General features: G+C 65.7%; 56 protein-coding genes, 1 tRNA gene and 1 pseudogene (2 of these 58 cut by a window edge). 29 read left to right on the top strand and 29 right to left on the bottom strand.

Annotated elements, in window-relative coordinates:
• The 7 genes from ABIC90_RS21270 to ABIC90_RS21240 form a co-directional block, all read right to left on the bottom strand.
• Positions 1–136, bottom strand: partial view of a cysteine hydrolase family protein gene (locus ABIC90_RS21270; RefSeq protein WP_354357588.1) — the 5' end (the start) only. Its footprint begins 539 nt before the window's first position; 136 of the gene's 675 nt are visible here — the first part of the coding sequence; it begins with the start codon at positions 134–136; its stop codon lies beyond the left edge, outside the window.
• The gene (locus ABIC90_RS21265; protein WP_354357586.1) at positions 133–1065 is read right to left on the bottom strand and encodes an ABC transporter permease; all 933 of its coding nucleotides are present in this window, start codon (positions 1063–1065) and stop codon (positions 133–135) included. The genes ABIC90_RS21270 and ABIC90_RS21265 overlap by 4 nt, the downstream gene beginning before the upstream one ends.
• A complete protein-coding gene (locus ABIC90_RS21260; protein ID WP_354357584.1) occupies positions 1065–2216 on the bottom strand; it encodes an ABC transporter permease in 1152 nt (383 codons plus the stop codon). Before ABIC90_RS21260 ends, ABIC90_RS21265 begins: the two co-directional genes overlap by 1 nt.
• Positions 2209–3741, bottom strand: coding sequence for an ABC transporter ATP-binding protein (locus tag ABIC90_RS21255; protein ID WP_354357582.1), 1533 nt, complete (start codon positions 3739–3741; stop codon positions 2209–2211). Before ABIC90_RS21255 ends, ABIC90_RS21260 begins: the two co-directional genes overlap by 8 nt.
• Positions 3742–3759: 18 nt before the next feature.
• Positions 3760–4866: a BMP family ABC transporter substrate-binding protein gene (locus ABIC90_RS21250; RefSeq protein ID WP_354357580.1), complete on the bottom strand. Its 1107-nt coding sequence runs from the start codon at positions 4864–4866 to the stop codon at positions 3760–3762.
• A gap of 64 nt (positions 4867–4930) precedes the next feature.
• Complete coding sequence (locus ABIC90_RS21245) at positions 4931–5317, bottom strand: VOC family protein (protein ID WP_354357578.1); 387 nt, start codon at positions 5315–5317, stop codon at positions 4931–4933.
• A 14-nt stretch (positions 5318–5331) separates the two neighbouring features.
• On the bottom strand, positions 5332–6333 hold the full coding sequence (locus tag ABIC90_RS21240; RefSeq protein ID WP_354357576.1) for an isopenicillin N synthase family dioxygenase: 1002 nt from the start codon (positions 6331–6333) through the stop codon (positions 5332–5334).
• 203 nt (positions 6334–6536) lie between these two features.
• Here ABIC90_RS21240 and rutR point away from each other — a divergent pair, with 203 nt between their 5' ends.
• The gene (rutR, locus tag ABIC90_RS21235) at positions 6537–7247 is read left to right on the top strand and encodes an HTH-type transcriptional regulator RutR (RefSeq protein WP_354357574.1); all 711 of its coding nucleotides are present in this window, start codon (positions 6537–6539) and stop codon (positions 7245–7247) included.
• A gap of 133 nt (positions 7248–7380) precedes the next feature.
• Here rutR and rutF read toward each other — a convergent pair whose 3' ends face one another.
• The 6 genes from rutF to rutA are packed head-to-tail and all read right to left on the bottom strand — an operon-like array spanning position 7381 to position 11695.
• A complete protein-coding gene (gene rutF / locus ABIC90_RS21230; RefSeq protein WP_354357572.1) occupies positions 7381–7920 on the bottom strand; it encodes an NADH-dependent FMN reductase RutF in 540 nt (179 codons plus the stop codon).
• Between the two features lie 18 nt (positions 7921–7938).
• The gene (locus ABIC90_RS21225) at positions 7939–8535 is read right to left on the bottom strand and encodes a malonic semialdehyde reductase (protein ID WP_354357570.1); all 597 of its coding nucleotides are present in this window, start codon (positions 8533–8535) and stop codon (positions 7939–7941) included.
• Positions 8532–9359: a pyrimidine utilization protein D gene (gene rutD / locus ABIC90_RS21220; protein ID WP_354357568.1), complete on the bottom strand. Its 828-nt coding sequence runs from the start codon at positions 9357–9359 to the stop codon at positions 8532–8534. The genes ABIC90_RS21225 and rutD overlap by 4 nt, the downstream gene beginning before the upstream one ends.
• Positions 9360–9364: 5 nt before the next feature.
• The gene (rutC, locus tag ABIC90_RS21215) at positions 9365–9757 is read right to left on the bottom strand and encodes a pyrimidine utilization protein C (protein ID WP_354357566.1); all 393 of its coding nucleotides are present in this window, start codon (positions 9755–9757) and stop codon (positions 9365–9367) included.
• 23 nt (positions 9758–9780) lie between these two features.
• Positions 9781–10569 (bottom strand): pyrimidine utilization protein B, encoded by a 789-nt coding sequence (gene rutB / locus ABIC90_RS21210; protein ID WP_354357564.1) that lies wholly within the window; start codon positions 10567–10569, stop codon positions 9781–9783.
• Between the two features lie 13 nt (positions 10570–10582).
• Complete coding sequence (gene rutA, locus ABIC90_RS21205) at positions 10583–11695, bottom strand: pyrimidine utilization protein A (RefSeq protein ID WP_354357562.1); 1113 nt, start codon at positions 11693–11695, stop codon at positions 10583–10585.
• A gap of 215 nt (positions 11696–11910) precedes the next feature.
• Between rutA and ABIC90_RS21200 the strand changes: the two genes are divergently transcribed.
• From ABIC90_RS21200 to ABIC90_RS21190, 3 genes are read left to right on the top strand one after another with little or no spacing between them, the layout of a single operon-like run.
• Positions 11911–12363, top strand: coding sequence for a YybH family protein (locus ABIC90_RS21200; protein WP_354357560.1), 453 nt, complete (start codon positions 11911–11913; stop codon positions 12361–12363).
• Between the two features lie 53 nt (positions 12364–12416).
• Entirely contained in the window at positions 12417–13448 is a 1032-nt protein-coding gene (locus ABIC90_RS21195) for a YheT family hydrolase (RefSeq protein ID WP_354357696.1), read from the top strand.
• Between the two features lie 4 nt (positions 13449–13452).
• Entirely contained in the window at positions 13453–14022 is a 570-nt protein-coding gene (locus ABIC90_RS21190) for a DUF2946 family protein (protein WP_354357558.1), read from the top strand.
• Between the two features lie 85 nt (positions 14023–14107).
• Here ABIC90_RS21190 and ABIC90_RS21185 read toward each other — a convergent pair whose 3' ends face one another.
• From ABIC90_RS21185 to ABIC90_RS21170, 4 genes are all read right to left on the bottom strand, one after another.
• On the bottom strand, positions 14108–14731 hold the full coding sequence (locus tag ABIC90_RS21185; RefSeq protein ID WP_354357556.1) for a c-type cytochrome: 624 nt from the start codon (positions 14729–14731) through the stop codon (positions 14108–14110).
• A 115-nt stretch (positions 14732–14846) separates the two neighbouring features.
• Positions 14847–16268, bottom strand: coding sequence for an efflux transporter outer membrane subunit (locus ABIC90_RS21180; protein WP_354357554.1), 1422 nt, complete (start codon positions 16266–16268; stop codon positions 14847–14849).
• Positions 16261–19425, bottom strand: coding sequence for an efflux RND transporter permease subunit (locus ABIC90_RS21175; RefSeq protein WP_354357552.1), 3165 nt, complete (start codon positions 19423–19425; stop codon positions 16261–16263). The genes ABIC90_RS21180 and ABIC90_RS21175 overlap by 8 nt, the downstream gene beginning before the upstream one ends.
• A gap of 16 nt (positions 19426–19441) precedes the next feature.
• Positions 19442–20728 carry an efflux RND transporter periplasmic adaptor subunit gene (locus ABIC90_RS21170; protein ID WP_354357550.1) on the bottom strand — a complete coding sequence of 429 codons (1287 nt, stop codon included), beginning with the start codon at positions 20726–20728 and terminating at the stop codon, positions 19442–19444.
• 180 nt (positions 20729–20908) lie between these two features.
• Here ABIC90_RS21170 and ABIC90_RS21165 point away from each other — a divergent pair, with 180 nt between their 5' ends.
• Positions 20909–21568: a TetR family transcriptional regulator gene (locus ABIC90_RS21165; protein ID WP_354357548.1), complete on the top strand. Its 660-nt coding sequence runs from the start codon at positions 20909–20911 to the stop codon at positions 21566–21568.
• A gap of 43 nt (positions 21569–21611) precedes the next feature.
• Positions 21612–21686, top strand: a tRNA-Arg gene (locus tag ABIC90_RS21160).
• A 116-nt stretch (positions 21687–21802) separates the two neighbouring features.
• Here the strand turns inward: ABIC90_RS21160 and ABIC90_RS21155 are convergent.
• The 5 genes and pseudogenes from ABIC90_RS21155 to ABIC90_RS21135 form a co-directional block, all read right to left on the bottom strand.
• Entirely contained in the window at positions 21803–23665 is a 1863-nt protein-coding gene (locus ABIC90_RS21155) for a tannase/feruloyl esterase family alpha/beta hydrolase (protein WP_354357546.1), read from the bottom strand.
• A gap of 393 nt (positions 23666–24058) precedes the next feature.
• Entirely contained in the window at positions 24059–24184 is a 126-nt protein-coding gene (locus ABIC90_RS21150; protein WP_354357544.1) for a hypothetical protein, read from the bottom strand.
• An 82-nt stretch (positions 24185–24266) separates the two neighbouring features.
• Positions 24267–26201: an alginate lyase family protein gene (locus tag ABIC90_RS21145; protein WP_354357542.1), complete on the bottom strand. Its 1935-nt coding sequence runs from the start codon at positions 26199–26201 to the stop codon at positions 24267–24269.
• 729 nt (positions 26202–26930) lie between these two features.
• Positions 26931–27194 (bottom strand): annotated as a pseudogene (locus ABIC90_RS21140) (FAD-dependent oxidoreductase); the annotation flags it as partial.
• A gap of 209 nt (positions 27195–27403) precedes the next feature.
• The gene (locus tag ABIC90_RS21135; protein WP_354357540.1) at positions 27404–28339 is read right to left on the bottom strand and encodes a LysR family transcriptional regulator; all 936 of its coding nucleotides are present in this window, start codon (positions 28337–28339) and stop codon (positions 27404–27406) included.
• 296 nt (positions 28340–28635) lie between these two features.
• On the opposite strand from ABIC90_RS21135, the gene ABIC90_RS21130 reads away from it, so the two are divergent.
• The 8 genes from ABIC90_RS21130 (at position 28636) to ABIC90_RS21095 (ending at position 36228) form a co-directional block, all read left to right on the top strand.
• Positions 28636–29541, top strand: a complete 906-nt coding sequence (locus tag ABIC90_RS21130) for a SphA family protein (protein WP_354357694.1) — start codon at positions 28636–28638, stop codon at positions 29539–29541.
• Between the two features lie 31 nt (positions 29542–29572).
• Positions 29573–30730, top strand: coding sequence for an alpha/beta hydrolase family protein (locus ABIC90_RS21125; RefSeq protein ID WP_354357538.1), 1158 nt, complete (start codon positions 29573–29575; stop codon positions 30728–30730).
• A 14-nt stretch (positions 30731–30744) separates the two neighbouring features.
• Positions 30745–31674 carry a VOC family protein gene (locus ABIC90_RS21120; protein ID WP_354357536.1) on the top strand — a complete coding sequence of 310 codons (930 nt, stop codon included), beginning with the start codon at positions 30745–30747 and terminating at the stop codon, positions 31672–31674.
• A 15-nt stretch (positions 31675–31689) separates the two neighbouring features.
• Positions 31690–32043 carry a Rieske (2Fe-2S) protein gene (locus ABIC90_RS21115; RefSeq protein WP_354357534.1) on the top strand — a complete coding sequence of 118 codons (354 nt, stop codon included), beginning with the start codon at positions 31690–31692 and terminating at the stop codon, positions 32041–32043.
• The gene (locus ABIC90_RS21110) at positions 32040–33173 is read left to right on the top strand and encodes an FAD-dependent oxidoreductase (RefSeq protein ID WP_354357532.1); all 1134 of its coding nucleotides are present in this window, start codon (positions 32040–32042) and stop codon (positions 33171–33173) included. Before ABIC90_RS21115 ends, ABIC90_RS21110 begins: the two co-directional genes overlap by 4 nt.
• A 30-nt stretch (positions 33174–33203) precedes the next feature.
• Positions 33204–34358, top strand: a complete 1155-nt coding sequence (locus ABIC90_RS21105) for an MFS transporter (RefSeq protein ID WP_354357530.1) — start codon at positions 33204–33206, stop codon at positions 34356–34358.
• A complete protein-coding gene (locus tag ABIC90_RS21100; RefSeq protein ID WP_354357528.1) occupies positions 34355–35158 on the top strand; it encodes a cyclase family protein in 804 nt (267 codons plus the stop codon). The genes ABIC90_RS21105 and ABIC90_RS21100 overlap by 4 nt, the downstream gene beginning before the upstream one ends.
• Before the next feature lie 62 nt (positions 35159–35220).
• A complete protein-coding gene (locus ABIC90_RS21095) occupies positions 35221–36228 on the top strand; it encodes a fumarylacetoacetate hydrolase family protein (protein WP_354357526.1) in 1008 nt (335 codons plus the stop codon).
• 39 nt (positions 36229–36267) lie between these two features.
• Here ABIC90_RS21095 and ABIC90_RS21090 read toward each other — a convergent pair whose 3' ends face one another.
• On the bottom strand, positions 36268–36648 hold the full coding sequence (locus ABIC90_RS21090; RefSeq protein ID WP_354357524.1) for a VOC family protein: 381 nt from the start codon (positions 36646–36648) through the stop codon (positions 36268–36270).
• 374 nt (positions 36649–37022) lie between these two features.
• On the opposite strand from ABIC90_RS21090, the gene ABIC90_RS21085 reads away from it, so the two are divergent.
• Positions 37023–37244, top strand: coding sequence for a hypothetical protein (locus ABIC90_RS21085; protein WP_354357522.1), 222 nt, complete (start codon positions 37023–37025; stop codon positions 37242–37244).
• 74 nt (positions 37245–37318) lie between these two features.
• Positions 37319–38047, top strand: coding sequence for a glutathione S-transferase (locus ABIC90_RS21080; RefSeq protein ID WP_354357520.1), 729 nt, complete (start codon positions 37319–37321; stop codon positions 38045–38047).
• On the opposite strand, the gene rsmI is transcribed toward ABIC90_RS21080, so the two are convergent.
• Positions 38044–39000: a 16S rRNA (cytidine(1402)-2'-O)-methyltransferase gene (gene rsmI / locus ABIC90_RS21075; protein ID WP_354357518.1), complete on the bottom strand. Its 957-nt coding sequence runs from the start codon at positions 38998–39000 to the stop codon at positions 38044–38046. The genes ABIC90_RS21080 and rsmI overlap by 4 nt on opposite strands.
• Before the next feature lie 51 nt (positions 39001–39051).
• Here rsmI and ABIC90_RS21070 point away from each other — a divergent pair, with 51 nt between their 5' ends.
• The 3 genes from ABIC90_RS21070 (at position 39052) to ABIC90_RS21060 (ending at position 40946) form a co-directional block, all read left to right on the top strand.
• Complete coding sequence (locus ABIC90_RS21070) at positions 39052–39417, top strand: YraN family protein (protein ID WP_354357516.1); 366 nt, start codon at positions 39052–39054, stop codon at positions 39415–39417.
• An 87-nt stretch (positions 39418–39504) separates the two neighbouring features.
• Positions 39505–40149, top strand: a complete 645-nt coding sequence (locus tag ABIC90_RS21065) for an SIS domain-containing protein (RefSeq protein ID WP_354357514.1) — start codon at positions 39505–39507, stop codon at positions 40147–40149.
• On the top strand, positions 40146–40946 hold the full coding sequence (locus tag ABIC90_RS21060; RefSeq protein WP_354357512.1) for a BON domain-containing protein: 801 nt from the start codon (positions 40146–40148) through the stop codon (positions 40944–40946). Before ABIC90_RS21065 ends, ABIC90_RS21060 begins: the two co-directional genes overlap by 4 nt.
• 43 nt (positions 40947–40989) lie before the next feature.
• On the opposite strand, the gene ABIC90_RS21055 is transcribed toward ABIC90_RS21060, so the two are convergent.
• From ABIC90_RS21055 to ABIC90_RS21045, 3 genes are all read right to left on the bottom strand, one after another.
• Positions 40990–41898 (bottom strand): NAD(P)-dependent oxidoreductase, encoded by a 909-nt coding sequence (locus ABIC90_RS21055; protein WP_354357510.1) that lies wholly within the window; start codon positions 41896–41898, stop codon positions 40990–40992.
• 89 nt (positions 41899–41987) lie between these two features.
• Complete coding sequence (locus ABIC90_RS21050) at positions 41988–43124, bottom strand: PilT/PilU family type 4a pilus ATPase (protein WP_354357508.1); 1137 nt, start codon at positions 43122–43124, stop codon at positions 41988–41990.
• A 27-nt stretch (positions 43125–43151) separates the two neighbouring features.
• Positions 43152–44195, bottom strand: a complete 1044-nt coding sequence (locus ABIC90_RS21045; RefSeq protein WP_013543830.1) for a type IV pilus twitching motility protein PilT — start codon at positions 44193–44195, stop codon at positions 43152–43154.
• Between the two features lie 51 nt (positions 44196–44246).
• Here ABIC90_RS21045 and ABIC90_RS21040 point away from each other — a divergent pair, with 51 nt between their 5' ends.
• The 4 genes from ABIC90_RS21040 to ABIC90_RS21025 all read left to right on the top strand — a co-directional run bounded on the left by ABIC90_RS21040 (position 44247) and on the right by ABIC90_RS21025 (position 47852).
• Positions 44247–44933 (top strand): YggS family pyridoxal phosphate-dependent enzyme, encoded by a 687-nt coding sequence (locus ABIC90_RS21040; protein WP_354357692.1) that lies wholly within the window; start codon positions 44247–44249, stop codon positions 44931–44933.
• A 105-nt stretch (positions 44934–45038) separates the two neighbouring features.
• Positions 45039–45980 carry a metallophosphoesterase family protein gene (locus ABIC90_RS21035; RefSeq protein WP_354357505.1) on the top strand — a complete coding sequence of 314 codons (942 nt, stop codon included), beginning with the start codon at positions 45039–45041 and terminating at the stop codon, positions 45978–45980.
• A gap of 81 nt (positions 45981–46061) precedes the next feature.
• Entirely contained in the window at positions 46062–46643 is a 582-nt protein-coding gene (locus tag ABIC90_RS21030; RefSeq protein WP_354357503.1) for a hypothetical protein, read from the top strand.
• Between the two features lie 168 nt (positions 46644–46811).
• Positions 46812–47852, top strand: coding sequence for a tetratricopeptide repeat protein (locus tag ABIC90_RS21025; RefSeq protein WP_354357501.1), 1041 nt, complete (start codon positions 46812–46814; stop codon positions 47850–47852).
• Between the two features lie 194 nt (positions 47853–48046).
• Here ABIC90_RS21025 and ABIC90_RS21020 read toward each other — a convergent pair whose 3' ends face one another.
• Both ABIC90_RS21020 and ABIC90_RS21015 read right to left on the bottom strand, forming a co-directional pair.
• Entirely contained in the window at positions 48047–48514 is a 468-nt protein-coding gene (locus tag ABIC90_RS21020; protein ID WP_354357500.1) for an Lrp/AsnC ligand binding domain-containing protein, read from the bottom strand.
• 152 nt (positions 48515–48666) lie between these two features.
• Positions 48667–49122, bottom strand: coding sequence for a DUF4148 domain-containing protein (locus ABIC90_RS21015; protein WP_354357499.1), 456 nt, complete (start codon positions 49120–49122; stop codon positions 48667–48669).
• 215 nt (positions 49123–49337) lie between these two features.
• On the opposite strand from ABIC90_RS21015, the gene ABIC90_RS21010 reads away from it, so the two are divergent.
• The 6 genes from ABIC90_RS21010 to ABIC90_RS20985 form a co-directional block, all read left to right on the top strand.
• Complete coding sequence (locus ABIC90_RS21010) at positions 49338–50609, top strand: Glu/Leu/Phe/Val family dehydrogenase (RefSeq protein WP_176661906.1); 1272 nt, start codon at positions 49338–49340, stop codon at positions 50607–50609.
• Between the two features lie 39 nt (positions 50610–50648).
• Positions 50649–51302 carry a nucleoside/nucleotide kinase family protein gene (locus ABIC90_RS21005; protein WP_354357498.1) on the top strand — a complete coding sequence of 218 codons (654 nt, stop codon included), beginning with the start codon at positions 50649–50651 and terminating at the stop codon, positions 51300–51302.
• Between the two features lie 131 nt (positions 51303–51433).
• Complete coding sequence (locus ABIC90_RS21000) at positions 51434–52081, top strand: DUF2242 domain-containing protein (protein WP_354357497.1); 648 nt, start codon at positions 51434–51436, stop codon at positions 52079–52081.
• A gap of 82 nt (positions 52082–52163) precedes the next feature.
• A complete protein-coding gene (locus tag ABIC90_RS20995; RefSeq protein WP_354357495.1) occupies positions 52164–52682 on the top strand; it encodes an RDD family protein in 519 nt (172 codons plus the stop codon).
• A gap of 17 nt (positions 52683–52699) precedes the next feature.
• Complete coding sequence (locus ABIC90_RS20990; RefSeq protein WP_354357493.1) at positions 52700–53437, top strand: RDD family protein; 738 nt, start codon at positions 52700–52702, stop codon at positions 53435–53437.
• Positions 53434–54115: the 5' portion of a stage II sporulation protein M gene (locus tag ABIC90_RS20985; RefSeq protein WP_354357491.1), read on the top strand. 347 nt of this gene lie beyond the right edge of the window; only the first 682 of its 1029 coding nucleotides appear in the window; its start codon is at positions 53434–53436; its stop codon lies off the right edge, out of view. Before ABIC90_RS20990 ends, ABIC90_RS20985 begins: the two co-directional genes overlap by 4 nt.

Below are 54115 nucleotides of genomic sequence, written 5' to 3'. Positions count from 1 at the left end.
AGGGGCAGTCGGGGCTGTCATCCAGATGGCCGCGGTGCATGTCGATGGAGACGACCGCGGTGGTCGCGGGGTTCAGGTAGTCGGCGAACTGCGCCGCGTCAAGCTCGCGCCCCTCGTTGTAGACCCAGACCTTCATCGGCGTTCTTCTCTCACATAGGGTTGGCCCAGCGCACCGGGTTCGTCGTCGCCGCTGCGCTTGCCGAGCGCGACCCAGATCATCACGCCGAGCGTGACGGCATACGGCGTCATCATCACGAAGTACTGCGGCAGCTGCACGCCGGCTGCCGCCAGTTGCGGAATCAGCGCCTCGATGCAGCCGAACAGCAGCGCGCCCACCAGCGCCTTCCATGGCGACCAGCGCGCGAAGATCACCAGGCCCACCGCGATCCAGCCGCGCCCGCCGGTCATGCCCGCGATCCACAGCTTGGTGCTGACCACCGAGATGTATGCGCCCGCCAGCCCCACCAGCGCCGAGCCCGCGAGCACCGCGACGAAGCGCCATGCAGTCACGCGGATGCCGGCCGCATCGGCCGCCTGCGGGTTCTCGCCCACGGCGCGCAGGCGCAGGCCCGTGGAGGTGCGCGCGAAGAACCACGCCACCGCGCCGAAGATCGGCAGCGTGAGCCACACCATCGCGTTCTGCTCGAACAGCTTGCCCACGCCGGGCAGCATCGACAAGGGCCACAGCGCCATCGGCCCGATGCCTTGGGTGGCGTGGTTGGTCCATTCGGCCATCGAGCCAACCAGCGCGGTGAGCCCCTGGCAGAAGAACACCAGCGCGAGGCCGGCGATCACCTGGTTCACGCGCAGCCAGATCACCATCACCGCGAACAGCATGGACACCACGCTGGCCGCGAGCATGGCCAGCACCAGCGACACCACTGGCTGGCCGATGGCGATCTGCGCGCCGATGCCGGCCAGCGCGCCGACCAGCATCAGCCCCTCGGCGCCCAGCGAGAGCACGCCCGCGCGCTCGCAGATGATCAGGCCCAGCGCGGCCAGTGCGTAGGGCACTGCGAAGTCCGGTGTGCTCGCGAGCCAGTTCAGGACGATGCTGCCGTCCATCACACAGCCTCCGCGCCCACGCGCCGGATGCGGTGGCGGATGAAGAAGTCGCTGGAGGCCACGCACACCACGATCACCGCCTGGATCAGCTGCACCATCGAGAACGGCACCTGGTAGAACACCTGCAGGCTGCGCCCCGTGACGAACAGCGCCGCCACCAGCAGCGCCACCACCGTGGCCGCCAGCGGGTTGTTGCGCGCAAGAAAGGCGATGAGGATGCCCGAGAAGCCGTAGCCTTGGTAGAAAGCCTGCGTGAGCCGCCCCTCCTGCCCCGCGACCACCGCGAAGCCCGCAAGCCCCGCCATCGCGCCCGACAGCAACACGGCCCCGTAGATGGTGCGCCGCACCGGCACACCGGCCGCGTGCGCCACGCGCGGGTTCGCATCGACAAAGCGCAGGTAGAGCCCCGCGCGGCTCACGCCCACCAGCCACCACGCCAGCAGCGCGACGATGCCCGCGAGCAGGATCGCGCTGCCCACGCCCGCACCCAGTTCGGGCAGCCGCTCGAAGGCGCGGAACTGCGGCGAGTAGGGGAAGTTGTCCTTCGGGTCTTTCCAGCTGCCGTACACCAGGTGCAGCAGGAAGTTGGCCGCCATGTAGTTGAGCATCAGCGTGGAGATGATTTCGTTCACGCCGAGCTTCAGCTTGAGCCACGCCGGGCCCAGCACCCACAGCAGCCCGCAGCCGACGGCGGCGACGAACATCAGCGGCAGGCGCAGGTTCTCGGGACCGACCTGCCACATCGAGACGGTGGTGGCGCCGATGGCGCCCCAGATCATCTGGCCTTCCAGGCCCAGGTTCCAGAAGCGCGCGCGAAAGGCCATGGCGCCCGCGAGCCCGACCAGGATCATCGGCGCGGCCTGGAACAGCACGGCGCGGAAATTCTGTCCGTCGAAGAAGGTCTGCATCACGAACTCATTGGCGAGTTCGTCGGCGGGCACCCCTGCCGCCACGAGGATCGCGGCGGAGATCGCCAAGCCCACCAGCAGCGCGATCGCGAGGATCAGCGCCTGCCAGCGCCAGGCCATGTGCTGGCGGATCTCCAGCGCGTAGCGGCGGCTGGCCAGAGGTTGGTGCGCGCGCACCGGCTCGGTCGTTTGCATGTCGGTCTTCGAGGGATGCGCCATGGCGGCGAGCGATGCGTCAGCCATGGTCCACCATCGCCTGTCCGATGGCTTGCCGGTCGGCCGGTTGTGCGAACTCGCCGGCGATGCGTCCGCGCGTCATCACGCCCACGCGGTCGGCGAGTTGCAGCACCTCGTCGAGGTCTTCGCTGATCAGCAGCACCGCGGCGCCGCCGTCGCGCGCGGCGCGCAGGCGCGCATGCACCTCGGCGCTGGCGCGCACGTCGAGCCCGCGGCTCGGGCTGTGCGCAAGCACCAGCGTGGGCGACTTGCCGAACTCGCGCGCGAGCACCAGCTTCTGCGCATTGCCGCCCGAGAGCAGCGCGGCCTTCTGCGCGACCGAGCGAACACCCTGCACGTCGAAGGCGCGCACGGCTTCCTGCGTATCGCTCTGGATGCGGTTGCGGCGCAGATGCCATACGGGGCCGTAGCGCCCGCTGTGCACGCGGCCGATGGCGTAGTTCTCGGCAACCGACAGGCTGCCCGCGAGTGCGAGCCCGTAGCGATCGGCCGGGATCGCGGCGATGCCGACGTTGCGGCGCGCGGGCGCGGTCATGGTCTTGAGGTCGCCATGGCCTTCGAGATGCATCTCGCCTTCGAGGCCACCGCCGGCATCGGGCAGGCCCATGATGGCGCCGGCCAGTTCGCTCTGGCCGTTGCCGCCGACGCCGGCCAGGCCGTAGATTTCGCCGGCATGCAGTTCGAGGTTCACACCGTCGAGCACCCGCAGGCCCTGCGGCGATGCCGCCGAACGCAGTCCCCGCACCGACAGGCGCACAGGCCCGCGCGGCGCCTTGGCCGGTTGCGACGAAGGCGCGGCAATGGATTCACCCACCGTGAGCTTCACGAGTTCGCTCACCGACGTGTCACCGGGCGCCAGCGTTGCCACGGTGCGGCCGCCGCGCATTACCGTCACGCGGTCGGCGTACGTCTTCACGTCTGCCATCTTGTGCGTGACCAGCACCACGGCGGAGCCGCTGCGCGCGAGCCCCTGCACCGTTTGCAAGAGGCGCGCGGCCTCCTGGTCGGTCAGCACCGCAGTGGGTTCATCGAGGATCAGGATGCGCGCCCCCGCGAGCAGCACCTTGAGAATCTCGACGCGCTGCTGCTCGGCGATCGAAAGCGCGTCGATGCGCTTCGAAGGATCGATGTCGAAGCCCAGCTCCGACGCCTTGTTGCGGATGTCGCGCGAGATCTCGCGCAGCCGTTCGCCGTGGCTTTGGAATCCGGCCGACGGTGGCGCGGTGAGCAGGATGTTCTGCGCCACCGTGAACGGCCGCACCAGCTTGAAATGCTGGTGGACCATGCCGATGCGGTGCTTCGCTGCATCGCGCGGGCCGGCCAGGCGCACCAGGTTGTCGTCGACCAGCAGTTGGCCCGCCTCGGGCGCGTAGAGCCCGGCCGCGATGTTCATCAGCGACGACTTGCCCGCGCCGTTCTCGCCGAGCAGCGCATGCACCTCGCCCCAGCGGGCGGTGAAGTGCGCGTCGGTGAGGGCCGCGAAACCGTCGAAGGTCTTGCGGATGCCGGTGAGCTCCAGCGCGTTGGGCATGTCGGTCTCGCTCTGTGCTTACTTCTGCGTCACCACGCCCTTGACGAACCAGTCCATCTTCCAGAGGTCCGCGTCCGACAGCACCGCGCCCTTGGCCACGCGCTCCTTGCCGTCGCGGTCGGCGAGCGGGCCGGCGTAGATCTGCTTGCCCTTGAGGATGGCGTCGCGCTCGGCGGTGATCTGCGCGGCCTTGTCCTTGGGCACCGCGGGGCCGAAGCCTGCGATGTCGGTGCCGCCGTCCTTCATCTCGATGAAGGCGCCGTAGGGCGCGGGCTTCCAGCCGCCGGCCATCACCTTCTTCAACTCCGGCACGAGGAACTTGTCCCACACCCACACCGACGAGCACAGCGTGGCCTTGGGCGCGAACTGGCGCAGGTCGCGGTGGTGGCCTGTGCCGTACACGCCGCGCTCCTGCGCGACGATCTGCGGCGTCGGGCTGTCGACGTGCTGGCCGATGACGTCGGCGCCCTGGTCGATGAGGGCTGCCGCGGCGGCGCGCTCTTTCACCGGGTCGTTCCATGCGCCGGTGTAGATCACGTTGACCGTGGCCTTGGGGTTCATCTTCTGCGCACCGAGCGCGAAGGCGTTGATGGTCCAGTTCACCACGCCGAAGGGGTTGGCCGCGACGAAGCCGAGCTTGCCAGTCTTGGAAGCCGCGCCCGCGGCCATGCCGCAGAGGTACTGGCTTTCGTAGGTGCGGCCGTAGAACGATTCGAGGTTGGTGCCGTTGGTGGTGCCCGAGCCGTTGAGGAAGGCCACGTCGGGGTACTTGGCGGCCAGGTCCTTGAAGCTGTCGGAATAGCCGAAGGCGGTGCCGATCACGATGTTGGCGCCGCGCTGGATGAATTTTTCGGCTGCGGGCTTGATAGCCGAGGCGTCCTCGGGCACGTTTTCGACGAACTGGATCTTCTGGCCGATTTCCTTTTCGATCTTGATGCGGGCTTCGTCGAAGGCCTGCGTCCAGCCGCCGTCGTTCTTCGGGCCGAAGTAGAGCATCGCGATCTTCGGCTTGTCCTTGAGCGTGAAGCCGTCGGCCGCGGTGGCGGGCAGCGTCACGAAGAACGCGCCGCCGGCCGCGAGCGTCAGTGCAAGGCTGAGGAAGCCGGTGGTGGGTGTGCGCAGCATGGAGCAACCTTTCGTGGGAAGCATGGGAAGTGACGGAAGAAAAAAAGAAGAGAGGCCGCGCGCGTCACATCATGAAGTTGATGCGGAACACGTTGCCTTCGGGGTCTAGCAGCACCGACTGGTACCAGTTGTAGTAAGTGACGTAGGGCGGCTTGATCAGCGTGGCGCCGGCTTCGAGCGCGACGGGCACCATGCGGTCGACATCGGCGTGGCTGTCGACATCGATGTTCAGCAGGAACTTCACGCCGCGCGTGTCTGCGTAGTCGGACAGGTGCAGCAGCTCGTAGGCATCGAGCGCGTTGAAACCCAGGCTCGACTTGCCGGTGTCCAGGCCGCGAAAGATCGGCGAGCGGATCGCCTCGATCTCCGCGAAGCCGAACACGCGCTGGTAGAAGCCGCTGAGTGCGACCACGTCCTTCGCGAAGACGTTGACGTAGGAGAGGTGGGCCATGTCGCGTCTTCAGCCTAGGCCGTCGCCTTGGTGCCGCCGAAGGTCGTCTGCTTGACGAACTTCGAAGTGAGATGGTCGCCCGACGAAATGGGCGCGTACTTCGGCGTCTCGCCCGGTGCGAGGCAACTGGGCAAGCACTCGACCATTGCGTCGTAGTTCGGCTGGTGAAAGAACACCAGCGACTGCCTGCGGTTGGTGCTCGCCACTTCGAAGGGCGGGTTGACCACGCGGTGCAGCGTGGACACCCACAGGTCGTTGGTCCACTGCATCATCAGGTCGGCGATGTTGACGACCATGCCACCCTCGACCTGCGGCACGTCGACCCACTGGCCCGCCTTGTTGAAGACCTGCAGGCCCTTGTCGTCGGGCAGCACGATGGTGAGGCTGCCGTAGTCGCTGTGGGCGCCCGCGCGCAACTGGCCCGGCAGCGGCGCTTCGCGCTGCGGCGGATAGCTCAGCACGCGGAACATGCTGATGTGCTTGTCGATCTTGTCGTCGAAGAAAGTCTCGGGCAGTTCGAGGCCGAGCGCGAAGATGCGCATCAGCGAACGCGAGAGATCGCTCATCGCTTCGAAGTAACTTTCGTAGGTTTCGCGGAAACCGTCGATGGGTGGCCAGCTGTTGGGCTCGAAGTGCGGGCCGGCAGCGGGGCCGTGGTGGTAGTCGTCGTCGGGCACGTTCGACGGGCCGATGGAGAACGACTCCTTCAGGTCGCCGGGCGCCGCTTCTTCGAGGCTGTAGGAAAGGCCTTCTTCGCCCACCGCGCTGTAGCCGCGCACCGCGTCTTCGCGCGGGCGGTCGACCTTGCGCTTTTCCGCGAGCGGCATGTTGAAGAACTCGCGAGAGAGCGACGACACGCGCGACACCAGTTCGGCCGGAATGCCGTGGTTGGTGATGACCAGGAAGCCGATGCTGCAGCAGGCTTCGTCGACTTGCCTTGCGATCTGCGCCTTGCCTTCGGGCGTGCCGGCGAAGTAGGGCGCGAGATCGATGATCGGTACGGACAACAGGGTCATGGGTAGGTCCTCATGCTTGGCATGCCTTTCGCCATGCAACGTCTGTGCCAGTTGGACCAAATGGACAAAACGCATTTGTCGCGTCAGCATGGTGCGCGCCACGAGGGCTGGAAGGCCGTCGTGGCGCAACGCGATGCACCGTGGCCTTACAGTGGTGCGCCGTTCAGAGAACCTGCAAATCCGTACACAAAGAGCGAGGGAAGATGCCGAAGACCAAGGCGCTGGCCGCAGCCAGCAGCAGCACCGACAAGAACCCGGCGCGCAAGCGCGCCAAACCCGCGGTGCGCAGCGCCTCGGCCGTGAGCCGGCGCCTGCGCCAGATCGAGGACAAGCGCAGCGCCATACTCGGCGCGGCGCTGGGTTTGTTCTCGCGCTTCGGGCTGCATGGGACTTCCATCGACCAGGTGGCGGCGCGCGCCGATGTGTCCAAGAGCAACCTGCTTTATTACTTCGCGAACAAGGAGGAGCTGTACGTCAACGTGCTGCGCGACCTGCTCGCGCTGTGGCTGGAGCCGCTGCGCGGTTTCAGCGCCGAGCAGGACCCGAGTGAAGCGATCGGCGACTACATCCGACGCAAACTGGTGATCTCGCGCGACAGGCCGGATGCATCGCGCCTGTTCTGTCTTGAAATGATCCAGGGCGCGCCGCTGTTGCGGGATGAACTCGACCGCGAGTTGCGCACGCTGGTGGAGCGCAAGTCCGAAGTGATTCGCGCCTGGGTCGAGGCCGGCAAGCTCGCGCCGGTGGATCCGCATCACTTGATCTTCGCGCTGTGGGCGATCACGCAGCACTACGCGGATTTCGGGGTGCAGGTGCATGCGCTGTCGGGGCACACGCTGGACGATGCGGCGTTCTTCGAGCAGACGGTGGAGAACGTGCAGCGCATCGTTCTGCAGGGCATCACTGTCCGCTAGGTTTTGCTCCCTCCCCTTCCGGGGGAGGGCAGGGGTGGGGGCAGGCGGCGTACCCATTGGGCGCTCTGCCCGCCCCCATCCCAACCTTCCCCCAGAGGGGGAAGGGGCCATCCAAGCGAGAAGGCAAGAAGAGTCAGTGCTGCGGCGGCGCCGCGATCTCGTGGTACTTGCGATCGAAGTAGATGAGGCTCTGCGCCGCGCCGCCGATGGCGATCGCCACGGCTTCGCAGAACAGCACGTCATGCGTGCCTGCACTGGTGGCGCTCACCACGCGGCAGTCGAAGGACGCCGCAGCGTCTTCGAGCACCGGCGAGCCCGTCGCCTTGCGGCTCCAGCGGCCGGCGGCGAAGCGTTCGTCCATCGGCGTCTTGCCGCCGAACAGGCCCGACAGCGTCTGGTGCCCCGCGGCCAGCACGTTCACGCACAGCACGCCGTTGGCGGTGAATGCCGGGTACACCGAGGCCGAGCGGTTCAGGCACACCAGCAGCATCGGCGGCTCGTCGGTCACGCTGCACACGGCCGATGCGGTGAAGCCGGCGCGGCCTGCGGGGCCGTCGGTCGTGATGATGTTCACCGCCGCACCGAGGCGCGCCATCGCGTTGCGGTAGTCGGCCTTGGGCAGCGGCGGCAACAGGCCGGTGGACGGAACGTGGGATGCAATGGCGTTGAGCATGGAGAACTCCGGTCGGCTTCAGGCCAGCGAGCAGGCTTCGTCGAAAGGCAGGCGCGGCAGGCGGCCGAACACTTTCGACACGTCGCCGTGGCCGAGGTTGATAAGGAAGTTGGCGGTCCAGTCGGTGCCCTCGAAGAACGCGGCATCGACCTTCGCCTTGTCGAAGCCCGACATCGGGCCGGCATCGAGCCCCACCGCGCGCGCGGCAAGCAGCAGGTAGCCGGCCTGCAGGCTCGCATTGCGGAAGGCCGTCTCGTGCGCGGCCTCGGGGCTGCCGGTGAACCAGCTGCGCGCATCGGCATGCGGAAACAGCGTGGGCAGCTTGTCGTAGAACTTGCGGTCCCATGCGGCGATGACGGTGACGGGTGCCGTCATGGTCTTCTCGAGGTTGCCTTTGGAGAGCGCGGGCGCAAGGCGCTGCTTGCCCTCGGGCGTGCGCACGAAGACGAAGCGCGCGGGCGAGCAGTTGGCCGAGGTCGGGCCGAGGCTGGCGAGCGCGTAGATCTGCTGGAGCTGCGCGTCGGAAACGGGTGCATCGGTCCAGCCGTTGTGGCTGCGCGCGCCGGTGAAGAGAAGCGACAGCGCGGCGTCGTCGAGGGTCTGTATGTCGGTCATGCGGGAACGGCGGGTGTGCTGACCCGCGCGAGAAAGTCGAGCAGGCTGCGGTTGAAGGCGGGCGCTTCGGTCACGCTGTGTGCGTGGCCGCCGTGCGATACGAAGTCGAGCGTCACATCGTGCAGGCCATCGGCCAGCCGCTGCGAGCAGGTCCAGGGGACGAGCACGTCGTCCTTGGCGGCTGCAATGAGCGTGGGCACGGTGATGTCGGCGAGGCGCGCATCGATGTCGAAGGCGCGCAGGGCGGCGATGCGCGCGCGCATGTTGGCTTCGCCCGGGAAATGCGTGAACGCGTGATCGACCTCGTCGGCCACCTGTTGCGCATGCTCGGCGCACCACGCTGCGGGGTACAGGAAGATCGGTTGGGCTTCCACGTAGGCACGGGGGCCGAGTGCGCTTAGCAGTGCAAGCCGCGCATCGAAGCAGCGCGCCGAATGCGGATTCGGTCTGGACCACGCATTGACGAGCACGAGGCTCGCCACGCGTTCGGGCGCGTCGAGCGCCAACTGCAGGCCGACCAGTCCGCCGAGCGCGTGGCCCGCGAAGTGGCACTGCGCGGTGTCCGTGGCATCGAGGATCTCGATGACGTCCCGTGCCATGTCGGCGATGGCGTAGTCGGCGGGCAGCGCGGCAGGGCTGCGGCCCGTGCCGCGCTGGTCGTACACGATGACGCGGTGGCCGGCCTCGACCAGCGTGCCGAGCTGCGGCTGCCAGAAGCTGGCCGAGCCGCCCAGGCCCGAGGACAGCAGCACGGTGGCCGCCGCATCCGATGGCCCGTGCACTTCGTGGTGCAGCGCGGTCATTGATGCACCCTTGGCGCTCATGCGGTTCAGGCCTTGTTGCCGATGTGCGCGATCGAGGCGATCTCGATCAGCGCGTCGGGTTTCACCAGGCCGCACTGGATGCAGTAGCGCGCGGGCTTGGTGCCGGGAAAGAACTCGGCGTACACCGCGTTGATCTTGGCGTAGTCGGCCCAGTCCTTGAGCATGATCTGGTTGAAGGTCACGTCGTCCATGGTGCCGCCCGCGGCCTCGACCACGCCCTGGATGGTGGTGAGCACGTGGCGCGCTTGCGCGCTGGCATCGCCGACGTGGACGACGTTGTTGTCCTTGTCGAAGGGCAGCGTGCCCGAGACGTAGAGCACGCCGTCGGCGAGCGCGCCGGGAACGTAGGGCGCGAGCGGCACGCCGGTGCCGGGCGGGATGATGGCTTGCTTGGGCATTCGGGAACTCCTTTGACAATGAATCAGGCGATGGCCGGTTCGACCGCTGCGGGTCGGACGGCAATTTGCGGTGCGAAGGTGCTGCAGAACTGGTCCACCGTGGAGACCCATCCGAAGAAGGTCTCGACGTTGTAGACAGAGGCTTTCTGGATGGCCGCGCCGCCGAGTTCGTGCGTGGCGTCTTCCAGCATCACCGCGAAGTACTCGAGGTGAAAGGCGTCGCGCAGCGTGGATTCGACGCACACGTTGGTGGCGATGCCGGTGAACACCAGGTGGCGAATGCCGCGTGCGCGCAAGGTGCTGTCGAGCGTGCTGTTGAAGAAGCCGCTGTAGCGCGTCTTGGGCACCACGATGTCGCCGGGTTGCGGCTTCATCGTGTCGATGAGCTCGTAGTCCCACCCGCCCTTGGCGAGGAACTTGCCCTGCAGCTCGGGCTTGGCGCGCATGGTCTTGAGCGCGTTCGACTTGTGCCAGTTGGGCGAGCCGGGGCCGCCTGCTTCCACATACGCCGCATCCCAGCCGTTCTGCAGGAACACGACCAGCATGCCGGCCGCGCGCGCGGCCGTGATGGTGCGCGCGATGTTGGCAATGGTGCCTTGCGCGCCCGAGATGTCGAAGCCGGCCGAATCCACATAGCCGCCGATGGAGGCGTAGGCGTTCTGCATGTCGACGACGATGAGCGCGGAATCGCTGGCGTGCAGCGCGAGCGGCTCGGGGCGCGCGGGCAGCACGAGCGGCGCGGGCGCACCGGGCAGGCGTGGCGCGCCGACGGGCGTGGTCGAGGTGAGCGTGGTGTTCCTGGGCGTGGTCATGCGCGTCTCCTCTTCAGGCCGCCAGGCGCTCGGGCTCGACCTGCGAAGGCACGGGGCTCTGCACATGCGCGCGACTCTTCATCAGCGGCTGGATGCGCTCGCCGAAGGCTTCCACGCCCTGCACGAAATCGTCGAAGGTCAGCAGCACGCCTTCGGTGCCCGGCACCTCGGCCACTTCGTCGAGCAGGCGCGCGACGGTTGCGTAGGAGCCGACCAGCGTGCCCATGTTGATGTTCACCGCCGAGGTCGGGTCGGCCATCTGGCGCACATTGGTGTCGGCGCCGGACTTGGTGTCGGCCGCGCCCTGCTGGCCGAGCCAGGCGATGGCTTCGTGGTCGGCGCCGGCCTTGTAGTGCTCCCACTTGGCGCGCGCGGCCTCGTCGGTCTCGTCGGCGATCACCATCATCAGCACGTAGGTGGTGACGTGTCGGCCCGTCCTGGCGGTGGCTTCGATCAGCTTCTGCGCGGCGGGCGCGAAGGCCTTGGGGGTGTTCACGCCCTTGCCGAAGCAGAAGTTGTAGTCGGCGTACTTGGCCGAGAACTCCATGCCTGCATCGCTCTGGCCGGCGCAGATCACCTTCATGTCGGCCTGCGGTTGCGGGCTCAGGCGGCAGTCGTCCATCTGGAAGTGGTCGCCCTTGAAGTCGGACTGGCCCTTGCCCCAGAGGTCGCGCAGCACCTGGATGTATTCGGAGAGGTAGGCGTAGCGCGTGCCGAAGAACTGGTCGCCGGGCCACATGCCCATTTGCGAGTATTCGGGGCGCTGCCAGCCGGTGACCAGGTTCAGGCCGAAGCGGCCGCCGGAAATGGAGTCGATGGTGGCCGACATGCGCGCCACGATGGCCGGTGGCATCACCAGCGATGCGGCGGTGGCGAAGAGCTTGATCTTCGTGGTGACCGCGGCGAGCCCGGCCATGAGCGTGAAGGACTCCAGGTTGTGGTCCCAGAACTCGGTCTTGCCGCCGAAGCCGCGCAGCTTGATCATCGACAGCGCGAAGTCGACGCCGTAGTGCTCGGCCTTGAGCGTGATCTCTTTGTTGAGCGCGAAACTGGGCTTGTATTGCGGCGCGTTCTCGGAAAGCAGCCAGCCGTTGTTGCCGATGGGAATGAAGATGCCGACGTTCATGAAGGGCTCCTGTTGCGGTTTGCAAAAGCCTATGCATGCGGCGTGCCAGTCGAATAATCTGTTTTAAATCAAAGAGTTATGTGTTTTCGGAGCTTTGGTTTTGACCATGTGGTCCAAAGTGGAGCAGACGAAGTGAAAAATCCGCAGCCGCGCGGTGCGCACCGGACCAAAGCGGTGCAGCGCCGGCGTCACGAAGCTCGCGGCAAAATCACGCCATGCCCAAGACCCCACACCGCACCGCCGCGGCCATCGGCGGCACCGCCGACGATGTAGAGGCGGCTTTCTATGAAGCGCTGCAGCGCGGCGACATCGACGCGTTGATGGCCTGCTGGGCCGACGAGGACGAGGTGTTCTGCGTGCACCCCGGCGGCCCGCGGCTGGTGGGCAACGTCGCGATTCGCGCGGCCTTCGAGCAGATGTTCGGCAACGGCGCGATCCATGCGCAGCCGGCGCGGGTGCGCAAGATCGAGTCGCTCGCAAGCGCGGTGCACAACGTGCTGGAGCGCATCGAGGTGCTCACCGCCGAAGGCCCGCGCCATGCGTTCGTGCTGGCCACCAACGTCTATCACAAGACCGCCCAGGGCTGGCGCCTGGTGGCGCACCATGCGAGCCCGGGCAGCGCGCGCGAACCCGACGACGTGAACGATCCGCCCCAGACCCTGCATTGATGCCTTCCGCCGCTTCTTCCTCTTCTTCTGCTTTTTCCTCTCCTCGTTCGTCGATGGACTATGCGGCGCCTCGCTGGCTGCCCGGTGGCAACCTGCAGACCATCTGGGCGGCGCTCTACGCACGCCGCTTCGAAGGGAAGGCGCCGGTGTATCGCCGCGAGCGGTGGAATGCGCCCGACGGGGATTTCGTCGACGTCGATTTCGTCGATGCGCCGTTGCCGGGCCCGCGGCCGCTGCTGGTGCTGTTCCACGGGCTGGAGGGCTCGTCGCGCAGCCACTATGCAGAGGCCTTCGCGGCATTCGCCGCCGAGCAGGGCATGGCTTTTGCCGTGCCGCATTTCAGGGGCTGCAGCGGCGAGATGAACCTGGCGCCGCGCGCCTACCACTCGGGGGACTACGAAGAGATCGGCTGGATCCTGCGGCGCATGCACGACCAGCATTCACTGCGCAATGACGGCGGGGGCGGCCCGGTGCTGGCCGTTGGCGTGTCATTGGGCGGCAACGCGTTGCTTCGCTGGGCCTGCGAGGCCGGGGACACCGCCCGCGCCTCGGTGAGCGCGGTGGCCTCGGTGTGTGCGCCGCTCGACCTTGCGGCCGGCGGCCAGGCCATCGGCCAGGGTTTCAACCGGCTGGTCTACACGCGCATGTTCCTCTCGACCATGAAGCCCAAGGCCATGGCCAAGCTCGCGCAGTTCCCGGGGCTCTTCGACCGCGAGCGGCTGCTGGCCGCGCGCGACCTCTACACCTTCGACGATGTGTTCACCGCGCCGCTGCACGGCTTTCGCAACGCCGACGACTACTGGGCGCGCGGCTCCTCCAAGCCGCACCTGAGCCAGATCCGCGTGCCCACGCTGGTGGTGAATGCGCTCAACGACCCGTTCATTCCGGCGCGCAGCCTGCCCGGGCCGGGCGACGTGGGGCGGCACGTCACGCTGTGGCAGCCGGCGCATGGCGGGCATGTGGGCTTTCCGATGGGGCTGCCGCCCGGGCATGTGCGCGGCATGCCGGAGCGCGTGGGCGCCTGGCTGCAAGCGCATGGCGGCGCCTTGGCTGACGTCCGCGTCGCCCAGCCGGCAGGAGAATGAATCGATGGACGACATCGTCAAACAGGCGCTCGCCAAATGGCCCAACGTGCCGCATTGCTACGGCTGGCTGGGCCTGGATGCGCGCGGCAACTGGTACATGCGCGACGACCGCACCCAGGCCGAAGGCGCGTTCCCGGCCGCCAAGGGCTCGATGCTCAGGCACGACAAGCTGATCGACTTCATCCATCGCAACTACGAGCATGACGACGAGGGCCAGTGGTTCTTCCAGAACGGGCCGCAGCGCGTCTATGTCGAACTGGAGGCCGCGCCCATGGTCTGGCGCGTGGCCGAGGAGGGCGAGGGCTTCACGGTCACCTCGCACACCGGCCAGGCGGTGGAGGTTTCGGACTGCCTGCTCGATGAATCAGGGCGGCTCTATCTGGCTGCGCCCCTCGGGCTCGGGCTGGTGCATACGCAGGATGTCGGCATTGCGGCCGAAGCCGTCGAGCGCGGCCTGTGGACGCCCGAGGCGGCGCGGGCCGGCGAACTGCCGCAACGCTTCGGCCATGTGATGAGTCCGGCGGCGCGCCACGCCGATCAGGCCGCGGCGTCTGCGGCGCCAGCGAAGCAATAGCTCGTCGGTCGAGCCACCATCCACCGATCGCCCACAAAAAAGCCGCCTCATCAGGCGGCTTTCTTTTGCTTGTGCCGGGGCCGAATTACTTGGCCGGTGCTGGCGCAGCAGCCGAAGCGGCGGGCGCCGCACCCGAGGCTGCTTCCGCGGGTACCGCGGCGGCCGGACGGTCGGGCACCGGGAACTTGGAGCCGCCGGAATTGGCCAGGTAGACCACCGCGCGGCCGATTTCGAGGTCTTCGAAGTCGCCGCCGCCCTGTGGAGGCATGGCGCCCTTGCCCTTGAGCGCATGCTCCAGCAGCACCGCATAGCCTTGGCCGATGCGGGGGCCCCAGGCGGCAGCGTCGTTCAGGTGAGGTGCGCCCGGAATGCCCGGTGCGCCGTGGCAGGCCACGCACTGGGCCTTGAACACCGCCTCGCCGGCCGCGAGGGGGCGGTTGGCGTCGCGGATCTCGATGGCGCCGATCTTCTTGAGACGCTCGGCCACTTCACGGTCGCGCGATTCCTTGGAAACCCCGTAGAGCGCCATGTTCTCGCCTTCGGCAACGCCGGCGGGCTTGGTGTCCGAAACGACGTAGGCGACCAGACCAAAGATGATCAGGATCGGCACAATGAAGGAGAAAAATACCGCGAGCAGCAGTTGCTTCGGGTTCTTGATCGGGCCGGTGTGGGCTTCTTCTGCGGCCTGGTAGTGCGGGTCTGCGCTCATGGCGTCCTCAAAAACGGGGGCTCGTCGGGGGGCTTTTTCTAATCAACCGGCGATTATAGAGAGGCCCCTCGCCCAGCCGGGCGATTGGCCTTCCGATATCGGGCGCCCGCGCCCCTCAGCCTTGCTCGCGTGTGGCCCAGCCGCCACCCAGCGTGCGGTACAGCGTGACCTGGTTCTGCAGTTGCAGCAGCCGCACATTGACCGCCAGTTGCTGCGCCGTGAACAGCGAACGCTGCGCGTCCAGCAGGTCCAGCGCGCTCGCGATGCCGTTGCGGTAGCGCAGGTCGGAGAGCTTGAACCGCACCCCTTCGGCGTCGGCCTGCGCACGCTGCGCGCGCACCTGCTCGCCCAGCGTGGCGCGGCCGGCCAGGGCATCGGCCACTTCGCGGAACGCGGTCTGGATCGATTTTTCGTACTGCGCCACCGCGATGTCGCGCCCGGCCTTTGCCGAATTGAGTCCCGCGATGTTGCGGCCCGCGTCGAAGATCGGCAGCGTCACGGTGGGCGCGAACGACCATGCCTTGGAACCCCGGTCGAACAGTCCCGAGAACTCTGTGCTCGCGGTGCCGATGCCGCTGGTGAGCGACACGCGCGGGAAGAAGTTCGCGCGCGCCGCGCCGATGTTGGCATTGGCCGCAATCAGCTGCTGCTCGGCCTGGCGGATGTCGGGCCGCTCGGCCAGCAGGTCGGAGGGCAGGCCGGCCGGCACGTCCGGAATCGGTTGGATGCTGTCCAGCCCCTTGGGGCCGCTGGCCACCGCATCGGCGGGCACCGGCGCACCCAGCAGCAGGGCCAGGGCGTTCTCGTCCTGCATGCGTGCGCGCTGCTGCTGCGCGTAGGCGGCGCGTGCGGTTTCCAGCGCCGAATTGGCGGCCTGAAAGTCGAGTTCGGACGACACGCCGTTGTCAAAGCGCAGCTTGGCCAGGCGCAGCGATTCTTCCTGCGTGCCCAGGGTCTGGCGCGTGATCTCGAGCAGCTCGTTGTCGGCCATCACCGTGAGCCAGCCCGTGGCGACCGAGGCGATCAGGCTGATCTGTGCGGCCTTGCGTGCTTCCTCGGTGGCGAGGTACTGAGCGAGCGCCTGGTCCTTCAGCGCGCGGATGCGGCCGAAGAAGTCGAGCTCCCAGGCGGTGAAGCCGAAGTTGACGCTGTACTGCGACGCCACGCTGCCCGCGCTGCTGTCGAAGGCCTGCAGCGAATTGGGGCTGGAGCGCGAGCCGCTGCCCGTGAGGCCCAGCGCCGGAAACAGCGCCGAGCGCTCGACCTGGAACTGCGCGCGCGCCTGCTCGATGTTGAGCACCGACACGCGCAGGTCGCGGTTGTTGGCCAGCGCCGTGCGGATCAGGCCCGCCAGGCGCGGGTCGGTGAAGAAGTCCTGCCATGGCAAGGATGCGGCTGCCTGGCCGGCCGGTTGCGCGGGGTCACCCGGGAAGGTGGTCGGCACCGGCGCGGCGGGGCGCTCGTAGGTCGGGATCAGCGAGCAGCCGGCCAGCAGCATCGCTGCGGCCAGGGCTGTGGGAATCAGTTTCTTAGTCATGTTTCGGTTCCTCCAGGATGCCGGCGGCTTCTGCGTGCCGCTTGTCGGCCTCGCGCTGGCGCGCGCTGCCCTTGAACAGCGTGCGCACGACCACGAAGAACACCGGCACGAAGATCACTGCGAGCACCGTACCCGTCACCATGCCGCCGAGCACGCCGGTGCCGATGGCGCGCTGGCTGGCCGAGCCCGCGCCCGAGGCGATCACCAGCGGCACCACGCCCAGGCCGAAGGCCAGCGAGGTCATCACGATCGGGCGGAAACGCAGGTGGGCCGCGGCCAGCGCCGATTCGACGATGCCCTTGCCCTGCGCCTGCAGGTCCTTGGCGAACTCGATGATCAGAATCGCGTTCTTCGCCGAGAGGCCGATGATCGTGATCAGCCCCACCTGGAAGTACACGTCGTTCGAATAGGCGCGCAGCATCGTCGCCAGCAGCACGCCCAGCACGCCCAGCGGCACCACCAGGATCACCGCCATCGGGATCGACCAGCTCTCGTACAGCGCGGCCAGGCACAGGAACACCGCCAGGATCGCGAAGCCGTACAGGATGATGGCCTGCGAGCCCGCGAGCTTTTCTTCACGCGACTGGCCCGTCCACTCGAAGCCGAAGCCTTGCGGCAGCTGCGCGGCGAGCTTTTCCATCTCGGCCATCGCGGCGCCCGTGCTGAAGCCCGCGGCGGCGGAGCCGCTGATGCGGACCGCGGGATAGCCGTTGTAGCGCACCGTCTGCGTGGCGCCCGTGACCCACTTGGTGGTCGCGAAGGCCGACATCGGCACCGGCTGGCCTTGCGTGTTGCTGGCGTTCAGCTTGAGCAGGTCGTCGGGCTGCATGCGGGCCGGCGCATCGGCCTGCACCACCACGCGCTGGAGGCGGCCGCGGTTCGGGAAGTCGTTGATGTAGCTCGAACCCAGGCCCGTCGACAACGTGGCATTGATCGCGTCGAAGGTCACGCCCAGGGCGCTGGCCTTGTCGCGGTCGATGTCGATCTGCAGCTGCGGCGCGTCTTCCAGGCCGTCCGGGCGCACCTGCGACAGGATCTTGCTCTGCCCGGCCATGCCCAGGAGCTGGTTGCGTGCGTTGATCAGCGCGTCATGGCCTGCGCCCGAGCGGTCCTGCAGCCGGAAGCTGAAGCCGCTGGCATTGCCCAGTTCGGGAATGGGTGGCGGGCTCAGCGGGTAGATGAAGGCGTCGCGGATGCCCGACAGTGCACCGAAGGCACGGCCGGCCAGCGCGCTGGCCGAATTGGCCGGGTCCTTGCGCTCGTCCCAGTCTTTCAGCGTCACGAAGGCGAGGCCGGCGTTCTGGCCCTGGCCCGAGAAGCTGAAGCCCATCACGCCGACCATGCTCTGCACTTCGGGTTGCTTCAGGATGAAGCCCTCGACCTGCTGCATGACCGCGAGTGCGCGCTCTTGCGTTGCGCCCGGGGGCAGCTGCACGTTCACGATGATGTTGCCCTGGTCTTCTTCCGGCAGGAACGAGCTGGGCAGGTTGATGTAGGTGTACGCCACCGCGCCGACGATCGCGGCGTAGATGATGAGGTAGCGGCCGGCGCGGCGCAGGATGCGCGCCACCAGGCTCTCATAGCCCTTGGCGGTGCGCGTGAAGCCCCGGTTGAACCAGCCGAAGAAGCCGCGCTTGTCGGCATGGTGGCCGGCTTCCACGGGCTTGAGCAGCGTGGCGCACAGCGCCGGCGTGAGCGACAGCGCCATGAAGGCCGAGAAGGCGATCGAGGTCACCATCACCGCCGAGAACTGGCGGTAGATGTTGCCGGTGGAGCCCGCGAAGAACGCCAGCGGCACGAACACCGAGATCAGCACCACGGTCACGCCGATGATGGCGCCCGAAATCTGCTTCATGGCCTTGCGCGTGGCTTCGAGCGGCGACAGCCCCTCCTCGCTCATGATGCGCTCGACGTTCTCCACCACCACGATGGCGTCGTCCACCACGATGCCGATCACCAGCACCATGCCGAACATGGTCAGCACGTTGATCGAGAAGCCCAGCGCGAGCAGCGAAGCGAAGGTGCCCAGCAGCGCGATGGGCACCACGATGGTCGGGATGATCGTGTAGCGCCAGTTCTGCAGGAATAGGAACATCACCACGAACACCAGCGCCACGGCTTCCAGCAGCGTCTTGACCACTTCGGTGATGGAGATCTGCACGAAGCGCGAGCTGTCGTACGGAATGTTCCACTTCACGCCCGGCGGGAAGAAGCGTTCGAGCTCGGTCATCTTGGCGCGCACGGCCTTGGCCGATTGCAGCGCGTTGCCGTTGGGCGTGGGCTGAACGCCGATGCCGACCGCGGGCACGCCGTTCAGGCGGGCCGAGGTGGCATACGACTGGCCGCCGAGTTCGACGCGTGCGACGTCCTTCAGCCGCACGGTCGAGCCGTCGGTGTTGGCGCGCAGCACGATGTTCTGGAACTGCTCCACGCTGGCCAGCTGGCCGTTGACCACCACGGTGGCCGCGATGGCCTGGCCGGGAACGTTCGGCAGGTCGCCGATGGAGCCGGAGGACACCTGCGCGTTCTGTGCGCGGATCGCGTTGTTCACGTCGGTGGCCGACAGGTTGAAGCCCTGCAGCTTGGCCGGATCGACCCACACGCGCATCGCGTTCTCGGTGCCGAACAGCTGGGCCTGGCCCACGCCCACGATGCGCTGCAGCTCGGGCACGATGTTGCGCGAGGCGTAGTCGCCCAGCGCCACCGGGTCGAAATCGGGGTTGTCCGAAGACAGCATCGCGAACAGCAGGAAGTTGTTGCGCGACTTGTCCACGCGCACGCCCTGCTGGGTCACGGCCGCCGGCAGGCGCGGCGTGGCGCGGGAGAGGCGGTTCTGCACGTCCACCTGCGCGAGGTCGTCGTTGGTGCCGGCCTCGAAGCTGATCGTGATGGTGCCGGTGCCGTCGGCCTGGGCCACCGATTCCATGTAGATCAGGCCCGGCGAGCCGTTCATTTCACGCTCGATGACGGACAGCACGCTGTCCTCCAGCGTCTGGGCCGAGGCGCCGGGGTAGGCGACATTGATCACGATGGCCGGAGGAGCCACGGGCGGGTACTGCGAGATCGGCAGCTGGGTGATTGCCACGCCGCCCATCACGAGGACGAACAGCGCGATCACCCAGGCAAAGATCGGGCGGTCGATAAAGAATTTGGCCATGCGGGCGCGCTCCTGATTACTTCTTCTCGGCCGGGGCCGAAGCCTGGCCGTTCGCCGCGGGGGCGGCACCGGAGGCGGCTGCCGCGGGCGCCGGCGCCGCGTTCGGGTCCGGCTTCTTCCACGGCACCGCCTTCACGGGCGTGCCGGGCGGCATCATCTGCAGCTTCTGGAAGCCGTCGACCATCACCTGTTCGCCGGCCTTCAGGCCGTCGAGCACCACCCACTGGTTGTCCTTGGCGGCGCTGATCTTCACGGTGCGCTGGCTGATCTTGCCGTCGGCGCTCACCACCGAGACGGTGTCGCCCTGCTGGGTGCGGGTCACGGCCTGCTGCGGCAGCGTGATCGCGTTGGTGGCCTGGGCCTGCTCGAGCTTCACGCGCACATAAAGACCCGGCAGCAGTTCGCCCTTGGGGTTGGGCACTTCGGCGCGCAGCGTGATCTGGCCGGTGGTCGAATCGACCGTGAGGTCGGAGAACAGCAGCTTGCCGGGCAGGGGGTAGTCGGTGCCGTCTTCCAGCACCACGCTCACGCTGGCGGCCTCTTCGCCGTTGGCGCGCTTGTACTGGCCGGCGGCCAGCGCGCGGCGCAGCTTCAGCACGTCGGAGGCCGACTGCGTGAAATTCACGTACATGGGGTTGATCTGCTGCACCACGGCCAGCTCGGTGGCGTCGCCCTGGCCCACCAGCGCGCCTTCGGTCACGAGGGCGCGGCCGATGCGGCCCGCGATGGGCGAGGTCACGGTGGCGTAGCCGAGGTTGATCTTGGCCGTGGTCACGGCGGCGCGGCCGGCGGCCACGTCGGCCTCCGCGGTCTTCTGCGAGGCCACGGCGTTGGCGTACTCCTGCTTGCTCACCGCATTGGCTTCGACCAGCGGCTTGTAGCGGTCGGCCAGGGCCTTGGCCTGCACGGCGTTGGCTTGGGCGCGGGCCAGCGTGGCCTGCGCGTTCTGCGAAGCGGCATCCAGCGGTGCCGGATCGATGCGGAACAGGATCTGACCGGCCTTCACGTCGCTGCCTTCGCGGAATTCGCGCTTGAGCAGGATGCCCGAGGCCCGGGCGCGAACCTGCGCGATGCGCGAGGCTTCCAGCCGGCCCGGCAGTTCGGTGACCAGGCCCACATCGGTCGGCGTGGCGACGACCACACCCACTTCGGGGGCCGGCGGATGGCCGCCGCCTCCCGCGCCGCCCGGACCGGCGGGCGCATCGCCCTTGCCGCAGCCCGCAAGGACCAGCAGGACAACGGCGGCCACGGTCGCGAGACGCGGCGAAAAGGACGACGGGCGCGAGACATGCAGGAGAGGCATGCGATTCCTTTGAAGCGAAGACGGGAGATGGCGTGTTCGCGAGGCGAACAGCAAGACAGCATAAACAGCCGGGCCATCGGGGAAGCCCGGTAGTTTACATACATTCATGGATGTATAGTGGCAGCGTCCAATGGCCCCACGATGCACAAGGGGCGTTCGCTTTACAAATCTGGAGACTTGGTGGCACGTCGTACGAAGGAAGAGGCACTGGCCACGCGGCATCGATTGCTCGACGCCGCGGAGTTGCTGTTTCAGGCGCAAGGCGTCTCGCAAACCTCGCTGCAGCAGATCGCGCAGAAGGCCGGCGCCACGCGCGGTGCCATCTATTGGCACTTCAAGGACAAGGCCGACCTGTTCAACGCAATGATGGAGCGCGTCATCCTGCCGCTGGAGGCCGCGCCCAGGAGCGAGGCTGCCGCTGCCAGCGACGATCCCCTGGTCGAGATCGAGGAAGGCATGGTCCACGCGCTCACCCTCATGACCACCGACCCGCAAGTGCGCCGCGTGTTCGACGTGGCCACCCACAAGGTCGAGTACACGCACGACATGGCCTCGGTGCAGCAGCGCCACCTCGATGCGCGCAACGCCTGCGTGGCCGACTTCGAAAAAGCACTGCGCCTGGCTGCACGCCGTGCGTGCATCAAGCTGCCGGTGCCCGGGCACGTCGCGGCGCAGGGCATGCACGCGCTGATCAGCGGCCTCATTCAGAACTGGCTGCTCGATCCCGAAGCCTTCGATCTGGTTCCTGCCGGCAGGCGGACCTTCCGCGTCTACCTTGCGGGGCTCGGTTTCGTGCGGCCGAATGTTGTTGTGCGCGAGGCGGAAACGGCCGCGGCCTGATAGGCGATAATCTGCGGCTCCGGTGTTTGCCGGACCCTATCCTCTCGCTGTATTTCAACGGATAGAATTCGGCCCTCCGAAGGCTGAGATCCAGGTTCGATTCCTGGCGGCGGGACCAAATACCTATGGTTGGGATCGAATGAACTGCCAGGCGCGGCGTTCGAACCCGCAGAGCGGCTGCAAGCGCAGTTCAGTCGCCTGACGCCACACCACGAGTTCTCACAGCGGCCGCAACTACGAGCAGGTGTAGCTCGCCGCTGAGCCGATGTCGCCACTCGTGTAGGTGATCTTCTTCGGGTACACGCAAACGGGACGAGTTTTCGATGTGGCACCGCCAAGGGTCTGCAGGGTCAGGGCATCCGGAGCGGTGCCTTTTTCCACCCACGCCGTCAGCGCATCGTAGAACTGGGTCGGCGTGAAGTAGGGAACTTCCGCCGTCGGGTTGGACGTTCCGTTTGGATTGCCATGGCCGGCACCTGGCACCAGATAGAGCCGATAGAAGCCTTGGACATCGCTCAACCCGCCGTTCCTGGCGGCCACGCTGTTGTAGTAGTTGACCGTCCCCTGCGCCATGATGAGCTCGTCGGCCAAGCCGTGCCAGGTCAGCATCTTGCCCCCGCGGTTCTTGAACGCGGAGAGATCCGGGTTGTCCGTGTTGATGTTTCCAAACTGCGGCTGCAGCGTCACGCCGCGGTCGTAAGCATTGCTCAACTGCGCGTAGCTCAGTTGCTTCCACAGCGATTGACCGTTGCCGGTTGCATTCACGAACGAAGGGTCGCCGATGGTCGAGTTCTGCAGCTCGAGCGCCACCTGATCGGACGCAATGGGGAATGCACCGTTCGGGCTGGTCAGGCCGTTCAAACCAAAGGCAGCGAACATGGCGCCGTACAGCGAAGTGCCGCGGCTCTGTCCGTACCAGCGCTGGTTTGCGGAGCCAAGCAGCGTGGAGGACGATGCCGCGGACCAGCCGTTGTCGGTCGCCGGCGATGGCGCCGAGCCATCGGCGGTCATGCCGTACCAGACCTTGTTGATGGCCGTGGCTTGTGCTTTCGTGACGCACGCGCTCGTGGCGTTCGTCCCACCGTCGGATGCGCAGAGAACCGTGAGATCGGTCGTCGGGTCGTACGTACAAGACGCGGGGTCGAGCACATAGCCCAGGTGCTGGCCGCCCACCACATCGCATGCGGCAATGGCTGCGTTGGAAACCAGATCCTGCTGGGCCTGGGTCGGTGCAACACCACCCAGGTCGCGCTGGAAGACAATCTGCGGATACAGCTCCGCGGTGATGAACCTCGTCCAGTTGATGGCGGGATAGTTGGCGATGATGCCGTCGAAGTCGGTGGGGTTGTTCTGTGCCAGGTTCAGGCCCTGGCGTCCACCCGTCGAGCCGCCGTCCCAGTAGGCGAACTTGGCTGGCGTTCCGTAGTAGGCCGCTGCCAGCGCTTTCGTCTTCACGGCCTGTTCATGAATGCCTCGGCTGGCAAAGTCGGTCCACAAGGTCTTGTTGATGGTGCCGTCCGGATTCATCGCGAACGACCCGCCCGCGAGCGAAGAATGGCCGGTATCCGTGGTCGACGAGACGGCGCCCTCGTTGCCCGCCACGTCGGCCGCTTGGGCACTCGCAATCGCAGTTGCACTTCCGGCGGCGCCTCCTTGCCAACCGCCGCCTCCCAATGCATGAACGCGCGAATTCCAGGCGGCTTTCGATGGCAGCCAGATCTCGATGCCGATGCCGGGCGACGTCGAAGGCGCGCCCTCGGGTCCGGGGTTTCCGGGACCCACATTGAGCTTGACCATGCAGACGTCGTTGGCAGCCACCGGCGTTGCAGCCGTCGCCGCGCCACCCAGGAGAAGAGCGTCTCCCTTCTTGAATGACTTGACCGCAACGACGCTCGTACTGGCGTCCGGCTTGAAGTTCGCCTTGAGCGTGTCATCGCACGTCAGCGCCGCGGGGCCCGACGGGGGTGGCACCGTGGCGACAGGAGGATTGCCGAATCCGATGAAAGGAAGTGTGTTGTTGTTGCTGCCGCCGCCGCATCCACTGGCGAGAACGGCTGCAACGATCGCGGAAACTGCCAAAGGCTGATGGGTTTTCATATGTCTCCTTCAAATGGTAGATGCTGCAAGAAAGTGCACCTTTTCTCCGGCACTGGCATGCAATATGAACTATTAGGCATCTACCAAAAGCTTCACTCGTACGGGTTATCCCGCCGCTAGGGAATACGCCGTGCAGTAGATGTGAGTGAAGGTGCTCACCAAAGCACATCAGATCCGATCTTTCTCGTCACCACTGTTCGGAAATATAGTGCACATAATTTTCGGCGCTGCCCTCGCGCTGGCAGGGCACGAAGACAGGCCCCTCCCACTCTCGACGGCGGACTGGAAGCGGCGTGCGCGATGGCCGTGCCAAGCGCGGCGGCTTCCTTCCGCCGGCCTCTCTGCCAGGGCGCAAGTGCGCCCGGCCTCGACATCAATCGCGCATCGAGCCCACTACGGCTTGGAAGCGAACAGCGCGAATTCGGAAAGAGCCGTGAAGGCGCTGTCGCCGTTGCTGGCTGTGATGTTCAGCCGGTAGTAGCGATAGGAGCCCGGACTCGCGACCGCGTAGCTCTTCAACTCGGCGCGTTCAGGTCGAAGGCGCGTATGGCGTTGGTGGCGTTGCCTGTACTGTCGGTTGCTGTGCCGCCGGTCGTGACGTTCACCGCGAAGGAATCGGCGTGGCACTGTCCGCAGGAGAATTACCGCTCGTTCCAGCGGAGTTGGTGGCCGTGACGGTGTAGTAGTAGGTGGTGCCGTTGGTCACGGAGGTGTCCGTGTAGCTGCTGCCCGTGACGCCCGACGCGATGGGCTCGTAGGGCCCGCCGCTGAACTCGGAGCGGTTGACCGTGTAGTCTGTGGCCCCGAAGGATGCCTGCCAGCGCAGCGGGACGGCGCCATCGCCCGGCGAGGCCAGCAGCATGGCGGGCGCCGCGGGGATGACGCTCGGCGCACCACCGTCGCCGCCGGTGATCTGGACGTTGCTGAAGACGCTGTTGTTCAGCTTGCTAGTGACCGACGTGACCACCAATCCGACATAGACCGTATCGGGAACGGGGGCGACGATGCGGCCGACATCGGTGGCGGCCCAATTGGTGCCGTCGGGAGAAACGTAGCCGGTGATGATGTTCCCGATGCGCTCGAGCTTCACCCAGTGAGTAGGCCCGGAGCTCACACCCTTGTTCGCGTAGTTCGAGCCGCCATACACCGCCAGTTTCGTCATGTTCTGCAAGACTTCACTCTTGTAGTTCATTGCCATCCAGGCGCGCGGAGCGCCTGGTTCCAGACTTGTGCGCATCATCACGCCCGCCAGTGCGGACGGGTGGGTGTTCTCGAGCGACTCGACTTTCGCGATGATGGCGCTGTTGCCGGTGAGGGCCTTGTAGACGAAGTGGGAACTGTCGAGTGCGGTCCAGATACCCCAGCCTGACCCAGCCACGTTCCATTTGCCGTCGGCGTATGTGGCCGCGCCGGCCGCGCTGGCCCCCCCGATGTCCACACTGCTGAACCCCGAGGTGATCGAGGTCGCCGAGGGAATGGGCAGCGGCGGCGGCGGCGTCGCCTTGGAGGTGTCGGACTCCCTGAGGAACATGAAGCTGGTGCCGTCCACCGATGTCCCGAAGAGCCTCTGCGAGATGAAGGGTGCCTGGAGACCCTTGCGCAGGACGTAGGCGTTATAGATCTGGGTCAGCGCCGTGCTCCCGCGATTGGCGCCGTCCCAGCCGCGATTGGTGACGTCGGTGAGGTAGTAGCGATCGGTGGTGCCGAAAGGAAGGGCTGTCGTTGGGACGAGCTCGTTCACTCTCGCGAAATACTCACCCGCCGCCAGCAAGCGGTTGTCGAAATCGGAATAGATGTCGATGCCTTGGCTCCAGAGCGCCTCGGCGAGCACGGCCAGTGACTTGAGCTGCCCATAGGCGTGCCCCTGGTCGCGGAGGTAGTCGCCGAGCATGCCGATGTCGTTGGAATTCCGCAGCCCAATGTGGGCCAGCGTGCGCGTCTGATAGACGACCCTGTCCAATGTCTCGATGTCGTCGTTGTAGATCGCCATCAGCCCAAGCGCGGTGAGGGACAGTGCGCCCTTGTTGGCGGCGCCGAACATGCTTTCGCCATAGGGGTTCGCCGCCGGCATCAGCACGTCCTTGAAGTACTTCTTGACGATCGCCGTGTCGGCCTCCTTCCAGCCCGGCCATGTGGCGCGCAGGATTTCCGCGCCGCCCACGAAATCGAGCGCGTAGTCGCCCAAATCGAGCATCGACTCGCGACCCGAGAACTCCGTGTGGGTGGTAGCCCATCCCAGCAGCAGCCACTTTGCAATCTCCGCGTATTGCTCGTTCCCGGTGAAGTACCACATCCGCGAGAGATTCGAGATCGCGACCATATCGGAGCGCCAAGCATTGAGATTCTCGTCGGGGGCGCGGCTCACCTTCGCGAACGGGCCACCACGCCCTCGGTAGCTGAGCCTGGAGTTGGGACTGTTCGCCAATTGGTTGTAGCCGGACTTCCACGGCTCCCTGCCTTGGTCGATGTTTGCCTTGAGCGTCGCGAGATCCGAGAGGGTGACCCCGGCGCCTGGATGCTTGATGACGCGGGGCACCGGGTTGTCTCCCGGGGCAGCGGGGGGTTCCGGAGTGACTCCCGTGTCGGCGGGAATCTCGGGGGGCGCTCCCACGACAGCAGGGACCTCCGGGGTGCTCCCCGCGACAACGGGGGTCTCCGGGGTGCCTCCCGACTCGGTAAATCCGGTATTTCCGCCACCGCAGCCAGACAGGAGCACCGAAAGCATCAATGCGAAAACGCATCCTCGGGGAAACACGATCATGGGAATGATTTTTCAGAATTGGAAGAAAACCAGCCGCCGCACGCGTTGCGTACTTCGCATGCGGGGATTGCTGTCGTCGTGCATGGCCAAGGCCAACGGCACGTCGCAGGCGCGGACCCGGATCCATTCGCCGGGCACGCCATGATCCGCACGATTCATGCCTCGGTTCCCCACCGGCGAAGAACACGCCAATTGCTCGCGGCAAGTGACGCGAAGCGTCGCTTCGGACGCACCATGCGACAAGTTATGGCCAGCTCTCAAGTGGCGTCTGACAAAAAAGGAAATACGGGCGCATCAGGCCGAACCTGAACTAACACTTGCGCATGACAAGGCGCTCCATTCACGATGCAGCGATCGACGAAGCAGGGCCATCCTAGACTTCATCCTTGTCTCTTGAGTGCATCGAAAATCGAGATGCACTCACTCATTTTTCGGTGGAGTTACGGCGTTCTCTCACGCCTTGCATGCGCAAGGTGCCCGTCAAGCAAGATCGCGCCCGGTGCTTCAGCGCATCAGATCCTGAAAGCGGTAGTAGGCGCCGACGATGGGAAGAAACCATGGCTTGCCGAAGTGGCCCGGGATCGCCGGCCAGTCGAAATCCTTCCACGGATTCAGGTCGGCGCGGCCGTCCAGCACCTCCGCCGTGATCGCGCCCATGTAGGTCGACATGTGGGTGCCGTGCCCGCTGTAGCCCATCGAATAGAAGAGGCCGTTGCGCTCGCCGGCGCGCGGCAGGCGGTCGCGTGTCATGTCGACCATGCCGCCCCAGGTCAGCTACGAACTCACCCCGCTGGGCGAAAATCTGGCCCGACAACTGGGGGGGGGCTGGTGCAGTGGTTGGGCAACCCTATCGAAGGCATCCTTGCCGCGCAGCGCAGGCATGACAAGAACGTGGCAGCGCGTGCCGAGGCAAGGCCGCACCGCAGTGCTCAGGCATAAGGCTGCTCTTGCAACCAGTCACAGGCCGCAGGCAGCCCTCAGGCAATTTGCAGCAGAGAGTCCGCCGCATCCATGTCCCGCACGGCCGCATGAAAAATCTGCAGCAGCCATTGGATCCCGGGGTCGCGTGTGCGGTAGCGATGCCACTGCATCATCTGGTGCATCTCGGTCAGGGGAAGCGGACTGTCACGCAAAACGATCGGGAGGTGGCGCACCGCCAGCTGAGCCAGCCGATCGTGAACTGTCGCAATCCGGTCCGTTCCGAGTACCAAGGCCAGGGTGGATGCAAAGCTGAAACTGGTGACTTCCACCCGTCGCGCGAAACCAAGCCGGTTCGCCATCCACGCCTCCACGGACGAGGCATTGGCCCCGGTCGGGACCATGACGACATGGCCGGCGCTCATGTAGCGTTCGACCGTCAGCTCCCCCTGCGCGAGCGGGCTGTCGCGCCATAGCGCGCACACATGCCGCTCCTGGAACAACTCGGCGGATGGGTGATCCGGCGTGCAGAACTCTCTTGGCAGCACCAGCAGGTCGACTTCCGCGCGGTCGAGTGCGCGGGTCGGGCTTTGCACCTGTGGAAGCAGCGCGAAGCGGATGCCCGGCCCCTGCGCATAGGCTCGCGCCAACACATGAGGCATCAACGTCGCCAGCGTGAAGTCCGAGATCGAAATGCGGAACTCGCGATCTGATGTGGCCGCAGAGAACTCCGGCTTGGCTTCGATGGAGCCTTCGATGCGGCGCAGCACATCGTGCACCGCGTCCTTGAGCACCTCGGCGCGCGGGGTGGGTTCCATGCGCCGCCCGACCTGAACCAGCAGCTCGTCGTCGAAGTAGTCACGCAGCCGGCCGAGCGCGTTGCTCATGGCCGACTGACTCAGGTTCGTTTTCTCCGCCGCCCGGCTGATGCTGAGTTCCGTCAGCAGCGCATCCAGCGCGACGAGGAGGTTGAGGTCGAGCTTGTTGAAACGCATCCTTGCTGTCTCCCTTCAGTGGTCCTTCCACGCCGTCGCCCGCCGGTGAAACCTCACCCTTGGCGCGTGCGTCATGTATGGATGTCATCCATAGCATGAATCAAAACAATCCATTTGATCAATAGATCGGCGAATCTTAATCTGCCGCCTGTCCCCGGTACGCGGCCACATCAGGCCCGGGCACTGGGGATGCGGTGGGTGGAGCACGCGCGTTGTTCCAGCCTCAAAAAAAGCCAATGGGCGTCGTACGGATGCCCAGGAAAAACAGAAGACAAGGAGACAAAGTGAGCAAGAGATTGACGCTGACCGCCGCGGCGGTGGGTTTGACGGCGCTTGCCGTGCTGGGCGCGCAAAGCGCCTGTGCGTTCGAAGGCGGGATTTCGCCTTTCCCTGCGGGGTCGACCGGCGAATACATCGCCGCGCTGCCGCCCATTCCCGGGCTGTTTGCGGTGGAGCAATTCAACTACAGCTCGTCCAACGGCCTGTACGACAACAACGGCAACAAGCGGCCGATTCCGTTCAGTTCGTCGGTGTACTCGGCCACCACGCGCCTGCTGGCCTCCTACCCCACCACGGTGTGGGGTGCCAACGTGTACTCGCAGCTTGTACTTCCGGCAGTCTCGCTGCACACGGACGTTGCGGGGCACAGCGAAACGCACCGCGGCATGTCCAACATCACCGTCACGCCGGTCATGCTGCGATGGGCCCTGTCGCCGTACGCGAACGTCACCACCGGCCTCGATATCGCGCTGCCCTCGGGCTCGTACAGCCCCAACCGGTCCAGTGTGGCAGTGGGCTACACCTCGTGGCAGCCTGTGGTCGCCTACCGCTACAACGAACCCAACGGCTTCGACGCAGGCATCTCGAATCGTCTGCTGCTCAACCAGAAGAACAGCGACACGAACTACCGTTCCGGCAGCGCCTATGTCGCCGACTTCACCGCAGGGTGGAACTTCGGCAAGTGGAAGGTGGGTGTGGTGGGGGCCTACCTGAATCAGTTCAGCGATGACAGGCAGAACGGCGCGGTGGTCAACGGCAACAGGACGCGAAGTTTCGCCGTCGGGCCGTCCATTGCCTACAACGCCGGCCCCTTCAGCATCAGCGTCAATTACCAGCAAGGCATCTACGCAGTCAACACGGCCAAGAGCAATGCGCTCTGGGTCAACCTCGCCATCCCTTTGTGGGTGAAGCAAGGCCTCTGAACAACCAACTACCGCAAAAGGACGAACTGGCATGTTCCGTTACTTTCCGACGAACTACGTCTGGAATCTCTCCGTCGACCTGGCCATCGAGATGGGCGCGCGCATCGGCGAAATCGAGGCCATGTGTGCGCCCTTGCAAGAAGCCGCGAGGCAGCCCGATGCGGCGGGCACGCAAGCCTTCCGCGCCACCTGGTCGGACATGGCGGACAAGCTGTGTGCCTTGGCCGAAGAGGACGAGGCCCTTGGCCGCAAGCTCTCCGCCGGCGAGAAGTACAAGCGGGCGGCCAGCTACCTGCTGACCTGCGAGCGCCTCCAGGCACACGGCGCCTCGGGCCGGACAGAGCTGTACCGGCGCTTCCTGGACATCTTCGCGCGCGGCATCGCACTGGCCAGGGACAACTGGGAGCGCGTGGAGATTCCTTATGAGGGCAAGGTCATCGCCGGCCTGCTGGTGCGCGCCAAGGGCGTGCAGGGCCGCGCGCCCATCCTCGTCCAGCTCAACGGGCTGGATTCGACGAAGGAGATGAAGTACTTCGTCGGCCTGCCAGGTTGGCTGGCCGAGCGCGGTGTCTCATCGTTGGTGATCGACCAGCCGGGCACTGGCGAGGCCCTGCGCCTGCACGGCATGACGGCGCGCTACGACGCCGAGCACTGGGCCAGCCGCGTGGTCGATTGGCTGGAAACGCGCGAGGACGTGGACCCTGCGCGCATCGGCTGCGAGGGCGTGTCGCTGGGCGGCTACTACTGCCCGCGCGCCGTGGCCATGGAACCGCGCTTTGCCTGCGGCGTGGCCTGGGGCGCCAACCACGACTGGCGCGATGTGCAGAAGCGCCGGCTGGAAAAGGAAGGTGACTTCCCTGTGCCGCACTACTGGCAGCACGTGTGCTGGGTCTGGGGCGCAAAGGACATCGACGACTTCATGCGCATTGCCGAAGACGTGCATCTGGACGGCGTGGTCGAAAAGATCCGCGTGCCGTTCCTTGTCACGCACGGCGAGAAGGATTCGCAGATTCCGCTCAAGTGGGCGCACCGCACCTACGAGCAACTCATCCACAGTCCCAAGCGCGAGCTGAAGATCTTTACCGACCGCGAGGGCGGCGCGCAGCACGCCAGCTTCGACAACTCCATCAACGCCGGCCACTTCATCGCCGACTGGGTGGCCGAAACCCTCGGTGGCCGCACCGCATGAAAAGAACCTCCTCCATGAACATCATCGGACCCGATGCGCTGGTCTTCGGCGTGGACGATCTGCCGGGCTGCAGCCAGTACCTGATCGACTATGGCCTGAAGGACGTGGGCGATGGACGCTTCGAAGCGCTGGACGGCACGGCCGTCGTGCTGCGCGCGAAAGACGACCCCGCATTGCCCGCGCCGATGGGCACGGCCAGCCTGTTGCGCGAAACGGTCTACGGTGTCGCCGATGCGCGCACGCTCGATGCGATCGAGGCCGAATTGCGGCGCGACCGCGAAGTGACGCGCGAGCACGGCGTGCTGCGCTGCATCGACGACATGGGCTTCGCGCTGGCCTTCCAGGTCACGGCGCGCAGGCCGCTGGATCTTGCTCCCGAGCGCATCAATGCGCCGGGCGCCGCAGCGCAGCGCGGCGTGAACGAACTGGGCCTTCCGTCCGAGATGCCCGCGCTGCCTCGCTCGCTGTCGCACGTCGTGTACTTCGTGCCCGACGCGGCCAAGGCCGAGGCGTTCTACCAGCGCCTGGGCTTCGTCTGCACGGACCGCTTCAGCGGCGTCGGGCCGTTCCTGCGTCCTGCCGGAACGCAGGACCACCACACGCTGTTCATGATCCAGACGCCCCCGTTCATGAAGGGCTGCGAGCACTTCACCTTCCACATGGGCGGCCCGACGGAGGTTCTGCTGGCGGGTTCGCGCTTCGTTGAAAAGGGCTACCAGAGCTTCTGGGGGCCCGGCCGCCACCGCTTCGGCAGCAACTGGTTCTGGTACTTCAATTCGCCGTTGGGCTGCCACGTGGAGTACGACGCCGACATGGACGTGCATGACGAGGCCTGGTGCGCGCGCGAAGCGCCCATGGGAGCGGATGCCTCACAGCTCTTTCTGTTCCAGTACCGCGAGAAGTGGGCTCCCGGCGGGCCGCCTCCGCCGGGCGCACCGCGCTGAGCGAGGTGGTGCGCCATGCGGCTGTGCCATCTGCTCGACGTGCCTGACGGCGGCGCGCGTGGTTTCGACCCTCACGCGGCAGGCCATGTGACCGTCTTCGTCGTGCGGCGCGGCACGCAGGTGCGGGCATGGCAGGACGCTTGTCCGCACCACGGCACGCCGCTGCCCTGGCGCAAGGATGCCTACCTCGACCCTTCGGGCGAACACGTGGTCTGCGCAGCGCACGGCGCGCTGTTCGACCCACTCACCGGCATCTGCACGCTCGGGCCCTGCCTGGGCGATGCGCTGACGCCGGTGCCACTGCACATTCATTCCGATGGTGGCCTTCATCTGGCCGACGAAAACAATTCGAAGGAGACACTCGCATGACACTCGCGGCTCGACGCATCCTCATCATCGGCGGCGGATTTTCGGGCATGTCCGCCGCCATCGACCTGCGCCGGCGCGGCGCGGAGGTCGACCTGGTGGAAATCGACCCCGGCTGGCGCAACTATGGCGCAGGCATCAGCCTGGGCGGTGCCACGCTGCGCGCCTTGCGCCAGTTGGGGGTGTTGGACGCCTTCCTGCGCGAGGGCAGTGCGGCCGATGGGGTACGCCTGTGCCTGCCGCACGGTCCGCAGGTGGCTGAGATCCCGACACCGCGCATCGCCGGTCCCGACGTGCCCGGCGGCGGCGCCATGCTGCGGCCCGTGCTGGCGCGCATCCTGGCCGATGCCACCCGCGCATCCGGCGCCCATGTGTACCTGGGGTGCACCTTCGCCGCGTTCCAGCAGGACAGCGAGGGGGTGGATGTCCGCTTCACCGATGGCCGCCACAGCCGCTACGACCTGGTCATCGGCGCGGACGGCCTGTACTCCAAGGTGCGCGCCGCGCTCTTTCCCGACGCCCCCCAGCCGCGCTACAGCGGACAGGCCGTGTGGCGCGCCGTGCTGCCGCGCCCACCCGAGATCGAGACGGCGGTGATGTGGCTGGGGCCGCGTGTCAAGCCCGGCGTGAACCCGGTGTCCAAGGCCGAGATGTACCTGTTCGTCACCGAGCCGCGTCCCGCCAACGACCACGTCGATCCGTCCACCTTCGTCGAATGCCTGCGCGCCCTGCTGGCCGACTTCAGCGCTCCCGCGCTGCAAGCCATTCGCGCGCAGCTCGACGAGCGGTCGCAGATCATCTTCCGTCCGCTCGAAGGCCTGCTGGTGCCACGCCCCTGGTCTCAGGGGCGCATCGTGCTGATCGGCGACACGGTGCACGCCACCACGCCGCACCTGGCCTCCGGCGCGTGCATCGGTATCGAGGATGCGCTGGTGCTGGCGCAAGAGCTGGCGCGCGAAGACGACAACGTGGCGGCCGCGCTGGCGGCTTTCGAGGCGCGCCGCTGGGAGCGCTGCCGCATGGTGGTCGAAAACTCGATGCGCCTGGGCGACATCGAGATCGGTGGCGGCGACAAGGAAGAGCACGCCCGAATCATGCGCGAGTCGCACGCCGCGCTGGCCCAGCCCATCTGAAGCCGATGCCCACGACAGGAGACAAGAAAAATGATCACGACAAACTCCAGGCGCGGACGCATCGCGCTGATGGTGGCGCACTGCGCCGGCATGATCGACCTGGTGGCACTGCCTGTGTGGGTGGGCACCCTGGTCGCGCACTACCACTTCGATCCGCAGCAGGCGGGCCTGCTGGCCTCGTTGTTTCTCAGCGGTGCGGTGCTGGCCAGCGCAGGGCTGGCCCCGCGCTTTCTTCCGGACACGGCCAGGCTGGAGGCTGCGCTGGGCTTCGGCGTTGCGGCAGTGCTCTTCGGCCTTGCGTGCTTGACCACCAGCTTTGCGCTGCTGGCCGCGCTGCATGCCCTTTGCGGCGTGGCGGCGGGCGCGGCCCTGAGCGCCACGCATGGCACCATCGCGCGCACCGCCAACCCGCATCGCATGTTCGCTGTCGTCGGCATGGCGCTGGGCGTGTTTGCCATCGTCTTCCTGGGCGGCGCGCCGCAGCTCGTGGCCAGGTTCGGCGGGGCCGCGCTATTCCAGATCTTCGCCGGGGTGATGGCGCTCGGTGCGCTCGCTTGCGCGCTGGCCTTTCCCCGGCCGGACGCGGATGAAGCACGTCCGCAGCACATGCCAAGGCAAGCCATCCCGCGGGCAGTCTGGTGCGGGATCGCGGGCATCGCGTGCATGGGCCTGGTGCAATCGATGACCTTCAGCTTTCTGGAACGCGCGGGCAGCGACCGCGGCTTCGGCGTGGAGGCCGTCACCGGCGTGCTGATCGCGCTGGGCTTCGTCAACCTGGTGCCCGCACCGCTGGCCGCACTGCTGGAAAAGCGCGTTCTTGCCAGAAGCGTGCTGCTGGTCGGCCCGGTGATCCAGGCGCTGCTGGTGGTGGTGATCATGTCCTCGCCGCAGTTCGCGCCCTATGCCGCGGCGGCCTCGGTGTTCGCCGCCGTGATGATCTTCACGCACACCTTCGCCTTCGGCCTGATGGCGCGGCTGGATCGCAGCGGCCGCGCCATGGCGGCCACCCCCGCCATGCTGATGGCCGGCGCCGCCATCGGCCCGCTGCTGGGCGGCACGCTGGTCAAGACCTGGGGTTACGCCAGCCTGGGGCCGGTAGCGCTGGTCATCGCCGCCATCGCCGTGCTGTGCTTCTCGCGCCTTCCCGTCCATGCCGCCGTGCAGCCAAAGGAGACCCTCGCATGAACAAACCCAAATATCGTTTCGTCGATCTGTCGATCTATCTGGAGAACGACGTGCTTTCCGATCCGCCGCCGCTGGCGCCCAGGATCACCTACCAGAAGCACGCCGACACCTTGCCGGAGTTCATGGCCATGCTGCCGGGCACGCAGCCGCAGGACTATCCGGACGGCGAAGCCGCTGCCGCCGAGTGGGTCACCCTGACCACGCACAACGGCACGCATCTGGATGCGCCCTGGCATTTCCATTCCACGCAGGACGCCCTGAACGGCGGTGTGCGGCCCTCGATCACCATCGACCAGGTGCCGCTGGAATGGTGCTTCCAGCGCGGCGTGAAGCTGGACTTTCGCCACTTTCCGGACGGCCATGTGGCCACGGCCGCCGACGTGCAGGCCGAGCTTGCGCGCATCGGACACGCGCTGGAGCCGCTGGACATCGTGGTCGTGAACACGCGCGCAGGCGAACGCTACGGCCATGCCGACTACCTGAGCGCAGGCTGCGGCATGGGCTATGAAGCGACCATGTACCTGCTGGAGCGTGGCGTGCGCCTGACCGGCACCGATGCGTGGAGCTGGGACGCGCCGTTTTCGTACACCGCGCAGAGGGTGGCCGAAACCGGCAACAAGGCGCTGATCTGGGAAGGCCACAAGGCGGGCCGAGACATCGGTTACTGCCACTTGGAGAAGCTGCACAACCTCGAAGCACTGCCCGCGCACGGCTTCACCATCAGCTGCTTCCCGCACAAGATCCGCGGCGCCAGCGCGGGCTGGACACGGGCTGTGGCGATCTTCGATGACAACGCGTAGCCCGATTCAAAGCTTCGCAAGGCCGCGGGCCGACCGTTGAATCTCTACAGGAGACCTGAAGCATGAAGTTCGCCACCCTCAAGGACGGGACGCTGGACGGCGCTCTCGTGATCGTTTCGCGCGATGCCCGGCACGCCTTGCCCGTCCCTCACATCTCGCACAGCCTGGTCGACGCCTTGCGCCGCTGGGATTCCGTACGTGAGCCTCTGGAGAGCCTGTACCGCGCGCTGAACGCAGGTGAAGCGCAGGGCGAGGTGCCCTTCGACCCCCGTGCCTGCACGGCCCCGCTGCCGCGCAGTCCCCAGTGGCTGGACGGTTCGGCCTTTCTGAACCACGGGCGGTTGATGGAGCAAGCCTTCAACACGCCGCCCATTCCCCAGTTCGACACCGTGCCGGTCATGTACCAGGGCGCGAGCGACGATTTTCTGGGCCCGTACCAGGACGTGCCGCTGCCCAGCGAAGCCGACGGCATCGACTTCGAGGGGGAGTTCGGTGTCGTGCTGGGCCCCGTACCGATGGCTGCCACGCCCGAGCAAGGGCTGGAAGCGGTGCGCCTGCTGGTGCAAATCAATGACTGGAGCCTGCGAGCGCTGGGGCCGCACGAGATGCACACCGGGTTCGGTTTCCTGCAGGCCAAACCCTCGACCTCGTTCGCGCCCATTGCCGTGACACCGGACGAACTGGGTGATGCCTGGCGCGATGGGCGCGTGCAGATGCGGTTGCACACCGAGTGGAACGGAGAACGCTTCGGCGAGCCGCATGGCGGCGAAATGAATTTCTCGTTCGGCCAGCTTGTCGCACATGCCGCGCGCACCCGATGCCTGACGGCAGGCACCATCGTTGGCTCGGGCACTGTCTCGAACAAGGCAAGGTCGGCGGGCTCCGCGTGCATCGCCGAGCGGCGCGTGATCGAAAAGATCGATTCGGGAGAAATCCGCACGGGCTTCATGCGATTCGGCGATCAGGTGCGTTTGTTCGCCAGATACGACGATGGGCGGGAGGGGCCGTTCGGCGTTATCCAGCAGCGCGTGGTGCGCGCCCAAGCGCCAGGGCACAAGGCGATGCTTTGAAGGTGCGGGTCACGGGGGTGGCATCGAGCACTGCGACCCTCAAGCAAGCAACTCCGAAATCTCGATCAGGTTGAGATCGGGATCTCTCAGATAAACGGAACGGATTCGCGCAGTGGCGCCGGTGCGCTCCACCGGTCCTTCAACGATCGGAACACGCTTCTCTTTCAAGGTTGCGATCACCTCGTCGAGCGGAACACTTGCGATGAAGCAAAGGTCCAGCGCACCGGGCACAGGGGTGTGCGCCTTGGGTTCGAACTCGTGCCATTTGACGTGCAGGTTGATCTTCTGATTGCCGAACCTGAATGCCTTGCGGCCAGCGCCGAAACTCTCGAGCGTCATGCCGAGGTGCTCGACGTAGAAGTGCACGCATGCAGCCTCGTCGGCGGTGGTCAGCACCAGGTGGTCGAGGTGATCGATCATTTCGTGGACTCCTGTTGTTCGCGTTTTTTTCTCATGCGCCAGTCCCGGCCATTGTTCGGCGCGACTGGAGGTACGGACCTTCTCCGTCGGCATGGCGACCGGCGTGGTGAGATTGCAGACTCGGCGTCGGACAGAGGCATAATCCAGACCTCTCCGAGGCCGGGGTATTCGGGGCGAGGCGCAAAGATTGCACTCCAGAATAGCAAGCAGTCATGCGGCTTGGAGGCATGAGGTCAGGCCGCCTGGCGGCGACCCAATACAAGACCGGAAACCTCCCGAGGGCTTCCGGTTTTTTTCTTTCTCCTCCCGCGTTCTCCCCGCAACCATTCACCGCGCGCTGGCATCGCCACCGTGCACATGCAAGATTTCCACCCATGACGGAGTTGACTGATCTGGACGAGGCCAGCCTGGCAGAACATGCCGCGGAGTGGCGCAGGCGCGCCTTGCGCGGCGAGAAGCAGGCGCGGGGCATTGCCCATGCCCTCGAAACCGAGATGCGCCGCCGCTCCGGCGACACGGTCAGCCAGAACCTCGACCTCGACACCCGTCCGCAAGCACTGCGCCAGGCGCCGCGGCCCTGGTGGAAGTTCTGGTGACACTGCTGCGTTCGCAGGGCGTGTGAAGCGCCGGGCCAGTTGCAGGGTCTTGCCGACCCTGACACCATGGCCGCATGCCTTATCAACTCCATTACTGGCCCACGATCCAGGGCCGCGGTGAATTCGTGCGGCTCGCGCTCGAGGCGGCCGGCGCCGACTATCTCGATGTGGCGCGCCTGCCCGAGGCCGAAGGCGGCGGCGAATCCGCGCTGGGCCAGCGGCTCGGCGATCCCGACAACCCGCGTGCCGCCTTTGCGCCGCCCTTCCTTGTCGACGGCGATGTGGTGGTCGGCCAGACCGCGGCGATCCTGCTGTACCTCGGCCCGCGGCTCGGGCTCTCGGGTGTGGGCGAATCCGACGGGCTGTGGACGCACCAGCTGCAGCTCACCATTGCCGATGCAGTGGCCGAAGCGCACGACACGCACCATCCGATCTCGACCGGCGCCTATTACGAAGACCAGCGCGATGCCGCCATGCAGCGCGCGAGGGCCTTCCGCGAAGAGCGCATTCCCAAGTTCTTCAACTGGTTCGAGCAGGTGCTGCAGCGCAATCCCGCCGGTGACCTTCACCTGGTCGGCGACGTGCTGACCTATGCCGATCTCTCGCTGTTCCAGCTGGTGGACGGACTCCGCTATGCGTTTCCAAAGGCCACCGCGCGGGCGCTGGCCCGCACGCCGGCCGTCGAGAAGCTGCACGCGAACATCAAGCGCCGCCAGCGCGTGCACGACTATCTTCAGAGCCCGCGCCGCATCGCTTTCAACGAGGATGGGATCTTCAGGCGCTATGCGGAGCTGGATGGCTAGTCATCCGCTTCGCCGTTGCCGTCTTTGCGAATGCGCAGCGCCGCCTCATACAGCGCATTGCGCGGCGAGCCGCTGATCTCGGCGGCCAGCTTCACCGCGGTCTTCACCGGCAGTTCGGCCAGCAGCAGGCGCAGCACGCGTTCGCCTTCCGCGCCGCCGTCACCGCTCACCGCCACGGGGTGCAGCACCAGCGCGAACTCGCCGCGGATGCGGTCTCGGTCCGCGCCGAACCAGTCGGGCAGGGCGACGGCCGCCACGGTCGCGATTTCCTCGAACTGCTTGGTGAGTTCGCGGCCCACGGTGATGCGGCGTTCGCCCAGCACGGCCAGCGCGCGCGCCAGGCTCTCGATGCGGTGCGGCGCTTCCAGCAGCACCACCGCGCGCGGCTCCTGCGACAGCGCCTGCACGGCGGTGTCGCGCTCACCCGCCTTGCTGGGCAGGAAGCCCGCGAAGACGAAGGCGCTGCTGGCGTTGCCATCCGCGCCGTCCGCCACGAGCCCGGCCGCGCCGATCAGCGTGGTGACGCTGCTGGCGCCGGGCAGCGGCAGCACGCGCTGGCCCGCCGCGCGCACCGCGGCCGCGAGCCGTGCGCCGGGGTCGCTCACGCCGGGCGTGCCGGCGTCGCTCACGTAGGCGATGCGCTCGCCCTGCGCGAGCCGCGCGACCACGGTCTGCGCGGCCTCGGCCTCGTTGTGCTGGTGCACCGCGAGCAGCCGGGCGCCGGGGCGGTCGATGCCGTAGGCGCGCAGCAGGCTCTGGGTATGGCGCGTGTCCTCGCAGGCGATCACGTCCACCAGCTGCAGCACATGCAGCGCGCGCAGCGTGATGTCGGCCAGGTTGCCGATCGGCGTGGCGACCACATACAGCGTGGCCTGCGGATAATGTTGCGCACCCGCGGCGTCGTGCGCGGCCGCAAGGGCGGCGCCGAAAGAAGCAGGGGCGAGTGAAGCCAAGAGGTTTCTCCGTGAGAGCGAACGACAAAAAAGAGAAAACGGCAGGGAGCCATGAAGACCACCACAACGAAGCATCGCGGCGATGCGGCGGAAGACGCCGCGCTCGAGCATCTGCAGGACGCCGGCCTGGTGCCGGTCGCGCGCAATTATCGAACGCCCGGCCGCGGCGGCGGCGAGATCGACCTGATCATGCGCGATCCGCGCGACGGGACGCTGGTGTTCGTCGAGGTCCGCCATCGCACCACCGGAACGCACGGCGGCGCGGGCGGCAGCATCACCGGGCTGAAGCAGCGGCGCATCGTATTCGCCGCGCAGCACTACCTGAGCCGGCTGCGCACGCTGCCGCCGTGCCGTTTCGACGTGGTGCTGGTCGAGGAGAAAATCACCTGGCTCAAGGCCGCTTTCGATGCGGGCTGATGCGCCCATCGTGGGAACCGAAGCCCCGGCTGACGGCTCCACCACACGAACTTCTTGTTTCACAGGCCCCAGTTATCATCCCGCCCCATGCTCGAGCAACGTATTCAGCAGCACTTCATCGACAGTGCCGACCTCAAATACCAGACCGGACCGGTCCTCAGCAAACCCATCTCTCAAGCGATGCAGGCCATCCTGGCCTGCGTGACCAGCGGCGGCAAGGTGCTGGCTTGCGGTGCCGGTGTGTCGGGCCTGCTGGCGGCGCAGTTCGCTGCGCAGTTCGTCGGCCGCTTCGAACGCGAACGGCCCGAACTGGGTGCCATCGCGCTGCCCGGCGACACCACCGACCCCCAGGCCGACAGCGCCCAGGCCATGGATGCCGACCGCTTCGCACGCCAGGTGCGCGCGCTGGGCCAGGCCGGCGACGTGCTGCTTGCGCTGAGCGCCAGCGGGCAGTCGGCCGCAGTGCTGGCGGCTGTGCTGGCCGCGCATGAGCGAGACATGACGGTGGTGGCGCTGCTCGGCAACGCCGTCTCGGGGCCGCCTTCGGCGCCGGGCGCGGGCAGCAGCGGCACCGGCGGCGTCATCGGCCGCGCGCTGCGCGAAACCGATGTCCAGATCAGCGTGCCGCACGAGCGTGCGGCGCGCATTCACGAAGTCCACCTGCTCGCGCTGCATTGCCTGTGCGACGGCGTGGACGCCCAGTTACTCGGAGAACAGGAAACTTCCTCATGACCATGACGACACCGACCCAGCGTTTCGCCTTCGCACTCACCCTGGGTGCCGCACTGGTCGCCGGTCTTTCCGCCTGCGTGCCGCTCGTGGTGGGCGGGGCGGCAGTGGTGGGCGTGGGCATGGTGGCGACCGACCGCCGCAGCTCCGGCGCCCAGCTGGACGACCAGGGCATCGAGCTGCGTGCCTCGGCCCGCGTGCGCGACATCGCCAACGACCAGATGAATGTGACCGTCGTCAGCTACAACCGCCAGGTGCTGCTGATCGGCGCGGTGGGCAGCGAGGCCGACCGCCGCCGCGTCGAGGACGAAGTGGGGCGCATCGTCAACGTGCGCTCCGTGGTGAACGAGCTCACGGTCGGTGCCTCCAGCACCTTCCAGGAACGCTCGAACGATCTCTACATCACCGGCAAGGTGAAGGCCTCGCTGCTGGACGCCAAGGACATCTTCGCCAACTCGTTCAAGGTGGTGACCGAGCGCGGCGTGGTCTACCTGATGGGCATCGCCACGCGGCGCGAAACCGACCGTGCGACCGAAATCACGCGCGGCGTGACCGGCGTGGTGAAGGTGGTGCGCGTGGTCGAGGTGGTGAGCGAAGCCGACCTTGCGGCGAGCCAGGCCGCCAACCAGTCGGCGGCCCAGCGCGGCGGCACGGGCCCCGCGCCGGTGACCTCGGCCACGCCGTCGTCGCCCTCGCCATCATCGTCAGGTTCGCGGGTGCCGCTGCCGCCGATGGAGCCGCTGCCCGGGTCGGGCGCGGCGCCGGGTCAACCGGCGGTCACGACCTCACCGGTCCGCTGACACAACAAACAAAGCCCGCGACGCATGCGTCCGCGGGCTTTGTTCATTTGAGCCGGATGATCAGGCTCGAGGTGTCCCAGCGCTTGCCGCCGGCCTGCTGCACGTCGGCATAGAACTGGTCCACCAGCGCCGTCACCGGCACGCGCGCGCCGTTGCGCTTGGCTTCGTCGAGCACCAGGCCCAGGTCCTTGCGCATCCAGTCGACGGCGAAGCCGTAGTCGAACTTGCCTTCGATCATGGTCTTGCCGCGGTTGTCCATCTGCCAGCTCTGGGCCGCGCCCTTGCCGATGACGCCGAGCACGGCTTCCATGTCGAGCCCCGCGCGCTGGCCGAAGGCGATGGCTTCCGACAGGCCCTGCACCAGGCCCGCGATGGCGATCTGGTTCACCATCTTTGCGAGCTGGCCGGCGCCGCTTTCTCCCAGCAGCGTGACGGCGCGTGCAAACGCGGCTGCCACCGGCTTGATGCGCTCGAAGGCGGCCGCGTCGCCGCCGCACATCACGGTGAGCGCGCCGTTCTGCGCGCCGGCCTGGCCGCCGGACACGGGCGCATCGATGAATTGCAGGCCCAGCGCCTGCGCCTTCTTCGAGAGTTCGCGCGCCACGTCGGCCGAAGCGGTCGTGTGGTCCACGAGCACCGCGCCCTTCTTCATGCCGGCGAAGGCACCGTCGTCGCCCAGCACCACCGAGCGCAGATCGTCGTCGTTGCCGACGCAGCAGAACACGATGTCGGCGCCGGCCGCCGCTTCGCGCGGGGTGGCTGCATGGCGGCCCGGCGGGCCGAACTCGGCGGCCCAGGCCTCTGCCTTGGCAGGTGTGCGGTTGTAGACCGTCACGTTGTGGCCGGCTTTGGCCAGGTGACCGGCCATCGGCCCGCCCATGACGCCGAGGCCGAGAAAGGCCACCGTCTGCGCGGGGATGGATTCGTAGGTGCGGGTGTTGATGCTGCTCATGGGGCAACAGCTTAAAGCCATTCGGCGACGGGGCGCAGCGGGCCCCGGCGCCGTCCCCTTCTTTTGGGATGTGCCGGGACGACCCGGGATCAGACGATCGCGAAGTGCTCCGTGCCCGCCGCCAGGTCGGTGCTGCGCGCACGCTGGCTGTTGAGCTTGATCTGCAGCCGCAGGTCGTTGGCCGAGTCGGCGTTGCGGATCGCGTCCTCGAAGCTGATCGAGTGGCTCTCGAACAGGTCGAACAGCGCTTGGTCGAAGGTCTGCATGCCCAGGTTGCGGCTCTTGCGCATGATCTCCTTGATCTCGCCCACTTCGCCCTTGAAGATCAGGTCGGAAATCAGCGGCGTGTTCAGCAGCACCTCGACGGCGGCCACGCGGCCCTGGCCGTCCTCGGTGGGCACCAGGCGCTGCGACACCAGCGAGCGCAGGTTCAGCGACAGGTCCATCAGGAGCTGCGCGCGGCGCTCTTCGGGAAAGAAGTTGATGATCCGGTCCAGCGCCTGGTTGGCGCTGTTGGCGTGCAGCGTGGCCATGCAGAGGTGGCCGGTTTCGGCGAAGGCCACGGCGTGCTCCATGGTTTCGCGGTCGCGGATTTCGCCCATCAAAATCACGTCGGGCGCCTGGCGCAGCGTGTTCTTGAGCGCCGCTTCCCAGCTGTCGGTGTCGATGCCCACTTCGCGCTGCGTGATCACGCAGTTCTTGTGCGGGTGCACGAATTCGACCGGGTCTTCCACCGTGACGATGTGGCCGTAGGAGTTTTCGTTGCGCCAGTCGATCATGGCGGCCAGCGTGGTCGACTTGCCCGAGCCGGTGGCGCCCACCATGATGGTGAGGCCGCGCTTGGTCATCGACACGTCCTTCAGGATCTGCGGCATGCCCAGGCCGTCGATGGTCGGCAGCTTGGCCGGAATGGTCCGCAGCACCATGCCGACCTTGCCCTGCTGCACGAAGGCGTTGACGCGAAAGCGCCCGATCCCGGTCGGCGAGATCGCGAAGTTGCACTCCTTGGTGCGCTCGAAGTCGGCCACCTGCCGGTCGTTCATGACCGAGCGCGTGAGCGCCAGCGTGTGCTGTGCGCCCAGCGCCTGCTGCGACACCTTGGTGACCTTGCCGTCCACCTTGATGGCCGGCGGAAAGTCGGCGGTGATGAACAGGTCGCTGCCGTTGCGGCTCACCATGAGCTTGAGCAGGTCGTTGATGAACTGGCTGGCTTGATCGCGTTCCATGATGTCGGTGCTCCGGTGGGCTGTGGATCAGCCGGGGAAATTCTCGGGGATCTTCGCTTTTCCGCGCGCTTCGGCAGCGGAAATCGTGTTGCGGCGCACCAGCTCCATCAGGTTCTGGTCCAGCGTCTGCATGCCCGAGCCCTGGCCGGTCTGGATCGTGGAGTACATCTGCGCCACCTTGGCCTCGCGGATCAGGTTCCGGATGGCCGGCGTGCCCAGCATGATCTCGTGCGCCGCCACGCGGCTCTGGCCGTCCTTGGTCTTGCACAGCGTCTGCGAAATCACCGCCTGCAAAGACTCCGACAGCATCGCGCGGATCATTTCTTTTTCTTCGCCCGGGAACACGTCGATGATCCGGTCGATGGTCTTGGCGGCCGACGAGGTGTGCAGCGTGCCGAACACCAGGTGGCCCGTTTCGGCCGCGGTCATCGCGAGGCGAATGGTTTCCAGGTCGCGCAGCTCGCCCACCAGAATGGCGTCGGGGTCTTCGCGCAGTGCGGAGCGCAGCGCGTTCGAGAACGACAGCGTCATCGGCCCCACTTCGCGCTGGTTGATCAGGCACTTCTTGGATTCGTGCACGAATTCGATCGGGTCTTCCACCGTGAGGATGTGGCCGTACTCGTTTTCGTTGAGGTAGTTCACCATCGCCGCCAGCGTGGTCGATTTGCCCGAGCCCGTGGGGCCCGTCACCAGCACCAGCCCGCGCGGCTTGAGCGCCAGTTCGCCGAAAATCTTCGGCGCGTTCAGCTGCTCGAGCGTGAGGATCTTCGAAGGAATGGTCCGGAACACGGCGGCCGCGCCGCGTGCCTGGTTGAAGGCGTTCACGCGGAAGCGCGCGAGGCCGTCGATTTCGAAGGAGAAGTCGACCTCAAGGAACTCTTCGTAGTGCTTGCGGTGCGTGTCGCTCATGATGTCGTACACCATGGCGTGCACGCCCTTGTGGTCCAGCGCATCCACGTTGATGCGGCGCACGTCGCCGTTGACGCGGATCATGGGCGGGAGCCCGGCCGACAGGTGCAGGTCGGAGGCTTTGTTCTTGACGCTGAATGCCAGCAGTTGGGTGATGTCCACGGGGCTCCTCGGATCGAGTTCGGTGACGTTTTGATACGATTTTGGACGATTATGACGATGATTGGCGACGACCTCCAGCAAGTAAGGACGCGGATCGCGGCGGCATGTGTAACGGCCGGCCGCGACCCGGCCGGGGTGCGGCTGCTGGCGGTGTCCAAGACCTTCGGTCCCGAGGCGGTGCGCGAGGCGCATGCGGCGGGCCAGTCGGCCTTCGGCGAGAACTATGTGCAGGAGGGGCTGGACAAGATCGAAGCGCTCGCCGATCTGCGCGCCACCCTCGAATGGCACTGCATCGGCCCTCTGCAAAGCAACAAGACGCGGCCCGTGGCCGAGCACTTCGACTGGGTCCACAGCATCGACCGGCTGAAGATCGCCGAGCGACTTTCGGCCCAGCGGCCGGCGCATCTGCCGCCGTTGCAGGTGTGCCTTCAGGTCAACGTGGACGGCGGTGCCAACAAGTCCGGCGTGCCGCCGGAAGAGGCATTGGCGCTCGCCCGCGCTGTGGCGGCTTTGCCACAACTTCGGCTGCGCGGGCTGATGGCGATCCCCGAACCGGCGCCCGATTTCGCGGCGCAACGCGCGCTGTGCCTGCGCGCGCAGGCGGTTTTCAACGCGATCCGCGAAGCGGGCATCGACATCGACACGCTGTCGCTGGGGATGAGTGCCGACCTCGAAGCGGCGGTCAGCGCCGGCAGCACGATGGTGCGGGTCGGCACCGCGATTTTTGGCAAGCGATAGAAGCTGTAGCAAAAATGATGACAAAAATCGAACTGAAGCGACGTGTCAGATTTATTTGATTAATTAAAAATAGGAGAGCAATTTTTGGGAAATTTGGAAAAAATCGTGCGATGGCTCCATGTATCCGATTTTCATGTGGGTAAAGACGAATACGCAACAAGGAAGATGTTTTCCTACATTTTGGAGCACGTTAAAAGCAAAAAGGTAGCCGGATTCAGTCCGGATTTTTTGTTTATAACCGGCGATATTGCCAACAAAGGTGCGGATAAAGAGTATGAAATTTTCTGGCTCGAATTTGTAACGCCGCTACAGGAAATAATAGGAGGGGACATCAAGAGATTGACTTTTGCTGTCCCCGGAAATCACGATGTTGACCGAAGAGAAAACCCTGCTTTTAGCCGCGATGAAATGGTTGGCCCCAAAAGTCAATACTTTGATTCGACGCCGAACGGAGGAAAGTTAAGAAAAATCTTCGAGCCAAGATTCGCGGCGTATCAGCAAGCAGATTTGACTGCCTGCGGTGTTCAGATATTCGGAGAGAAAGGTGCATTTTTTACTGGATTTGATGTTCGCGGAATAAAGGTGGGGATCGTTGGAATTAATACGGCTTGGCTCACCAAGGGAGATGATGATGAAGGACGTCTTACTCCGGGAAAAACATTGCTGGAGAATGCATTAGATGCTGTAAAAAATGAGCAAATAAAGTTTGTGCTTGGTCATCATCCAATCGACTGGTTTTTTAAGCATGAGCAGAAAATGCTTAAAAGCCTTCTCGGATTGCATGGATCAATTTATCTCCATGGCCATCTTCATGATGCTTGGGCTGAACCCACATACGGAGGTGGAAACATGTATCTCGCGATTCAGGCGGGTTCGTGTTTTCAAGCGCGAGAAGGAGAGCGCTGGAAAAACGGACTCTTGTGGGGGGAAGCGGATGTTTCGACAAGCGAAATAAAGCTTCAACCAATGAATTGGATCGCCGATCACCAGTCTTGGGCGATTGTTTCAGATGCATTTCCCGATAACATGAAAACCGGAGATTGGTGATCTTACCCTTTTCCGGGGCGCGCTTCAAATTCATTGCCTAGCCGGCTAGCCCCTCCAAAAAATCCCCCGAAGGGGTGGTCTATGGCTGAGCCCGCCGGGCTTAAAAAGTTTGTAGGACCTCTTGCAATTGAGTCGGCGATCAGGTTTTTTGACGGAGCGGTTCCTGATTGGAGCACTGCACTTTCCATATCGATTCCGAGAAGAAAAGTTGTTAATCGGCTGGTTAATTTTTTTGAATCAGCCGGCACATCTGGGGTGCCGATTGTTGGATTGCTTCTGGCTGCTGGCTGTGAAGGAAAGACGACTGCGATTTTGCAAGCTGCCTATGAAATAGGCAAGCGCGGGAAATGGTGCATTCTTCAACGACGCGATGAAAGTCAGGAGTTTTTAGGTCATGAACTCTTATCGGTAATGACTGGAGATTTCAGCTGGCTAATTTTGATTGATGAAGCCGACAATTGCGTGCATCAATTGTTATCCTTTTTTCAAAACTTGCCGGACGAATTGCAAGGGCGTGTTCATTGTCTGCTCGCTTGCCGAGATTCAGATTGGCGGGCTTCGGGGGCTGAGAATTTAAATTGGAGAGTCGGTGTCAGTTTAAGGTCAGAGCGTCTATCTGGACTTGACATAGCAGATGCGCAATCTATCGTTTCAGCATGGTAAAGCTTTGGCGACGAAGGGCTGGGAAATCTGAAGAATACTCCCGAGGTTCGGCGTGCCTCAATTCTAGAGAGCCAAGCAAAATTCGAAGCAAAAACGGCCGATGGTGCCTTTTTTGGCGCACTGCTTACCGCAAGAAGTGGGGCTGATTTGGAGTTGCACGCGCGGGTGATGTTGGAGCGATTGCAGCAACGGGAAATTATTAAAGGAGGCGCAACTTTAAAGGATGCATTAGCCTTAATCGCTGCGATGCATAGTGAGGGTTTGGAATTTCTATCTAAAAGAGTTCTTGCAAAAAAGCTCGATTTCCCCGTGGACCGATTGCATAGAAATGTGCTCGTGCCATTGGGGCAAGAAGCGGCAGCAACATCTACTTCCTCATTTGTTTTCACGCGACATCGAAAAATTGCAAGCACCATAGTTGCAATGTTGGAGCGAGATTTTAGTGAAGATATAGGTGAGATATTTGTGGGGTTGGCTGTGGCCGCTGTGCAGGAAATTAATGATGATCATTTTCTCCCCGAAAATCCTGCAAGATGGCGGTTTGATATCTCGAATCACTTTTTTAATTCTGGTCGAACCGATTTGGCAATCAAAATTGCTACGGCTGTTCTTTCTGTTGAGCCAAGCAATTCTATTACGAGAACGCATCTTGCAAATTTATATCGGCGTGCGAAAAAGCCTGACCGTGCCGCGAAGTTATTTCGTTCGGCTGAAGGAGGTATCCATCGTGAAAGATCGTATTTCTTTGAGTGGGCTGTCGCGGAGGGGGAGTGGGGTAATTTTTCTGAAAATGTGATGCTTGCGGCATATTCTCTTAACGACGAAATTTCAGCGCCACAGGTGGATAATGATAACGCCGCATTTGCGTTGACTGGGATGGGGGTTGCTTTTGGGCAGCTTTACTCTAAATATAATAATTCTATTTTCCGAGACGCTCGATACGCTGTCGCAACTATTGGAAGGTCTTTGCGTTTGAATTCGGAAATCTCCGCTGACTTGAAAGATCACTTAACGCAGGCCAGAGATCAAGGTGCGCCTAAGCAGACGCTTCAACAGGCATTTAATAAATTAACTATTGGTGTCACGGAGGCTGCAAAAATTGGCGTAGATCCGGAAGTGAAGGTGGCGATTATTAAGCCGACTTCTCTAGGGTTTGAAGGGCTTCGCTCATTAATAGAAAACTCTCTAAAAAGCGGAAAACGTGGATAGAGCTTGAGCACGAGACGGCGCGTAGAGCACTCTACAAAATACATTTTTCACGAAATCCTCAGTTGCGCCGCTGTGTAGCTGAGAAAAAACGCACGGGCACAATATTCATTTATAAGTGCTCTTATAAGAAAATCGCGTTTGTCTTGGCAGGATGCCCTGACAGTTGAGCGACCCTCTATTGTTTTTTTCCTGAATTAAATTCCCAGCAGCAGCCGCGCGCTGCTTTTCACTTCTTCCATCACCGCATAGGTCCGCGTCTCGCGCACCCCGGGCAACTGCCACAGCACCGTGCCCGCGAACTCGCGGTAGGCGGCCATGTCGGCCATGCGGGTCTTGAGCAGGTAGTCGAAGCCGCCCGCGACCATGTGGCATTCCATGATCTCCTCGCGCACCTGTACCGCGGCCTTGAACTGGTCGAACACATTGGGGGTGGTGCGGTCCAGCAGCACCTCGACGAACACGGTGAAGCCGCGGCCCAGCTTGTGCGGATCGAGCCGGGCTTCGTAGCCCAGGATGAACCCATCGCGCGTGAGCCGCTGCACGCGCGCCAGCACCGCGGTGGGCGAGAGCGCCACCGCCTCGGCCAACTTGAGGTTGGTGATGCGTCCGTCTTCCTGAAGGATCTTCAAGAGGCGCAGGTCGATGCGGTCCAGGTCGAGCATCGGTGGATTATCCGGCGCGTGCATCCATTCGTTGCAGAAGATGCGGCCTGGAGGCCCTGGCCATAGGAGATAGAGCCAAGGAAATGCCCTGTGGCCTACCCTGGGTACGCGCCGGCATGGGCAAGCGGCTGGCCAACCAGCCCGCCCGCCCGTCAGCGAAGGTTGGTCTGCGGCTGTGCGGTCGCCTGCCGGGTGGCGAGCTGCTCCACCAGCGCGCCATAGGCGGGGCTCGCGCGCAGCTTCTGGTATTCGGCCACGGCCTGCCGGTAGGCGGGGCGGGTGGTGTCGGCACCGGCTTCGCCGCCCTGCTGCGCGGCCAGGCCCGACTGGATCCACAGCCGCGTGTCGGCGGCCACGGCCGCGCGGGTGTTCGCGGAAACCACGGTTGCGTGCTGCGAGATGCCGTCCGTGTAGCCCTGCGTGGGCGCGTCCTTGCGCCATTGCTGCGCATCGGCCGTCACGGCGGCGCGCGTCGTGGCCGAGGCGAAGGGCACGGGACGCGGATCGCCTTCGGCGTAGTTGCCGGCAAAGCTGGGCGCCGAGGCGATGGCCAGCAGCGCGGCAACGGTGGCGGCGCCCAGGATGCGGGTGGTGGAAGAGGGCTTCATTCGTTGACTCCTTGAGGTGGTGGATGGATGCGTCCAACTCTATGAAGCGCAGCCGTGCCGCCGATAACCCGCCGATGACAGTTCGGTCATCTGCGCCCGGACAACGCCGTCCAACCTCTCTTGCATAACCGTCAGCGCGGCGCGCATAAGCCATGGCGCTGCGGCGAGTAGAGGTCTATCGTTGCGGCCACCTGTTCCAACCCAAGGGTTCTGTCATGAGTGAAAAGCTCTCCTTCGTCTCCCCCACCGCCAACAGCCCGTGGGGAACGTACCTGTCCCAGGTCGATCGTGTCGTGCCGTACCTCGGCCCGCTGGCCCGCTGGGTCGAAACCCTGAAGCGCCCCAAGCGCGCGCTGATCGTCGACGTGCCCATCGAAATGGACGACGGCACCATCGCCCACTTCGAGGGCTACCGCGTGCAGCACAACATGAGCCGCGGCCCGGGCAAGGGCGGCGTGCGCTTCCACCCCGACGTCACGCTCGAAGAAGTGATGGCCCTGTCGGCCTGGATGACCATCAAGACCGCCGCCGTGAACCTGCCGTACGGCGGCGCCAAGGGCGGCATCCGCGTCGACCCGAAGAAGCTCTCGCTGCAGGAGCTCGAGAAGATCACCCGCCGCTACACCAGCGAGATCGGCATCATCATCGGCCCGCACACCGACATCCCCGCGCCCGACGTCAACACCAACGGCCAGATCATGGCGTGGATGATGGACACCTATTCCATGAACGTCGGCGGCACCGCCACCGGCGTGGTCACCGGCAAGCCGCTGCACCTTGGCGGCTCGCTGGGCCGCGTCAAGGCCACCGGCCGCGGCGTGTTCGTCACCGGCCGTGAAGCGGCCCGCCGTCTGGGCATGGACCTGCGCGGCGCGCGCATCGCGGTGCAGGGCTTCGGCAACGTGGGCTCGGTCGCGGCCGAACTCTTTGCCGAAGCGGGCGCCAAGATCGTGGCGGTGCAGGACCACACCGGCACCATCGTCAACACCAACGGCCTGGACCTGGCGACGCTGATTCCCATTGCCAACAAGGACGGCGTCATCGCCTTCAAGGGCGGCGACGTGGTGCCCAACGAAGCCTTCTGGGACACCGCCTGCGACATCCTGATCCCGGCCGCCCTCGAAGGCCAGATCACCGCCGAGCGCGCACAGAAAACCACCGCCAAGCTGGTGCTCGAAGGCGCCAACGGCCCCACGGTGCCCACGGCGGACGACATCCTCGCCGAGCGCGGCGTGCTGGTGGTGCCCGACGTGATCTGCAACGCCGGCGGCGTGACGGTGAGCTACTTCGAATGGGTGCAGGACTTCTCGTCCTTCTTCTGGGACGAGGACGAGATCAACGTGCGCCTGGACCGCATCATGATGAACGCGCTCAACCAGATCTGGGACACGGCCGACAAGCACAAGATCACGCTGCGCACGGCCACCTACGCGGTGGCTTGCGAGCGCATCCTGATGGCGCGCCAGGAGCGCGGCCTGTACCCCTGAGTACCGGCCATTGAAGGCGAGGGGCGATACGCTCGGGGGATGACCACCATCCCCCAGCAAAACGTCCCTCCCATTCCCGCCGGCGGCCTTGCCCGTCTGCAGGCCCTCATGGCCAGCGGGCAGCGAAAGCTGCTGGGGCTGGTCGGTGCGCCGGGTGCCGGCAAGTCCACACTGGCGCTGGCAATGCGCCAGGCAGTGGGTGCCGACCGCGCCCAAGTCGTCCCCATGGACGGCTTCCACCTCGCCAACGTCGAGCTCCAACGCCTCGGCCGCGCCGATCGCAAGGGCGCGCCCGACACCTTCGACAGCGCCGGCTACGTGGCCCTGCTGCAGCGCCTGCGCAATCAGCGGCCCGATGGCGACATCGTCTACGCCCCCGAATTCCGCCGCGAGATCGAGGAGCCGGTTGCCGGTGCCATCGCAGTGCTGCCCTCGACGCAGCTCGTCATCACCGAAGGCAACTACCTGCTGCACGACGCCGGCCCCTGGGCGGGCGCGGCGGCAATGCTCGACGAGGTCTGGTACGTGGACATCGACGATGCGGTGCGCGAAGAGCGCCTGATGCAGCGCCACCGGCAGTTCGGCCGCAGCGCCGAGGCCGCGCGCGACTGGGTGGCGAGCACCGACGCGCCCAACGCGCGGCTGATCGCGGCGACCCGGGCACGCGCCCACCACGTGCTGCACTGGTCCTGAAAATCCATGCACGGCATGGGAACGACAGCGCGCGGCCATGCTCGAAGCCTTGCCGGCGCGGCTTCGCATGCCGCCGGCTTGCACCGCAGGTTCGCTTCCGCCGCGCCATGCCGGCCCTCTTTCGTGACGCCATGACTCTTTCTTCTCTTCGCGCTCCGGCGCTGGTCCTCGGCCTCTTGTCGGCTCTCGTTCTCGCCGGTTGCGGCAGCAGCACGCGGCGCGTGGCCTACGAGCCGGAGGACTTCGACTCCACCACCACCCACACGCGCAACTACGCCGCCAGCGAGGCCCGAACCTGCGAGGCCGCCCGACGCGCGCTCCTGAGCCAGGGCTACATGATCACGGCGGCCAACGCCGACCTGGTGACCGGGCGCAAGAGCTTCCAGCCCGCCGTCGAGGTGCATGTGGAGGTCGAGTTCCGCGTCGTCTGCGCGCGCGAGGGCGGCAAGTCGGGCGCACAGAGCACCGTGGCCTTCGCGACCGCGCTGCAGGACCGCTACGGCATCAAGAAGGTCAACAACTCCGCCAGCGTGGGCGTGGGTGCGATCGGCTCGCTGTCGCTGCCCTTCGGCGGCAGCGACGACGCGATGGTCAAGGTGGCCAGCGAAACCCTCACCGACGAGCGCTTCTACGACCGCTTCTTCACGCTGCTCGACCGCTTCCTCGAAGGCGGCGGCGCCGACGCACCGCCCGACATGCCGGCCGCGTCGCGCGAGCCTCAGCCCAACCCCGCGCCCGCCACCACCTTCCCCGTGACGCCTTCGCCCAACCGAGGCTGACGCGGCGGCCGCCGAAACAGGCCGCCTTGAAAAAGTCACCCACTAGAATCCCCGAAACCAGTCGTTTCGGGGAGGAGAGGGCATGGAAGGGCAATCGCAGGACGCGCGCTATGCGCCGCCGCAATCGCACGTCGAAGACGTGGTGGAGCCGGGCGGCACACAGCCCGGCGCGCTCGCATCGCGCGGCAAGCGCTTCTTCGCCGCCATGCTCGACGGGGGCATCGCCGTCGCAGTCATGTGGCTGCTGTCGGTGCTCACCCCCATCAACATCTGGGACGACGAAGGCCAGAGCCTCTGGGAGCCGCAGGTCGAGAGCGCCGCCATCGGTTTTCTGCTCTACCTCGCCATGCACGGCTACCTGCTGGCCACCCGCGGCCAGACCATCGGCAAGCTGCTGTTGAAGATCCGCATCGTCCGTCCCGACGGATCGAAGCCCTCGATCGGCCGCATCCTGGGATTGCGCGAGAGCCTGATGTTCGTGGCCGGCGTGATCCCGATGGCCGGCCAGATCTTCCTGTTCATCGACTGCCTCTTCATCTTCCGTGCATCGCGCCGCTGCCTGCACGACCAGATCGCCGACACCATCGTGGTCCAGGCCTGAGCGCCGGCCGCCGCCCCGTGCGCCTCGACACGCTCCACACCGCCGAAACACCCGAGGGCATCGCGCTCTCGCTGCGCCCTGCCGGCCTGGTGGCGCGAGGCCTGGCCTACCTGATCGACTTCGCGATCCGCCTGGGCATCTTCGTCGGCATTTCCATCACGGTCGGCCTGCTGGGCAAGATGGGCGTGGGGATCCTGCTCATCAGCTATTTCTGCCTGGAGTGGCTGTACCCGGTGATCTTCGAGCTCACGCGGGCCGCCGCCACGCCGGGCAAGCGGGTGATGGGGCTGCGCGTGGTGATGGACTCGGGCCTGCCGGTCACGCCCGCCGCCTCGCTCATCCGCAACCTGCTGCGCGCGGCCGACTTCGTGCCGTCCTTCTATGCCGCCGGCATCGTGTCGATGCTGTGGCGCGGCGACAGCAAGCGGCTGGGCGACTTGGCCGCGGGCACGCTGGTGGTGTTCAGCGACCAGGTGAGCCTGCATGGCGAAGTGCCCAAGGCCGAGCCGCAGGCACCGGCGCGGCCGCTTTCGGCGCGCGAGCAACTGGCGGTGGTCTCGTGGGCCGGGCGCGCGAGCCGGCTCACGCCCGAGCGCTTCGACGAACTGGCCCGCGTGGCGGAGCCCGTGCTGGGCCCCGACAGCGCCGGCGCCACCGCCTCGCAGCGCCTCCTGGGCGTGGCGCAATGGGTGCTGGGCCGCAGAGCCGGCGCCGAGCTCCGGCCGGGCGCCGGCGGCGGAGGAGCAGGCCGATGACCCCGCTCGATTTCGAAACCGCCTACGCGCCCCTCTGGGCCGAACTCGAAGCCGTCATCGCCTTGGCGGAAACCAAACGCAAGTTCGACGGCGCCCGGCTCGCCACGTTGTACCGCCGCGTCTGCGAGCACCTGGCGCTGGCGCAGGCACGCGCCTATCCGATCCACCTGACGCAGCGGCTCGAAACGCTCACGCAAAGCGCGCACCGGCTCATCTACCGCCAGCACGACTATGGCCTCGCGCGCTTCGGCCGCCTCGCGCTGGTCGACTTTCCCGAAGCGGTGCGCGCGCACCGCGCCTACATGCTGGTGGCCGCGCTGATGTTCTTCGGGCCTTTGCTCGTGGCGGGCTGGGCGGCCTGGCGCGACCCCGGCTTCATCCTGCACCTGCTGGACGCCGGCGACGTGCAGCAGTTCGACGCCATGTACGGCGACCGCGCCGGCGCGCTGGGCCGCACGCGCAGCGGCGGCGACGACTGGCAGATGTTCGGCTACTACATCATGAACAACATCGGCATCGGCTTCCGCTGCTTCGCGGCGGGCATCTTCGCGGGCGTGGGCAGCGCGGTGGTGCTGGTGTTCAACGGCACGCAGATCGGCGCGGTCGGCGGCTACCTGATCGGCGCTGGGCATGCCCAGAATTTCCTTTCTTTCATCGTCACGCATTCGGCCTTCGAGC

This window comes from Variovorax boronicumulans (assembly GCF_040544675.1).
GTDB lineage: Bacteria > Pseudomonadota > Gammaproteobacteria > Burkholderiales > Burkholderiaceae_C > Variovorax > Variovorax boronicumulans_D.
The sequence above is the reverse complement of the archived record's forward strand: the minus strand, read 5'-3'. Positions and strand labels throughout refer to the sequence as shown.

Excerpts from the sequence above, each read along its gene's own strand:
- ABIC90_RS21265 (WP_354357586.1), bottom strand. The coding sequence starts at position 1,065 with ATGGACGGCAGCATCGTCCTGAACTGGCTCGCGAGCACACCGGACTTC.
- ABIC90_RS21260 (WP_354357584.1), bottom strand. The coding sequence starts at position 2,216 with ATGGCTGACGCATCGCTCGCCGCCATGGCGCATCCCTCGAAGACCGAC.
- ABIC90_RS21255 (WP_354357582.1), bottom strand. The coding sequence starts at position 3,741 with ATGCCCAACGCGCTGGAGCTCACCGGCATCCGCAAGACCTTCGACGGT.
- ABIC90_RS21250 (WP_354357580.1), bottom strand. The coding sequence starts at position 4,866 with ATGCTGCGCACACCCACCACCGGCTTCCTCAGCCTTGCACTGACGCTC.
- ABIC90_RS21245 (WP_354357578.1), bottom strand. The coding sequence starts at position 5,317 with ATGGCCCACCTCTCCTACGTCAACGTCTTCGCGAAGGACGTGGTCGCA.
- ABIC90_RS21240 (WP_354357576.1), bottom strand. The coding sequence starts at position 6,333 with ATGACCCTGTTGTCCGTACCGATCATCGATCTCGCGCCCTACTTCGCC.
- rutR (WP_354357574.1), top strand. The coding sequence starts at position 6,537 with ATGCCGAAGACCAAGGCGCTGGCCGCAGCCAGCAGCAGCACCGACAAG.
- rutF (WP_354357572.1), bottom strand. The coding sequence starts at position 7,920 with ATGCTCAACGCCATTGCATCCCACGTTCCGTCCACCGGCCTGTTGCCG.
- ABIC90_RS21225 (WP_354357570.1), bottom strand. The coding sequence starts at position 8,535 with ATGACCGACATACAGACCCTCGACGACGCCGCGCTGTCGCTTCTCTTC.
- rutD (WP_354357568.1), bottom strand. The coding sequence starts at position 9,359 with ATGAGCGCCAAGGGTGCATCAATGACCGCGCTGCACCACGAAGTGCAC.
- rutC (WP_354357566.1), bottom strand. The coding sequence starts at position 9,757 with ATGCCCAAGCAAGCCATCATCCCGCCCGGCACCGGCGTGCCGCTCGCG.
- rutB (WP_354357564.1), bottom strand. The coding sequence starts at position 10,569 with ATGACCACGCCCAGGAACACCACGCTCACCTCGACCACGCCCGTCGGC.
- rutA (WP_354357562.1), bottom strand. The coding sequence starts at position 11,695 with ATGAACGTCGGCATCTTCATTCCCATCGGCAACAACGGCTGGCTGCTT.
- ABIC90_RS21200 (WP_354357560.1), top strand. The coding sequence starts at position 11,911 with ATGCCCAAGACCCCACACCGCACCGCCGCGGCCATCGGCGGCACCGCC.
- ABIC90_RS21195 (WP_354357696.1), top strand. The coding sequence starts at position 12,417 with ATGGACTATGCGGCGCCTCGCTGGCTGCCCGGTGGCAACCTGCAGACC.
- ABIC90_RS21190 (WP_354357558.1), top strand. The coding sequence starts at position 13,453 with ATGGACGACATCGTCAAACAGGCGCTCGCCAAATGGCCCAACGTGCCG.
- ABIC90_RS21185 (WP_354357556.1), bottom strand. The coding sequence starts at position 14,731 with ATGAGCGCAGACCCGCACTACCAGGCCGCAGAAGAAGCCCACACCGGC.
- ABIC90_RS21180 (WP_354357554.1), bottom strand. The coding sequence starts at position 16,268 with ATGACTAAGAAACTGATTCCCACAGCCCTGGCCGCAGCGATGCTGCTG.
- ABIC90_RS21175 (WP_354357552.1), bottom strand. The coding sequence starts at position 19,425 with ATGGCCAAATTCTTTATCGACCGCCCGATCTTTGCCTGGGTGATCGCG.
- ABIC90_RS21170 (WP_354357550.1), bottom strand. The coding sequence starts at position 20,728 with ATGCCTCTCCTGCATGTCTCGCGCCCGTCGTCCTTTTCGCCGCGTCTC.
- ABIC90_RS21155 (WP_354357546.1), bottom strand. The coding sequence starts at position 23,665 with ATGAAAACCCATCAGCCTTTGGCAGTTTCCGCGATCGTTGCAGCCGTT.
- ABIC90_RS21135 (WP_354357540.1), bottom strand. The coding sequence starts at position 28,339 with ATGCGTTTCAACAAGCTCGACCTCAACCTCCTCGTCGCGCTGGATGCG.
- ABIC90_RS21125 (WP_354357538.1), top strand. The coding sequence starts at position 29,573 with ATGTTCCGTTACTTTCCGACGAACTACGTCTGGAATCTCTCCGTCGAC.
- ABIC90_RS21120 (WP_354357536.1), top strand. The coding sequence starts at position 30,745 with ATGAACATCATCGGACCCGATGCGCTGGTCTTCGGCGTGGACGATCTG.
- ABIC90_RS21115 (WP_354357534.1), top strand. The coding sequence starts at position 31,690 with ATGCGGCTGTGCCATCTGCTCGACGTGCCTGACGGCGGCGCGCGTGGT.
- ABIC90_RS21110 (WP_354357532.1), top strand. The coding sequence starts at position 32,040 with ATGACACTCGCGGCTCGACGCATCCTCATCATCGGCGGCGGATTTTCG.
- ABIC90_RS21105 (WP_354357530.1), top strand. The coding sequence starts at position 33,204 with ATGATCACGACAAACTCCAGGCGCGGACGCATCGCGCTGATGGTGGCG.
- ABIC90_RS21100 (WP_354357528.1), top strand. The coding sequence starts at position 34,355 with ATGAACAAACCCAAATATCGTTTCGTCGATCTGTCGATCTATCTGGAG.
- ABIC90_RS21095 (WP_354357526.1), top strand. The coding sequence starts at position 35,221 with ATGAAGTTCGCCACCCTCAAGGACGGGACGCTGGACGGCGCTCTCGTG.
- ABIC90_RS21090 (WP_354357524.1), bottom strand. The coding sequence starts at position 36,648 with ATGATCGATCACCTCGACCACCTGGTGCTGACCACCGCCGACGAGGCT.
- ABIC90_RS21085 (WP_354357522.1), top strand. The coding sequence starts at position 37,023 with ATGACGGAGTTGACTGATCTGGACGAGGCCAGCCTGGCAGAACATGCC.
- ABIC90_RS21080 (WP_354357520.1), top strand. The coding sequence starts at position 37,319 with ATGCCTTATCAACTCCATTACTGGCCCACGATCCAGGGCCGCGGTGAA.
- ABIC90_RS21070 (WP_354357516.1), top strand. The coding sequence starts at position 39,052 with ATGAAGACCACCACAACGAAGCATCGCGGCGATGCGGCGGAAGACGCC.
- ABIC90_RS21065 (WP_354357514.1), top strand. The coding sequence starts at position 39,505 with ATGCTCGAGCAACGTATTCAGCAGCACTTCATCGACAGTGCCGACCTC.
- ABIC90_RS21060 (WP_354357512.1), top strand. The coding sequence starts at position 40,146 with ATGACCATGACGACACCGACCCAGCGTTTCGCCTTCGCACTCACCCTG.
- ABIC90_RS21055 (WP_354357510.1), bottom strand. The coding sequence starts at position 41,898 with ATGAGCAGCATCAACACCCGCACCTACGAATCCATCCCCGCGCAGACG.
- ABIC90_RS21050 (WP_354357508.1), bottom strand. The coding sequence starts at position 43,124 with ATGGAACGCGATCAAGCCAGCCAGTTCATCAACGACCTGCTCAAGCTC.
- ABIC90_RS21040 (WP_354357692.1), top strand. The coding sequence starts at position 44,247 with ATGACGATGATTGGCGACGACCTCCAGCAAGTAAGGACGCGGATCGCG.
- ABIC90_RS21030 (WP_354357503.1), top strand. The coding sequence starts at position 46,062 with ATGGCTGAGCCCGCCGGGCTTAAAAAGTTTGTAGGACCTCTTGCAATT.
- ABIC90_RS21025 (WP_354357501.1), top strand. The coding sequence starts at position 46,812 with ATGTTGGAGCGATTGCAGCAACGGGAAATTATTAAAGGAGGCGCAACT.
- ABIC90_RS21020 (WP_354357500.1), bottom strand. The coding sequence starts at position 48,514 with ATGCTCGACCTGGACCGCATCGACCTGCGCCTCTTGAAGATCCTTCAG.
- ABIC90_RS21015 (WP_354357499.1), bottom strand. The coding sequence starts at position 49,122 with ATGAAGCCCTCTTCCACCACCCGCATCCTGGGCGCCGCCACCGTTGCC.
- ABIC90_RS21010 (WP_176661906.1), top strand. The coding sequence starts at position 49,338 with ATGAGTGAAAAGCTCTCCTTCGTCTCCCCCACCGCCAACAGCCCGTGG.
- ABIC90_RS21005 (WP_354357498.1), top strand. The coding sequence starts at position 50,649 with ATGACCACCATCCCCCAGCAAAACGTCCCTCCCATTCCCGCCGGCGGC.
- ABIC90_RS21000 (WP_354357497.1), top strand. The coding sequence starts at position 51,434 with ATGACTCTTTCTTCTCTTCGCGCTCCGGCGCTGGTCCTCGGCCTCTTG.
- ABIC90_RS20995 (WP_354357495.1), top strand. The coding sequence starts at position 52,164 with ATGGAAGGGCAATCGCAGGACGCGCGCTATGCGCCGCCGCAATCGCAC.